The organism is Methylobacterium sp. Leaf106, assembly GCF_001422895.1.
In the GTDB taxonomy this organism is placed as follows: Bacteria; Pseudomonadota; Alphaproteobacteria; order Rhizobiales; family Beijerinckiaceae; genus Methylobacterium; species Methylobacterium bullatum.
Window position 1 is genome coordinate 1 of record NZ_LMNB01000005.1, and the last position, 54,391, is coordinate 54,391.

A 54,391-nucleotide genomic window follows, 5' to 3' on the forward strand; every position below is an offset into this window, starting at 1 on the left:
CAGCTCGCCGCCGAGATAGAAGGCGTGGCCGACGCTGGACAGGCCGATGCCGACGCCGACCATGTTGAGGACGACCTGGGTCACCAGGGCGGTGACCGCGCCGGCGAAGATCGCGCCCCACGAAACCTGGTTCAGCAGGACGGTGCGGGTATCGGCCGAGGCCGTTGTGGATGAAGTCGCGAGAAGGGGGGAAGTGGACACGATACTGATACTCCGGGTCGTCGGTCGTCCGAGAAGGTCGGTCGTTCGAGGGGGATGGTGGAACTCAGGGGGCCGACCGCGCAGTTCCGGCGCGGTCGGACCGATCGATCGCGGCTTTGCGGATCAGTCGCGCCGGTGGATGAGCAGGCCGATTCCGTAGCCGAGGAGGCCGGCGACCAGCAGGGCGGCCACGGGGTGCTCGGCGATCCGGTCGGTGGCTTCGCGGCCGCCCTGACGCAGATAATTGCCGCCGTTCTCGTAGGCGTCCTCGGCCCGGTCGTAGGCCTCGCGGCCGGCACCGCGAACGGAGCGCTCGGCGCGGTCGTAAGTATCGGCGGCCGCTCCCTGGGCGCGGCGGGCGCGGTCCTCGACGTCGTCGGACCCGATCAGGCTGCCGACCGTGTCGCGAACCCTGCCGCCGATGTCGCGGGCGGTGTCGGCGACGTGCTCGGCCGCGTCGCGCACGGTGTCCTTGGCCTGTCCGTAAAGGTTCTCGGCGGCGCCCTGCGCTTCGCGCGCACGGCCCTCCACCGAATCCCGCTTCGAACCGGTGAGGTCGCCCACCGTGCCCTGCACCTTGCCGCCGAGCTCCTTGGCGGCGCCTGTGATGCGATCCGCATCGACCATGATGTCTCTCCTGATGTTGTCGCGCCGATATTCTTGTCGCGAACGGTGTTCGTGAGGTGCGACGTGTCGCCCGAGCTACGACTTGGGGGTGGTCTTTGGTTTCACGTCGGGCGGCGGTGATTTCTGCTGAGACCTACCCTCGGCTTCGACTCTGGGGTCGCCGACCAACTTTCCGATGGCCTCCTTCACCGAGCCCTTGAGCTTGTCGGAAGTGTCGGTCGTCTTTTGCGCGCTCACGGGGTGCTCCAATGCCTCAGCGATTGACACCGTCCCTCAAGTGGTCTGCCGGTTCCGGGCGGCAATGATGCAGATATACTGGTTATGAGGTTTTATTTGCTGATTTCGGAGAGCGGGAACCCGTTGTCGCGGCCCCAGACGAGGGCCTCGGAGCGCTTGTGCACGTCGAGTTTCCGGTAGAGCGACGCCGCGTGGTTGCGCACCGTGTTCCTGGACAGGTTGAGGCGCCTGGCGATGGCGTCGTCCCCGAGCCCCCGGCAGATGAGGTCGAGGATCTGGCGCTCGCGGGTCGTGAGGTTCGGGACGATGCCCTGCCCCTGCTCGCTCGCCGGCCGGCGCAGGTTGGCGAGCTTCTCGATCAGCCCGCGGCTGAACCACGAGGTGTCGGCCATCACCGCCTCGATGGCCTCGAACAGTTCGCGCTCCGTGCGCTTGCGCCCGGTGATGTCCTGAAGGACCATGAGGGCGAACGTCCGCTCGCCGATCTCGACGCGCTCGGCCGATACCAGGCAGTCGAGATCGGTGCCGTCCTCGTGGCGCAGGCACGCTTCCAGGCCGAGCACGTGACCGGTGCGCGCCACCGCCGTCTCGAACTTGGACCGTGCGGCATCGTCGACCCAGAGCCGGAGATCGGCCGGCGAGCGCCCGGACACCGTGTCGGCGCCATAGCCGAAGACCCGGGTGAAGGCCTCGTTCGCACCGGCGATGGAGAAGTCTCCGACCCGCGCCAGCAGGGTCGGGACCGGGGTCATGTGGAATGCCTTGGCGAAGCGCTCCTCGCTCCGGCGCAGGGCCGTCTCCGCCTTCTTTCTCAGGTCCAAGTCGGCGAAGGTGAACAGCATGCAGGGCTCGTCGCCCCATTCGATGGGCTGGCCGGCCACGATCACGTAGCGCGATCCGCCATCCGGCAGGTCGAGGCAGGCTTCCATCTGCGGGATGGTGCCCCCGCTGTTCAGGCGTGAGATCGCCAGGTCCCGGCTACGGGCTCCGGCCAGCACGTCGACCTCGTAGACGCTGTGGCCGATCACGGCATCGCGGGTGTAGCCGGTCATCTCCAGGAAGCCGTCGTTCACCTTGACGTGGCGCAGGTCCGAGAGCCGGCAGATCACGGCCGGCGCGGGGTTGGCGTTGAAGGCGGCCTCGAACCGTTCCTCGGCCTCGAACTGCCCCGATACGTCCTTCAGGATGAGGGCGAGGCAGCTCGGGTTGCCGTCGCGGTCCGTGGCCACGAGGCTGCGCAGCGAGTGGACGAAGTCGAGATCGGGCTGGTCGGTCCGCGTCACCTCGACGACGACGTCGTGGAAGCGCTCGCCCGCGACGACCCGTTCCATCGGATACCGGTTCGGGGTGTGGTCGTTGCGGTAGCGCAGGGCGAAGCGCTCGCGGTAGGCGTCCACGGTCCCGCCGAGCTCGCCGACGGTCTCGGCTCCGTGCATCGCGAGCGCGGCCTCGTTGGCGTAGGCGATGGTCTGGTCGGGCTCGACCAGGATCACGCCCTCGCTGAGGCCGGCGACGATCTGCCGAAGCTCATGCCTGTCGACGCCGAGTGTCACCTGCGACCGCCTTCCTGACTGCTTGGATGGAACCGAGCCGTAACAGGGGACGACCAGCGAAGGTTCCGGAGACCGTAAGATATTATCTGGTATATCTGTATCATTGACGTGAACGCGAGCGATCAGCCACAACCAGACACGCATATTCCACCGTAGAGGGGCGGACACACCCGGTCGTTGTCCGGAAAAAGGACGAATCCTCCCTATGCATGTCAGTATAATCTCCGAAGAACCTTCGCCGAGCGAGGGATTGCCTCGTCATGTCCAGGACCAGATCGGACGGCGACTGGACGAACTCATTCCCAGCGCCAGCGCGGTCGACACCGATACGCGCCTCGGCCGGGTCCTGCTTCGACTGAGGGCCGCCCTGCTCGACGCGGAGGCGGAACGCCAGATCACCAAGGCGTTCGGCGACGACCTCATCGCCCTCGTGCCGCGCCTGCGCCGCTTCGCCCTGCTTCGTACCGGCAACACCGCGGAGGCCGACGACATGGTGCAGGCGACCTTGATGCGGGCCTGGGAACACCGGTCCCGCTTCAAGGACGGCACCAACCTCGTCGCGTGGTTGTTCACGATCCTGCGCAACGCCCACCTGAACCAGCGCAAGCGCCTGCGCCGCGAGATCGAGGACGTCGACGGGGCCATCGCGGGGGCCTTGTCCTCGCCCCCCGACCAGGAGCACCGGGTCGCGCTCGTCGCGTTGCAGGGCGCCCTGGACGCCCTCCCCGCGGAGCAGCGCGAGACCTTGCTGCTGGTGACGGTGGACGGGCTCCGGCACGAGGAAGCGGCCGCCATCCTCGGCTGTCCGGTCGGTACCGTGAAGAGCCGGGTGAGCCGGGCGCGCGAGCACCTCGCGACGGCTCTGGGCCTGTCGTGACGGCGCAGGTGCCCGCTGCCGCCGGGGAGAGGAACGCCGCGCCTGACCGGCGCGAGGCGTCTTGCCATGGCCCGCCCGGCGGGTTTCGCCGAACCCGGAGCGCGCCTGCGAAACCCGTCTAGACTTGGCCGTCCGGCGGGTGGAGGAGCGGCGAGGCGTGGCCGGTCCCGGCATGCAAGGTCCGGCTGGTGAGGGGCAGCGCCAGGCGGAAATGCAGGCCGTCGGGCGCGAAGGTGAGGCTCGTCGCGGCCTTCAGGTTGTAGGCCAGCATCTCTTCCAGCACGACCGTGCCGAACCCCCTGCGACGAGGCTCGTCTTCGTTCAGGGGCACGCCACGCTCCAGCCAGTCGAAGACGAGGTGGGGGGCGCCGTCCCGTTCCTCGATCCGCCAGATCACCGTGAGGCGGCCCGTCGGCGTGGCCAGGGCTCCGAACTTGAGGGCGTTCGTCGAGAGTTCGTGCAGGGCGAGGGCGAGGGGCTCGGCCGCGCGCAGATGCAGCCTCAGATCCGGTCCGTCCACACGCGTGCGCCCATCCTGGTAGGCGAGCGCGCTCGTGAGCTCGTCGGTGACGAGGCGATCGAGATCGACCCCGGCCGTGGGGTTCTGGATGATGACGTTCTGCACCCGTGCCAAGGCGGCCAGCCGCCCGTCGAGATGCGCGGTGTAGTCCTCCAGGCTCTCGCTGAACTCCGCCGAACGCCGCGCAATCAGCCGCATCGTCGCCAGCGTGTTGCGCACCCGGTGCTGCAGCTCGGCCAGCAGCACCACCCGTTCCTCGGCGCCCGTCGGGTCGGATCCCATCGTCATCGCAGTTCCACGGAGTGCTTGAGGGGAGACCGGCTCGGCATCACACCGATCCGTTGGCATCGAACTGACGACCTTCGCGGTCGAGGTGCAGGTAGTTCGGGTTGAACAGCGATGCCCTCCGCAGGGCATCGAAGTTGGGAATGGTCAGGCGCCCGCCCTTGAGCACGACAAGGCCGGCACGCCGCAAGTCCTGGAGCGTGCGGTTGATGTGCACGTTCGAGAGACCCAGGGCATCCGCCAGTTCCACCTGGGTCAGGGGGAGCTCGCAGCTGGGGCCATCCGTCAGACCGACCCCGCGCAGGCGCAGGAACAGTTCGCAGAAAAGGTGGCCGAGACGCTCCAGGGCGGTGCGCTGGCCGAGGTTGACCGTCCATTCGCGCTGAACCGCCACCGTCACCAGGGTGTCCCACCACAACGCCTTCGTCACCCGCACATTGTCGTTGGCCACCTGCTCCAGCCCGGCGCGCGAGATCTCGGCCAGCCTGACGGGGGTGAGGGCCACGATGGAATGGTCCATCTCGCGCAGGAGGTAGACGTGGCTGTCGCAGAGGTCGCCGGGCACGAAGAGGGAGATGATCTGGCGCCGGCCATCGTCGAGATGCTTGTAGCGGCACGCCCATCCGTCCAGGATCAGGTTGACGTGATCAGGATCGTCACCCTCGCTGATGATGTCGGAGTGCTTCGCAATGGTCCGCCGCTTGCAGGCCGCGTTCTCCAAGGCCTGCCGGTCGTCGGAGGATAGCTTCGTGAACTGCTCAAGCTTGCGGATGAAATAGTGCGGCATTCTTTCTTCCTCGCACACAGGACACGAATAGGGAATTGTCATTGCAGGGTCATTCACCTGCATTAAAGGCTCGATCCTCGCCGGTTAAGCTCACTGGATGGAGGGGTAATAGCTTGCGGATGGCGGTGCCGGCCGTCGCGTAGTGTTGCGATCGCCGCTGCCCCGTCCGGGGCTTCACTGTCGGGGCGTCTCCTGGCGGTGCGTGCGAGCGAGCCGGCCTCCTCATCCTCCGCGATCGGGATCGGCCGCCCCCGAACTCCGCCGCGGGGCGGCTTTGGTTCTTTCCCGGATCGTGTGTCCCGACACGGGAAGTGCGATGGTGCAGTGGACGCCGTCCGGTTCCATCACGAAGGTCGTTCTGGCGCCGAGCTGGTAGGGCAGCGCCCGCTCGATCAGTTCGCGCCCCGAGCCCCTCCCCTGCGGCAGGCCATCCCGCGGCGCCATCCGCACGCCGCGCTCACGCCAATCCACATGCAGCCAGGGAGCCCGCTCCGGTTCAGCAATCTCCACGTGCCAGCGGATCTCGAGATGCGCCTGCGGCTGTGCGAGGGCGCCGTATTTCAGCGCGTTCGTCGCCAGTTCGTGCAGGGCCAGCGCGAAGATCTGCACCGTCGACGAGCGCAGCGCCACCGCCTTCGGTCCGCTCAGGCTGACCCGCGACGCCTCGCCGTCGAGCGCCGCCACTTCGCTTCGGATCAGCTCGTCGAAGCTGACCCGCTCGCCCTCCCCGAGGCGGGACAGCAATCCCTGCACGCGGGCGAGGGCCGCCAGACGCGTGCCGTAGCGCTCCCGGAAGTCGTCGAGGTCGCTGCTGTTGCGCAGGGTCTTGTCCGCGGTGGCGCGCACCACGCCCATGAGGTTGCGGGTGCGGTGCTGCAACTCCGCCACGAGCACGCTCATATGCTCGGCGGTCTCCTTCTCCTCGGTGATGTCCCGGCCGACGCCGCCGATCCAGCACACCGCGCCGGCGGCGTCGCGCATGGGGAAGCCGGTGTCCCGTATCCAGCGGATGCCGCCGTCGCCGGGCCGCCCGACGCGATACTCGAAGGTGACACGCTCGCCCGCCCGGACGCGATGCAGGCTCTCCACCGCCCGTTCGCGATCGTCCGGCACGATCATCTCGGCCCAGCTCACCAGGTGGTCGCCGGCGAGGGCCGAGGTGCGGTCGAGGCCGTAGATCGTCTCGAAGGCCGGGGTGAGATAGATCCACTGGAAGGTCGCGGCATCGCGCATCCAGAGGACGTCGGACGAGGCCTCGCCGAACTGGCTGAGGCGCTCCTCGCTCTCGCGCAACGCCGTCTCCGCGCTCCTGCGCGCCGTCACGTCGCTGGCCGCCCCCAGCCACTCCCTGATCTCGCCGGTGTCGGTGAGGGTCGGGACCGCCCGTGACACGCACCAGCCCAGCGAACCGTCGCTGCGGATCACCGCATGTTCCAGCTCGAAGATCGATCTCGTCGCCATCGCCCGGTCGATGGCGGCACGGACCTCCGCCTGATCGTCGGGACGGATGTAGCGGTCGAGCCAGGTCCTGCTCGGCTGGTCCGGGACGTTTTTGAAGGCGCGCCCCTCCAGCCGCTGCAACTCGGACCAGTCCGGGGTCATCCGGTAGACCACGTCCGAGCTGGCCGTCACGAAGGCACGGAACCGCTCCTCGCTCTCGCGCAGCGCCGCCTCGGCGCGCTTGCGAGGCTGGATGTCCTTGAACAGGAGGGCAACCTGCCGCTGTTCGGCGGTGCCGACGCGGAAGGCATAGACCTCGTACCAGCGCCCGAGGGCGATGGACCGGCGTTCGAACCGTTCCGCCACGCCGTTCCGCGCGATCCGGCCGAACGTCTCGAACCAGTTCGCCTCCAGCTCGGGGAGCAGGTCTCGCATCGTCCGCCCGGTGGCGTCGCCGAGCCCGGTCTGCTGATCGAAGGCAGGGTTGACGGAAAGGAACCGGTAGTCGACCGGCCGCTGCCGGTCGTCGAACATCATCTCGACGATGCAGACGCCCTCGTCGATGGAGTTGAACAGGTGGCGGTACTTCGCCTCGCTCTCCTCCAGCTTCGCGTGCGCCTCCTTCCAGGCGATCATCTCCCTGGTGGTGGTGGCCACGCCGTCGCCGAGCTTCACCACCGATTGATGGAACCAGCCGTCGCATTGCCCGTGCGCATGGCGACGCTCGGCGACCGAGGGCCGGCCCGTCTCCACGACCTGCCGGAAGACGTCGAAGATGCCGTCCCGAACCACGCCCGGACTGCGTTCGACCAGGCTTTGCCCCCTCACCTCGCCAAGGGTCCGTTCCGCGGTGTGGTTGTTCAGCCGCCAGCGGAAATCGACGATCTCGCCCGAAGCGTCCCGGACGGCCTCGAAGACCTGGATCATGTCCATGGAGCTGTCCAGCGTGGTCTGGAGCAGGTCGCGGCTCCGCTGCAGCCCGGCCGTGCGCTCCCTCACCTCCCGCTCCAGGTCGGCACGATGCCACGCTTCCGTTCCGCGCAGCCCCTGGGGCCGCGCCTCATCGAGGGCGTGGGTCATGACGCAGGCGGCGGAGGCAAAGTGCGTCATCCGCGTGAGCAGCCTGAGATCCTCGCCGTCGAAGGTGTAATCGAGGTCATGCGTGCCGACCCAGAGCGTACCGACTGGCTCGTCGCCGGCATGGAACGGCACCAGCAGGAGCTCCTGGATGGGCGGCTCGACAGAGGCGGCCGCGAGGCGCGCATGCGGGCGCGAGAACAGCAGGGGGGTGTTGCGGGTCACCGCCAGGCCGCAGGGGCTTTCGGCGAAGGGGATGGTGCCGCCGCGATGCGCGGCCCATGATCCAGCGATCGCGGCCCGGCGGAAGCGTTTCGGGGCCTCTCCCGGTTCGAGGATGCTGATCCCGGCCGACCCGGCCATTCCCATCCCGACGAGGAGGTCCGCGATGCGCTGCAGGACGGTGTCCGGGCTGACGGCCAGCTCCCGGGCCAGTTCGGCCAGCGCATGGGCTTGCGCCTCGTAGTCGGGAGGGCGTACGGGACGCGCCACCAACGCGTCGGTGATCGACACCTCATCCAGGCCCGCGAACCCAACCGGCACCACCGTCGGTGTCATGTCTTTCGACGCTCGCCGTTCTCTCGCCGTCGCACCGGTCGAGCGTGCCGAACACAGGGTGAGTTCTACTCTCGCGCAAGGATTCGATCAAATTCCCGCGCGAATGACCGTCGATGTCTTATCCGGAGCCGAGCGAATTCTATCCGGCCGCGTCCGTCCGTGAGGCCCTGTCGTCGAGGATGATGTCGAGCGCGTGCAACACCGCCGCGGTGTCCATCGGCTTTTCCAGCAGCCGGACCGACGCGAAGCGGCCGAGGATCGTCGCCTGATCGTAGCCGGTGGTGAACAGGAACGGGACGCCGAGGGCGAGAAGCGCATCGGCCACCGGATACACGTCCTCGCCTCCGAGGTTCACATCCAGGATGGCCGCGTTGGGCGGGGACGGCCCCTTGAGGAGGCCGAGGGCGCCGTCCACGGTGGCGATGGGACCGAGCACTTCCGCTTCGGCCTCGGCCAAGCCCCGCGCCAGTTCATCGGCCAGGAAGTACTCGTCTTCCACAACCAGGATGCGCCGTCCCCGGAGCGCCCGCCTGGAGTGCCTCACGAAACTCCCCATCACGATCGGTCCCCGCTCGAAGGACGAGGGCGCAGCGGGAGTTCCGGGAGAGACGCTTCGTGAGATACTCGGCATCGTCGCTCTCCCCTCTCCGGTCCGAGCGGGGCCGCGCCAGGGTGCAGGGGAATGCCGTCCTCCTTCATCATGGTGGTCGTTCCGGCGCCGAGCCGGTCGGAGCGTGCTCGACATGCAGCCGGGGACGACGGCCCGGCTCCGGCCGTTCCCCGCGAGGCACGGGAGAACCGGGAGGCATCCTGCGCCCCATCACGGGAAAGTCCAGACCACGGCGCCAGCCCCGGCCGGGTTGACCCGGCCCCCTGAAACCGCGAGGAACAAAGATCGAACACAGCGCCTTCCCCACGATGACTGCTCAACGACGCCCGCTCATTGCCCGCGCACCGATGTGACAGCCCGATCCGATGTCGAGCCCCGGCGACGATACCCCCGTCCGCAAGATCATCCATATCGACATGGACGCGTTCTACGCGTCCGTGGAGCAGCGGGACGATCCGGCCCTGCGGGGCCGGCCCCTCGCGGTCGGCGGGTCGCGCGAGCGGGGCGTGGTGGCCGCCGCCAGCTACGAGGCGCGGGTCTTCGGGGTCCGCTCGGCCATGCCCTCGGTCACCGCCCGGCGCCTGTGCCCCGATCTCCTCTTCGTCAAGCCGCGCTTCGAGGTCTACCGGACGATCTCGGAGGAGATCCGTGCGGTGTTCGCCGAGCATACCGCGATCATTGAGCCGGTGGCCCTCGACGAGGCCTATCTCGACGTCACCGAGAACCTGCAGGGGCTGGCCACCGCCACCGAGGTGGCGCGGGTGATCCGGGCCGAGATCCTCGCGCGAACCGGCCTCGTCGCCTCGGCCGGCGTCTCCTACAACAAGTTCCTCGCCAAGGTCGCCTCGGATTTCCGCAAGCCCGACGCGCTGTTCGTGATCACGCCCGCGATGGGGCCGGGCTTCGTCGAGGATCTGGCCATCGGCCGGTTCCATGGCGTCGGCCCCGTCACGGAGGCGAAGATGAAGCGCCTTGGCATCCTCACCGGCCGCGACCTGAAGGCCCGTTCCCTGGAAGAGCTGCAGGCGGCCTTCGGCAGTTCGGCGGCCTATTATCATTCGGTGGCGCGCGGCATCGACGAGCGGCAGGTGCGCGCCCACCGCATCCGCAAATCGGTGGGGGCGGAGACCACCTTCTCGGAGGACCTCACCGAGTTCGACGCCATGGCGGAGCGATTGACGCCGCTGATCGACAAGGTCTGGACCTCCTGCACCGCCAAGGGCGTCTCGGGGCGCACCGTCACGCTGAAGGTGAAGTTCTCGGATTTCGTCCAGATCACCCGGGCGCAGTCCTTCGAGGCCCCGGTCGCCGGCCGCGATGCGATGATGCACATGGCGCTGGGATTGCTGCGCACGGTGTTCCCGCTCCGCCGCAGCGTTCGCCTGCTCGGTGTCTCCCTGTCGGGCCTTCAGCAGGGCGAGACGGAGGGACCGCGCCAGCTCGGGCTCGCGATCTGATGGCAGGTACCGGGCAGGCAGGTACCGGGCAGGCAGGTACCGGGCAGGCAGGTACCGGGCAGGCAGGTGCCGGGCAGGCAGATACCGGGCAGGCAGATACCGGGCAGGAATGTGCGGCGATTGCCGCGCAACCCCGGCGGCCCTATCTGGCTTGTCTGCGCACGGCCCCGCCGGGCCTGATCGGACCACGTCGATGAGAGGGGATGCATGAGCCGCCGGGATGACAAGAGCCTCCTGCTCCTCGTCGGCGATGCGATCGGGCAAACCCAGATCCTCCTCTCCAAGCACCTCGCCCTGTTTCAGGCCGAGGTCGGATCGGCGGTCGGGCAGGTGGCGCGTCCGCTCATCCTGTTCCTGATGGCGGCCCTCTTCGTCCTGATCGGATTGTTCGTGCTCCTTGTGGCGATCGTCAAAGGGCTGGCGCTCCTCATCGGGTCGGAGGCGATCGCGTCGCTGATCGTCGGCGGTGCCTTCGCCGCCGTGGCGCTCGCCCTCTTCGCCTTCGGGTATCGGCTGATGTCCCTTTCGAACCTGGAGCCGATGCGGACGCGGCGCCAGCTTGCGCGCGATCGGGACGCCCTGAAAGCCCGCTGACGCCGTTTCAGAGGCGCGCCCCTCCCTCCTGCCGGTCCACTCGTGATTCAGGCGGAGATCGCGCGTTTCTCCACCACCCTGCCCCGCTCGTCGAGGCGATAGGCCAGGGTCTGGGCCGTGGCGAGATGCACGTCGGCGACCGCGTCGGCACTGATCCCGTCGAGATGCATGATCAGCGCCCGCAGCGAATTGCCGTGCGCCACCAGCAGAACCCGCTGGCCCGCGCGGACCCGGGATTCGATCTCGTCCCGATAGTAGGGAAGCAGCCGGTCGGCGGTCATCGCCAGGCTCTCGCCGCCCGGCGGCACCGCATCGAAGGATTTTCGCCAGGCGCGGACCTGCGCGACCCCCCAGCGCTCCTGCGATTCCCGTTTGTTCAGCCCGGCGAGCTCGCCGTAATCGCGCTCGTTCAGCGCCGCGCTCCGGTGGACGGCAAGGTCGGGCTGCCCGAGTTCCGACAGGATGAGGCTCAGGGTGCGCCGGGCCCGCGTCAGCTCGCTGGTGAAGGCGATGTCGAAGGAGAGCCCGACCTCCTTCATGCGGCGTCCGCAGCTCCGCGCCTCGCCGACGCCCCGTTCCGTCAGGTCGGGATCGCGGATGCCGGAGAAGAGGTCGCGCTCGTTGTCGAGGCTCTGCCCGTGGCGGACGATGACGAGGGTTCGGTCGGGAAAGGGCATTCGGGGAGCGATGTCCGCAGGAGGTCGGGTGAAGGCGGGATGAGGGTCAGCGCCGACGGCTGCCGCGCGGCCCGGTGACCACCGGGGTGTTGGTCCGGTTCTCGTCGAGGAGCTTGCGCCACCGGGTCAGGCGTTCGGGATCGAGCTCGCCCTCCGCCACGGCGGCCTGAACCGCGCAGCCGGGCTCGTGGGCATGGGTGCAGTCGCGGAACCGACAGGAGGGCGCCAGCTCGACGATCTCGGCGAACAGCGTGTCGATGCCCTCCGCCGCGTCGCTCACATGCAGCGTGCGCATCCCCGGCGTATCGATGACCCAGCCGCCGCCGGCGATGGCGTGGAGCGAGCGCGACGTGGTGGTGTGGCGCCCCTTGGCGTCGTGTTCGCGGATCCCGCCGGTCTCCTGGGGGAGGTCCTGATCCGGGCCGGCGAGCGTGTTGACCAGGGTCGATTTGCCCACCCCCGATGAGCCGACGACCGCCACGGTCAGACCTTCGCCGCACCAGGGGGCAAGCTGCGTCACGGCGTCCGGAAGGCGCGGATTGACCGTGACGACGGCGAGGTCGCGCTGCAGGCCCGCGGCCTGCCGCCGGTAGGCCTCGGCATCGGGCGCCATGTCGGCCTTGGTGAGGACGATGACGGGATTCGTGCCCCCCTGGTTGGCGAGCGCCAAGTAGCGCTCCAGCCGGGCGATGTTGAAATCGGCGTTGCACGACGTGACGACGAAGAGGGTATCGACATTGGCCGCCGCCAGCTGCAGCGGGCCTCCGCCTTCGTTGCGTCGCTGCAGCACGCTCCTGCGCGACAGACGGCGGCGCATCGTCCCGGTCTCGGGCTCGACCAGCACCCAATCCCCCACGGCGAAATCGCCGGTCTGGGTATGGACCGGAAGCACGAGCCCCACCGGCCCCGTGAGGGACAGGGCGGTCAGGCGGGAGCGGTGGACCGTCGCGATCCGCATGGGCACGAGACCGGCCTCGGCCGGTTCACGTTGCTCCTCGAAGAAGTCGGACCATCCGAGACGGGTGGGCCGCAGGGGATGGGAATGGCTGGGATCATCGGTCACCGGCCAGCCATGACAGGGCCTCGGCGGATTGACCAGCGCCCCACCCGTCTTCCGGTACCCCTCCCCTTGCTCCCCGGCGGCAAGGTACCCGATCATCGTGGCATCGGATTCGAAGGAATGGGGGTGGCGATGTCGAAGCTCGATGAGAAGCGCGAGGAGATCGCGGCTTTGATCGCGTCGGAACTCGGTCTCGGCGATCCGGCCGGACTGAGCGAGGCCGACCGCGCGGCCGTCGATCGCCAGACCTCGGAGACGATCGAGGGCTGCGCCCTCGAGACCGATGAGCCGGCCGATTGCGAGGAGGCGGGCACGCCGCTTCGGCGGCGGCTGCGGGAGTACCGCGCCCTGCTGGAGTTGCGGACCGACGAGGCGGATGCCCGGCTCGCCGAAGAGGGCGAGGTGTTCGGCCGCGAGGACGATGCCTGAATCTTTTCGCGCCCGACCCGGCGGAATCGGGGCGCTGCCCTTCGCCTATGTCCGCGAGGGAAGTCCGTTCGCGACGGCCCCGCCCGACGCATCGAGCTTGGCCCGGCACCCGACCGCGTAGACATTGGGCGGCCGGCTGCCGACCTCGCGCTGCCAGCGGCAGGTTTGCGTCAGCCTCAGATAGACGTCCAGGATCGAGGCGTGATCGCCGAATCGCTCGCGCAGGCGGGCGACACGGTAGACGCCCCGGCGCTCGCAGGGGCCGCAGGCGATGACGAGGTGCGAGGCCCTCACGTCGCAGAGGCGCTCCATGTCAGGCCACCGAACCGGGAGATGAGCCCCGCGCGCGCCTCGATGACGGGGGGCCATGGCCCTCGCCAGCCTTTCCTCTCCTGCTACGGCATTCACAGATCTCGCGGGATGCGCGGGTCCCCTCTCCTTCCAGGAGAGGGGACCTGTCGCGCCTCGAGGCGAACCTTCTTGGATAGAGCGAACAGCCGTCGAGCAGAGGTGTGAATCCAGTAGCCTTGCCTGTCGGGCAGGCCTCGACGGCACGGGCGAGAGGGCCACAGGCGATCCGCGCCATAGGGGTCGACAGCATGGTGGACACTCCGCGAATAAGAACATATAGTGAACATAGAGTTCAAGCGCGGAGGTCAAGATGCAGACGGCCGACCTGTGGATATCGGGGAATCTCACTCCCGCCGGCCTGCCCTCGGGCATGGCGAGGCGGGCGAGTCCCGGTTCGGCGGCAAGCGCGCCGTCGCCCCGCACGAGCGGAGACCGGACCATGCATTTCGACGTGCTGGAGGAGCGGGTCGGGCGCTGGGGCTGGTCCCTGCGCGACGCCTATGGCCAGGAGGTCGCCCATTCTCCGATGCCGTATCCGAGCCGGGTCCAGGCCTCGGCGGCGGCCCTGGCCTTCTCCCAGCTCGTAGCCTACGCCGGCAAGCAGATGCGCCGGCCCTGAGGCCGGACTGCGAAGGTCTGCCGGGACTGGCTTCCCGCGCGGTCCATTCGGGCGAACGAGGAATCGGCTCCCTCCCCACAGCGGATGTCGCTGCATGGGAAGAAGCCGATCCGGATCGTGATCCGGAGCGATGAGCTACGAGCTCATCAGGATATTGGCGGAGCCAACGATGGTCGCGGCCAACATCACCGATGCAACGCCGACCATGAAGTAAGAAAAGACTTTCAGCATCGATGCCAAGGCGCTGTCCCGACTGGTTCAGCAGCGGCTACCGCCGGACGTCTGGCCATATTGCATGACCTCGCGGGTCTGCTGGTTGGCGTTGCCCTCGGCGGCCGAACTCATCGGACAACCGAACGACGAGGGTACCCGACGATCGGCCCGGATCGAATGGGTGGTGTCGACGTCATAGGGGTTGAACGTGGTGTAGCGCGAAGGGCGCTCCATCGCCGTCGTGGGCGCGATCGAGGCCAGGCCCATGACGAGGGCGGTCGAGAGAGCGGCAATGGAAGTCTTCATGTGAGCAATGGCTTTCTTGTCTTGTGAAGCCGCCGCGTCTTGGCTGCTTCTTCTGCTTGAAGCCAATATGAAGTAATAATCTCCTCTCCGGCGTGCTGACACGCACGCGAAGCCGTGGATTAAAGGCGCCTGATAGGTCAAATGGCTGAATTATAACAAATACCAGCGTCATGTGCTTTGGGGCGACAAGCACATGACGGGGTGTTGTTCTTATAATCCCGGCCTGTCTCGGGAATGAGTGTCGCAGGGCCATTCGTGACGGACGTGCCTGTGCCGACAGCCCGATATCGAGACAGGCCGCCCCGGTCGCGTCGATGCGGGACGCTCAATCACCCAAGCGCCTCCCCTTCCCCGCCGCGTCAGCCTTCCACGGGGCGGGGGGCGATGCGGTCGAGCGCCGCCATCGTGTCGTCGGACAGGTCGAGGTCCGTCGCGGCCAGGTTTTCGCGCAGGTGCTCCACCGACGACGTGCCGGGGATCAGCAGGATGTTGGGAGAACGGCGCAGGAGCCAGGCCAGCGCCACCTGCATGGGCGTCGCGCCGAGCCCTTCGGCGATCTGGTTCAGAGCCGCCGACTGGATCGGGCTGAAGCCGCCGAGCGGGAAGAACGGGACATAGGCGGTGCCGGATGCGGCCAGGTCGTCGATCAGTGCGTCATCGCCCCGATGCACCAGGTTGTACTGGTTCTGGACACAGACGATCGTCGCGATGGACCGGCTCTCCGCCACCTGCCGCGCCGTCACGTTGCTCAGCCCGATCCGGCGGACGAGCCCCTGGCGCTGGAGATCGGCGAGCACGGAGAGCGGCGCTTCGATGGAGCCTTCGGCCGGCCCATGCACGTCGAGCATGATCCGCAGGTTGACCACGTCGAGAGCCTCGACGCCGAGGTTGCGCAGGTTGTCGTGGACGGCGCCCGTGAGGTCCTCGGCCGAGAAGGCCGGGTTCCAGGACGCGTCGGCACCGCGCCTGGCTCCGATCTTGGTGACGATCACGAGGTCGTCGGGATAGGGGTGGAGCGCTTCGCGGATGATCTCGTTGGTGACGTGCGGTCCGTAGAAGTCGCTGGTGTCGATATGGTCGACGCCGCGCGCGACCGCCTCGCGCAGCACCGCGATGGCCCCGGCCCGATCCTTCGGCGGCCCGAAGACACCGGGACCCGCCAATTGCATCGCGCCGTAGCCCAGGCGCTTCACCGTGCGGTCTCCGAGGGCGTAGGTCCCGGCTCGTGCGATATCGGTCATGCATCTCGCTCCTGTGTGACGAGCGGGATCGTAGAGCCTCGTGATCGGCGTGGTAATACGCCCTCATCCGCACGGGGGGGCGCGACAGGGCGAACGGGTCGCGGGATGGCATCGCCGCCTCGCGAGATCCCCATCGGCCAAAGGCTCTCGTCCGCCAAGATCGGGGAGGCGGTTCGTCTACGGGCTAGAGCTGCGCCCGACCACGTTGGGTCGGGACACATCTCTAGGCCTTTGTCTTGCCGCGCTCTTTTTCGCCGAACCGGCATCCACTTCGACGGAGAGCGCTCTATAGCCCGAAATGCCGGCTCAGGACGATCATCAGTTCGGTCTGACTGCCCGTGTCGGTCTTGACGAAGATCTTCTTCAGATGCGTCCGTGTCGTATGGATCGACATGCCGAGCCTGTCCGCGCATTCCCCGGTGCTGTGGCCGGCGAGCAGGGTATGGCACAACTCGGCTTCCCGAGGCGTGAGCCCGTACGATGTCTTGAGGACATCGGCGTCGAGGTCCCCGCTCTCGTTGAGATCCGTAATCGTGAGGATCGCCCGGCAGCCATCGAAATATTCCAGTCCGGCCTTGCGGAGCGGCTGGGCCCGCAGTGTGAGGGGCCGCTTGGCCACCCTGCGGACGACGACCGGCGCCCGGGACAGGGAAACGCCCTGCGGATCGGACCAGAGGGCGGCGGCGATGTGCGCACGAAGCCGGGCGGTGGCCTGTGCATCGGAGGGAACCACGAGTTCCCCCAGCCGAACGTTCAGGTCGGGTCCGAACAGACGTTCCGCGCTGCTGCTCACCCGCAGCACACGTCCCGTTCTGTCGAGGAGCAGGCTCGGGCTGCGGACCGTTTCCAGGGCCTCGGCGATGCCCGTGAGGCGCGCCTCGCCGAGGCTATGGGCCAGTTGCGCGGCCCGGTTGAGGGGGGCGATGAGGCGCCGCAAGGCGATCTGGTCGTCCAACGTGTAGGGCCCCTGCTGGATGGTCCGCTGCATCATCATCGCCCAGGCATCGTCGCCCGCCTGGACCATCAGTCCAGCGGACCATTGAAAGCCGTGGCTGTGCAAGTAATCGGCATAGAACGGTTCGGACCGCATCGCGTCAGGCGTGGCATAGTCCTGGTCGACGAACAGGCCGGTCCTGAGGAGCTTGGGCACACCTCTCGAGCGGTAGTCGTTCTTCGACCAGCCGCCGCGAAAGTATCCGTCGGCCAAGGCATCGAGACTGGCGCTCATCGGCAGTCCGGGCACGCGGCCCTTCAACGGGATCGCGACGACCCCCCTCGCGTCCGTCGCGGTCGCGATCCTGGCGACCGCCTTGTCCCAGTCATGCGACTGAAGCGCGGAGGTGACGAGCGAGTCTTCGATGTCCTGCAAAGTCTCGTCGTCGAGGTCCATCTCAGTCCTTCAGCGACACGATACGCTCCCGCGCAACGCCGCACACTATCGGCGATAATCAGGACTAACCTGCCCGGATCGGATTTGAAAGACCGACCAGTTTTTTCGCATGGAAAGAATAATATCATCCGTCGAGACAGTATAGGTCGGTCGGATATAACGGTCGTCCAGCGCTCATTATTGAGCCGGGACCCTATCCGGGTCGACTGCCGGATCGTCGCTCGCTGAGGTTTCTCATCGTGCGATCGACGAACGATGCGCGCGAAGGCATGGGCGCGAAGGCATGGGCGAACGCGTCGAACGGAATCCATCCGGCCCTATCCGTGCCGCCCGCACCGCCATCGTCGAGGGGATCGGGCCAAGGGCGGCGCCTCGGTTTGTCGCCGCGATCAGGCCGGCTCGTAGGCCGTCGCCGACAATCCGGTGCGCTCCGACGCCGTGTCCTGCGAGGGGGCACCCAAGGGGCCGGCATGAAGCCGGGCGATCAGCCGTGCCATGTCCTCGGGCAGGTCGGCGGCGCAGTCGAGGCCGAAGGCGCGGTCGAGGGCTGGCATCGTGCTGCGCAGGAAAGCGTGGGACGCCTCCGCGCCGGGTCGGGGCGGGGCCGACGTCGTGGACGGAATGTGCAGGACGGGCGTGCCGAGGGTGGTTGTGGGTAGAGCGAGCATGGCTTCCACGGGGGTGCGCGACGCGCCTTGCGCGATCCCTCCGCCGGGCATTTGCAGCGGCCTGTCTCGTAAGGCCGCTCAAGCTAGACCGTACTGGTTGAACCGTAGCTGAAGGGCGCCCGCCGCCTTTGCCGCGATCCTGTCGCCGGGGCCGACAATGGAATCAGATGTAGTGCCGGAAGACGACCTGGCTCTGGGGTTCCTTCGTCTTGCCGCGCTCGGATCCGTCGACCGTGGGGCGGCTCTGTATCAGGGATGCCGGCATCACCAGGGTGACGAGGGCGAGCAGCCAGCGGAAGGGACGTGCAACGGTCATGTCGGGTTCCTGGGCTGAGTCGCGGTCGGATCGTCACCTTGAGATCATGCGCCTATGGCGGCTGAATGGTTCATGGCTGGTCGCGATCCGTTTCGCTGTGCCGGCGCGCACATCGGCTCCGCCTCCCCGGGACGGCCCCGTCTTCAGCGGCGGTGCCGCCACGGACGAGGGGGCGAGCGCGATGGACCGCCGCCGGACCTCGTCTCCATCGCGCCGCAACCCGAGCAATTGGGTCTGACACGGATGCAGGCCCTGGTGGCGATGGCCATTGGCCGGGGAAGTTCGCCCCGGGAGGCGGCGGAATTGCTCGCAATCCGGGAGGGCACCGTGCGGGTTCACCTGGAGGCGATCTTCGGCAGGCTCGGCCTCAGGCGCCAGAGCGAACTCGCCATCATCGTCGCGCGCCTGGATGCCATCCTGCGCCGGCGGCGGGAGCGCGAGGGCGGCACCGAGCGCTGAGCGGCTCAGGTCTTATCGGGTCCTGAAAACGCAAAAAGCCGCCCGGAGGCGGCTCGTCGCGGAGAGGTGAGTCTCATGTCATGCGCTGGAAGCTCGAACGCTTCCGGCGGCTTCAGTTGAAGGTGTCGATCTCAGCCGACTCGTAGCTGGTGACTTCCATGCCGACACACACTTCCTGAACGACGGGGGCAGTCCAAGCCATGATGTTTCTCCTGCGTTGCAAGTCTTCTTTAGAAGACATCTCGATTGCGCGGGCTCACCGCGCTTGAGAGATACCTATTGCCCGCCCCCCGCCAAAGCAAGCCGAAAGACGGAAATATCCTGCAGGAGTCCCTTAGTTTTCTCTCATGGAACGGCGCATGATCTCTCATGGGCAGAGAGCGCGTCAGGTTCGGGCGAAGGCCGCAGCGTCGGCGACCTGATCCTCGCCCGGAATCTGCCCGGTATACAGGACGAACTGCTCCAGGGCCTGCAGCACCACGACCTCGTGGCCGGTGATGAGGCGCTTCCCCACGTCTTCGGCCGCGCGCAGGAAGGGCGTCGTCGAGGGCAGCGCCACCACGTCGAAGGCGATGGTGCTGGCGGCGATCTGAGGGGTGGGGAAGGCGAGGGCATCGGCCTCCGGGCCTTCCATGCCGAGGGGCGTGACGTTGATGAGGAGTGGGGCCTGCGCCTCGCCGATCTCGGCGCGCCAGGCATAGCCATGGCTGTCCGCCAGGGCCCGTCCGGCCGGCTCGTTGCGGGCCACGACCGTGCCGTTCGGGAAGCCCGCATCGCGCAGGGCCGCGACGACGGCCTTGGCCATGCCGCCGGAGCCGCGCAGGAGGAACGGCGTGAGCGGATCGACCTCGTGCTTTTCGAGGAGCAGGCGGATGGCGATGTAATCGGTGTTGTAGCCGGTGAGGCACCCGGCCTCGTTCACCACCGTGTTGACGCTGTCGATGGCCGCCGCCGAGGCTTCGAGGCGATCGAGAAGCGGGATCACGGCCTCCTTGAACGGCATCGAGACGGCGCAGCCGCGAATGCCCAGAGCCCGTATGCCGCCGATCGCGGCGGGCAGGTCGGTGGTGGTGAAGGCCTTGTAGACGTAGTCGAGCCCCATGAGCTCGTAGAGCCGGTTGTGGAAGCGCGACCCGAAATGTCCCGGTCGTCCCGACAGGGACATGCACAACGTGGTCTCGCGTCCGATCGGCGGCTTCATCGCGGTCTCCGGCTGGCCGGAGGCGCGGTGCGTCCCGCGTTCCGGCACCGGAGCGATACCATGTCCCGTGATGTGTGGTCCCGTGATGCGTGGCGCCCGTCAGAGCTTCCGGCTGCGGCCATCCTCCAGGATCGCCTCGGCATGGTACCAGCTGTCGCCGAAATCCATCCTTGGCAACGCCGTCGGCTGCGACATGCGCCCTGCGAACTCCACCACGGCGTTGACGCCCTTCCGCATGCCCGTCGAATAGGCACGTGCGGGTGATGCGTTCTTTCTGGGCACGAAAGTGAAGATTTCGGCCGAATTCCGAGGTGAGCTCAAAGTCATGGTTCGACGTCTCCGATGGCTGCTGGGCGTTCATGCCCCCGACGTCTCGTGATGATATGAGCGGTGTCTGATATTTGCACCGGATAAACGTACGAAAAACAGTACATGCCGGTAATTCGAGCATGCCTTAATTTGTTTCATGCGTCGAACGATGGTGCACTGCCGCGGTTCGGCTCCTCAGCCGCTCCCCTGCCCCGGGCCGATCCGGTTCTCCGGCCCGGCGCCCGCACATCCGTGAGAGGGGCGCGGTCCATGGCCGCGGCGAGACGCATCTCGACCTCCGCCGCCTCATGCCGTCCGGAACCATCGCGGCGTGAATCTCTTGGTCCGTCCTAGCAAGCGCGCGACGAAATCATGATGTCACCTGGATCGAGCTTTGCCGTGCACAAATAATTGCGGGGTCACGATCCAGGCCATCGTCGATGGAAGCGCGCCGCAGCCTGTCCGATGCGTCACGAATTCACTCACGGAGGAACGAGCCATGGGCATTTTCACCAAGGACATCCAGACTCTCGACGACCTGTTCGTGCACACCCTGCAGGACATCTATTACGCCGAGAATCAGATCACCAAGGCGCTGCCGAAGATGATCGCCAAGGCGACCGCTCCCGAACTCAAGAGTGGGTTCGAGAAGCACCTCAAGGAAACCGAAGGCCAGATCGAGCGCCTGGAGAGGGTCTTCAAGATGCATGGCCATACGCCGAAGGCGGTGACCTGCCCGGCCATCGACGGCATCATCAAGGAGACCAATGAGGTTTCCGGAGAGATCGGTGACAAGCAGGTTCTCGATGCCGCCCTCATCGCCTCCGCCCAGGCGGTGGAGCATTACGAGATCACGCGCTACGGCACCCTCGTGGCCTGGGCCAAGCAGCTCGGCCGGGACGATTGCGCCGGCGTGCTGCAGCAGACCCTGGACGAGGAGCGCGCCACCGACGAGCGCCTGACACGTTTGGCCGAGAGCCAGATCAACCGCCGCGCCGCCTGACCCGAGAAGGCCGCCCTCCCCGGTCGGAGGGCGGCCCGTCCGTCAGACCGGGAAGAACTGGTTGGCCGGGCGCGGCAGGCCGAGATGGTCGCGCAAGGTCGTGCCTTCGTATTCGGTGCGGAACAGGCCCCGCCGCTGGAGTTCCGGCACCAGGGTATCGACCACGTCGTCGAGGCCTTCCGGCACGAAGGGGAACATGACGTTGAAGCCGTCGCAGGCCCGCGTCACGAGCCATTCCTCCATCTGGTCGGCCACCTCGGCCGGCGTCCCCACCATGGTGAGCCCGCCATAGCCGCCGACCCGCTGGGCGAGTTCGCGCACCGTGGCCCCGGTCTTCCGGGCATAGCCGACGATCTGGGCCTGGGCGCTCTTGCTGGCATTGGTCTCCGGGAGATCGGGCAGGGGCGCGTCGAGGTCGAAGCCCGAGGCATCGACGCCGAGGCGCACCGAGAGGTTGGCGATGCCGCTGTCCGTGGGCACGAGCGCATCGAGCCGGGCCTTCTTGGCCTCGGCTTCGTCGCGTGTCTCGCCGAGGACGATGAAGGCGCCGGGCAGGATCTTGAGATGGTCGGGATCACGGCCGGCGGCGGGCATCCTGCCTTTCACGTCGGCGTAGAACTCCTGGGCGGCGGCGAGTTTCGAGCCGGCGCCGAACACCATCTCGGCGGTCTCGGCGGCGATCTGGCGTCCGGCCTCCGATGCCCCCGCCTGCACGATCACCGGCCAGCCCTGGACGGGCCGGGCGATGTTGAGCGGCCCCTTCACCTTCAGGAACTCGCCGGCATGGTCGAGGACATGGAGTTTGTCGGGGTCGAAATAGACCCCCTCCTCCACGTCGCGGATGAAGGCGTCGTCGGCCCAGGAATCCCACAGGCCGGTGACAACGTCGAAGAACTCCCGCGCGCGGGCATACCGGACCGCATGGTCGAGATGGGCGTCCCGGCCGAAATTCAGGGCCTCGTCCGGGTTGCCGGAGGTGACGAGGTTCCAGCCGGCGCGGCCGTTGGAGATATGGTCGAGGGAGGCGAACTTCCGGGCCACATGATAGGGCTCGTTATAGGTCGTGGAGGCCGTGGCGATGAGCCCGATCCGTTCGGTGACGGCGGCGAGGGCCGGCAGCAGGGTCATCGGGTCGAAGGAGGTCACGGTGGCGCTGCGCTTCAGCGCGGCCATGGGCATGTTCATCACCGCCAGATGGTCGGCCATGAAGAACGCATCGAACTTGGCCGCCTCCAGGCGCTGGGCGAAGCGCTTGAGATGGGGAAAGCTGAAATTCGCGTCCGGATATCCGCCGGGATAGCGCCACCACGCGGTGTGGATGCCGATCGGCCGCATGAAGGCGCCGAGATGCAGGCGACGAGGTTGGCTCATGCGGGGCTGTCTCCGTCCGGCCGATGAAAGCACGGTGTTGGAATACAGCAGCGGCGGGAGAAAAGGGTTCTGGTTTTTGCCGAGCTAGGCAACGACCATGCTGGGAAGCCGCCGCCCTCACGAGCGGCGCTTGCGCCAGAGCAGGATGCCCCGGCAGGCGATGTCCCGCACCCGCCTGTCGAGGGCGGGATAGCGGCGCAGGGTCGCGACCAGCCTCGCCCGCGCCGCGCCCGTCAGGCCGCGCCAGCCGAGCGGCGCGACGAGGTCCACCAGCGGCAGGGGCTCGACCCCGAAACGGCGTTTGTAATCGTAGTCGCCGATGCTGAAATCGAACGAGCGGCAGCCCTCTCGGTGGAGGGCCTCCATGGTCTTGTCGATCACGAGGCGGCCCGGCGAGCAGTTCGACCACCCCTCCCCGGCATTGCTGATGCGGATCATGACGTAGGTGTCGGCATCGCGGATGCCGAGCAGCGCGGCAACGACCTCGTCTCCCGCCATCAGGGCGCTGACGACGGCGTAGCCGCGGCCGAGCCCTCGTCCGACGAGGCGACGGTAGAAGGCGTCGAACTCGGCCTCGTCGAGGCGGTAATCGGCGCCGAGGCTGCGCATGCGCGCCTCCTGCTGGCGCGCCATCACCTCCAGGACCCGCTGGGCCTCGTCCTGGTCGGTGACGATGCGGAAACCCGTCTCGGGCTCGCGGGAGAACACCCGCCAGCTTCGCTCCAGCTCCTTGCGCACGGTCTTGGCGAGGCTGCGATGATAGGCCTCCCAATCCTCGCCCGTCCTGACCTCGTTGCCGTTGAGCGGGCACGGGCACACGCCTCTGAGGAGGGACAGCGGATTGGGCCCGTCGGCCAAGGTCATCGGCATCTTGCGCAGGGAGAGAAGGTCGGCGCGGGGCAGCGCGGAGCGGATCGCCCGCCATAGCTCCAGGGCGCCGGCATGGTCCCTCGGGGCTGCGGGGCCGAGGAGCGGCGCGTTGTAATCGGTGAGGCCGAGATCGGCGAAGGCGATGATGCGGCGGATCCCCGTCTCGTCGATCACGAGGGGAAGATGCAGCGCGAGCGCGCTCGTCGCCCTGTCCCGCGCCGTCACCAGGAGGGGCGTCAGCCCCGCGCGGGCGTGGAGCGATTCGTACCAGGTCTCGATCCAGGCCGGATCCTGGAACGGCGTCGGCGCACCGGTCCATCCGGGCACGCACTCCGTCCAGTCGGATGCGATCGCCACATCGTAGCTCCGCGCTCCGGACGCGCCGGTTCCCGATGGCGCGATGCCCCGGCGATGGGCCGGGAGCGCCGTCCCGCTCACGCCGGAGCGGAGAGTTCGAGGATCTGGCCCGGACGGGCCGCATCAAGGCGGAAATCGACGGCGCGGCGGGCCGCGCGCTCCTTCTTCACCCAGGCGCCGTCACGCAGAAGCTTCTGCATCACCGCCTTCGACCAGTAGCCCGGCCCGGTGATGGCGTGGCTCGCCGGTTCGCGGCCGAAGCGATGGCGCAGCATGCCGTTGGCGAGGTTGACGATCTGCTTGCGGCGGATCGGCTCGTCCACGAAGGAGACCGTCATCGACACGTTGAGGCAGTCGAGGTTCTCGACCCGGTGCGGCGCGTTGAGGGGCCAGCTCAGCATCTGGCCGGGCGACAGCTCCATCACCTGGGCATGGGCGTCGTACCAGGGGGCGTAGGGCATATCGACCTCCACATCGAACAGGGCGATGTCCTCGAGATGCCTCGGCGTCACGAAGGGCGGGGTCGAGGGATAGACGTAGACCCGCTTGGCGCCGATGATCTGCCACAGGTGCTGCCCCGGCAGGTCGGCATGATAATAGACCTGGGCGTTGGGCGACGAGATCAGGATGCCGCAGGTGGATTTCGCCGGCGAGAAGCCGGGAACGCGCCGGGCCAGCTCCTCGAACATGGTGTCGAGCGTGTCGCGGTAGCGCCGGTCGACGGTCTCGACATTGCGCAGGTTGAGCCACATCCGCCCCTGGGCGATGGAATCGATCACCTGCGCGCCGGGAAGTCCCCCGGTTTCGCCCTCGCGCCAGAACTTGCGCTGACCGGGCGCACCCATATGGACGAGGCTGTACCGGTCGCGCGGATAGGTGTCGATCAGGTCGGCCAGGGCCTCCCGCGAGAACAGGGGGGATTGGTGCAGCCGATGCTGGAGCCGCAGGGGCTGGTGGCCCCAGAGGGCGCTGTGAGTTTCGTCCCAGGAGGTGAAGATCGGGTCGTTCATGGCTACGGTCAATCCGTATCGTGTCCCGCTGCTCTTCAGACGAGGTGGGTCGGTCCCCCTGCGGGACAGGGGCGATCCATTTCCGGACATCATATCCGACTGAGATGGAATCTTTGCATTCGCGGTGCCGCCGGGACAGGATTTCTGCGCGGGCCGCGTGAATACGGTGTCGTGCTCCTCGTAGAAGCGCCGTCGGCGGGCGGATCGAGCGCTTTAAACCGCTCGGGCGAAAGCCTTTCGCAAGCGATGGTCTGCTAGGCCCCCCCCGGCCACATATTCTTCCGGAATCTCGCCGCATGACGCAACGCCCTGGACCGGGAGAGACGAAGGCACCCTCCCCTTGCCTCCATCTCATGGGAACGGGGCATCCGCCCTGCGGCGTCGGCGATTTCGCTGGCCAGCTGGTGGAGGCGCTCGGGCTTCAGGGACAGCCTCAGGAGACCCTCGTGCTCGCGCCGGGCCGCGTGCCGCTCGGCCAGATCTGGCGCGCCGTGGGGAAGAGCCGCGCGGTCGTCGCCAACCTGCCCGTGGTCGCCTGGAAGCGGGCGTTCTCCGGGCCGCCTTCCGCTTTCGCCATAGCGCTCCTGCGAGGCCGGCGACGGGTCGCGATCCTGCACGAATGGGGCAGCCTGCACCGCCTGCGCCGTCTCGTGCTGAGGCCGCTTCTCCTCCTCGCGGACACGATCGTCCTCCTGTCGCCCCAGGTCCGGGACGAGCTCGCCGCCGATCCGGTGATCGGCCGTCTCGCCCGGCGGGCGGTGATGATGCCCCTGCCCCCGAACATCACGCGGCCCGAAATCAGCGTGCCGAGCGCCCTGTCCGAGCGGATGCGCGCCGCCCGCGAGCAGGGCCGTCTCGTGGTCGGTCATTTCGGCTCGATCTATCCGGGCAAGCAGCCGGAGGCGATCCTCGACATCGCCGCCAGCCTGAAGGCCCGCGGCGCCGACCCGCTCGTCGTCTTCATCGGTTCGTTCATCCGCGCCTCGGACGGGATCGAGGAGATTTTCCGCGCCAAGGTCGCGGCGCTCGGCCTCGCCGGGACCGTCGTGGTCTCCGGCTACGTCGCCTCGCCGGAGGAGCTGTTCGGCCTGTTCGACGAGGTCGATGCCTTCGTCTACGTCCTCCCCGAGGGGCTCACCGCGCGCCGCGCCAGCATCCTGGCCTGCGTCCAGGCCGGACGCCCGGTCATCGTCACCGAGCCGGCCCGCGCGGACGAGTTCGATCACCATCCGCGCTTCCGCGCGCTCCTGTCCGGCGGGGCCATCGTCCTCGCCCCGGGCGGCGCCGGACCGGAGGCCTATGCCGATCTCGCCCTGGCCGCGTCGGCACGGCCGACTCTGCCCCCCGCCCTCGATCGCCGGGTCTGGTTCGCCGATGCCGCCAGCAGCCTGAGGGATGCCCTCGGCTGATGGTCCGGGGTGCGAACCTTGCCCTTTCGCAGCGATCGAAGGGCAAGGAGACGCGTCATGACCCAATCTGACCCAAGCGGCGTTCCGGAAACGAGCAGGTCCGGCTGGTCCGGACACTGGGCGGTCGGCGGGCTGGTCGTCGGCTGCGTGGCGACCGTGCTCTGGTGCGGCCTGCTGATGACCCTCGGCGGCTGGGCCGTCGGAATCATCGAGTTCTGAGGGCGCCATCCCGAACGTGGGGCGTCTCACGCGCTGCGGAAACGGGCGAGGTAGCGCAGGCCGAAGACGGAGATCAGGAAGGTGACCCAGACCGGGTCTCCTCCATCGAAGAAGAAGCTCTCCATGCAGGAGAGCAGCAGGCCGAACAGCCAGACCTGCACGAACATCGTCACCAGCGGGCCGGCCCGGCCGTTCGCCTCGATCCTCATCACGTCCCGCAGGGGGGCGGCGACGAAGATCGCGAGAACGAGAACGAGGCCGGGCAGGCCCAGGGTGATGGCGGTGTCGAGATAGCTGTTGTGGCTGTGCGAGGCGTATCCGGCCCAGCTCGACCCGTCATCGGACGCCGCGCGCACGGTGACGTTGTTCCAGAATGCCGAGAAGCCGTAGCCGGTGAGCGGACGCGCTGTGAGGGCCTCGATGGCGAACTCCCACACATCGGTCCGACCGGTGAAGGTGGAATCCACGGGCAGAGCCCGCACGACGGCGGCGAGGGGCTCGCTCACCACCGTACCGACGCTGAACAGGTTGATCGTGAAGAGCGGAACCAGAGTGAGGAGGATTCGGCCCGCGAACGAACGGATGACGCCGAACAGCCCCGTGATCGCCAGCACCGCCACCAGGAGCGCCGTCGCGCTCTTGCCTTCCGAGCCGAGGAGGAACAGCGCCGACAGGGCGACGATGACGAGGCCCACCGTCGCGAGCCCCGAACGCGCCACGGCGATGCCGATGAAGACCAGCATGGCCATGACCGCCGCCGCACTGTTCTTATGGCCGAACACGCCGCGCCAATTGCCCGCGAGCATGGGCTCCCCCACGTCCTTCGCCTGATGGATGGCGAGGTCCGGTACGAGCAGCATACCGAGATAGCAGGCGCTCAGCAGCAGCAAGGAGGCGATGGCCAGGAGGTTGCGCAGATCGGTCCTCGACCGCGCCAGCAGGGGCAGGCAGGCGGCTGCCAGCATCACGGAGCCCGCGAGGGTCAGGCGCTTGGCCGACGTCACGGGATCCTGCGACAGCACGACGTTCACGGCGAGCCAGGCTCCGAGCGCCAGGAACCAGGGCGAGGCGAAGCCGCGCAAGGCTTTGGCGTGAGCCGGGAGCGTCAGGGCGAGGCACAGCAGCGCGAACAGGCCGAAGCCCGCATAGGTGAGCCCCTCCCGCCCCGTGGCGAGTTCCAGGACGTCCGGATTGCTGAGATCCTGGAACGGTTTGAGCGAGATCCAGCTGAGCAGCAGGACAGCGAGGAAGACGACCTTGCGCGCGATGAGGATGGCGGGCGTGTCCGCGAGTACCGCCTGCAGGCGGCGCCATCCGCCGGGCGCGGCCTCCGATGCCGGCACTCCGATCGCCCCCGTCTTCATCGACCCGCCTCCTTCATCTCCCGCGCGTCCGCAGACGCGGGGTGCTGGCGCGGTAGGGCTGCGGCTCGATGCCCAGGGCCGCGAAGCAGCGTCCGAGGGCCACGAGGATCGGATGCAGGGCGATGGTGGGTTCCCGTGTCCGCACCAGATTGAGGATGGCACGTCCGAACGAGACCCCGAAGATGGCGAAGGATTTGCCGGCCAGGGTCACGAGGCCCAGACTGCCCTGCGCATGCTTGCGCTCGATCCGGTAATTGATGGCGCCGATCCGCAGGCCGCGTGCGGCGAGCCATCCCGTCCGCGTGCGGGCGAGAGGCACCGTCTCGGTGATGACCGCATCCGCCTCCCAGTAGAAGGTCACGCCGGAGCGGCGGGCACGGGTGAAGAAGTCGGTGTCGCCGCCGCCGAGGAAATTATAGCTCGTGTCGAAGGGCGGAGCTCCCATCAGCGCGAAGGTGCGCCGCGTGATCAGGCAATTGCCGCTGCCGTAGATCATCGGAACCGGCCCGCTCTTGTCATAGGCGGGGGCGAAGGCGGGGTGGGTGTCGAGGCCGGGCCGTGTTCCCGGTTGGAAGCGCGGGATCACCGGGCCGCCGACGATGCCGGCTCCTGTGCGCTGCGCCGTGGCCACCATGCGCTCCAGCCAGTCGGGCTGTGCCAGCTCGTCGTCGTCGATCATCAGGAAATAACGGGTGTCGGGATAGGCCGCGAGGGCAGTGGTGAAGGCGCGGTTGATCGCCGAGCAATTGCCCTGGCGCTGCTCGACCACGCATTGGCCCTGGAGCGGTCCCTTCGCGAACACCGCTTCGGCGGCCGCCGAGCCGGCCTGCGACGCGCCGTCGTTGTCCACCACCACGACGGCGAAGCGGAGGCCGGTCCGCTGGCGCGCCAGGGAGGCGAGGGTCTGGACGAGGTGCTCCGGCCGTTTGAAGGTCGGGACGCAGACCACCGCGTCGAAAGGATTGGCGCGCGCCATCACGACGCGCTTCCGGTGAAGCGCTCAATCACATTCATCAGCGGCTTGGGCCTCAGGTCGGAATCCAGGGGGAGCGGCCGGTTCGCCGTGCCGTCGGGACGGGTGAAGTATATCGGCACCCAGGTATAACGATCCGTAATACCCCAGGTAAGGACCTCGCTCGGTGGTATCACCTCATCCACGATCCGCAGGAAGTCGGCCGCTTTCCGCGCGATGATCTCGTCGCGGATGGCGACGTCCCTGGGCAGGCCGACATCGATCACGTCGAGCTCGGTGATCAGGACGTCGAGCTTCATCGCCGCGATCTCCCGCAGGAAGCCCTGAAGGCCGTCCCGGTCGATCTCCCGGTCGGCGAACAGGTGCGCCTGCAGGCCGATGGCGTGGATCGGGATGCCCCGGTCGAGAAGGGAGCGCGCGATGGCGAGGATGCCGGCGCGCCGCATGGCGAAGCGCGGGCCGACATACTCGATGTCGTATTCGTTGAGGACGAGCCGGGCCGCGGGATCGGCCGCGTGGGCGGCCTTGAAGGCGATCGGGATGTATTCGGCCCCGAGAGTCTTCGTCCAGACGAAGGGGCGCAGGTCCTGCGGCGAGGCCGGATCGTCGGGCATCGGCTCGTTCACCACGTCCCACGAACCGATGAAGCCGCGATAGCGGGACACCACCGTCTCGATATGGCCGGTCAGCACCCATTCCGCCTCGACCCGGCTGGTGATCGCCTCCGCCCAGGCCGGCATTCCGCCATACCAGGCCAGGGTGTGGCCGCGCAGGCCGAGCCCGTTCCGGCGGGCGAAGGCGGCGATCCGGTCGGCGTCGCCGAAATCGAACGTCTCCCGGTTCGGCCGCAGGACCGGCCATTTCAGGGCGCCCTCCGGCACCAGCAGGCGGCACCTCTCCGCGAGGGCGGCACCGTAGCCGGTATCCGCCATGAGCGCGTCCCCCCGGACGGCGGCGCCGAACGGGGTCGTCTTTCGCGGAGCGGCGAGGACCGGACGGTCGTGCAGGATGCCTCCCGCGCCGAGCACGCCGCCCAGGGCTCCCTTGAGGATGGACCGGCGATGGGGAAAGCCCTGTCTCATGCCGAAACCTCGCGACGGGTGGGAAACGTCCAAAACGGCACACTCCGCCGGGGCATGGCGAAGGATTTTGCAAGTTCGGGTCCGCACATGAGATGATAGACGTCCCGATACGTTCGATCGGTGCGGCATGCCGTCCGCCGCCCGGCGATCGAACCATGCACCTTAGCGCCAGAACTCGACGGCGCCTCGTTCCGACCCGCCCGCCTCGGGCGAGGCCGGCCCTCCTCCTGCCCCGTTTCGTGGCACGGGCTCTGCGGATGCATCGGCCATGACCGCCCAATCGTCCCGAAATCCGACACCCGGCGCGGGACGCCGCCTCGGGAGCCTGCGCCTCGCGCCCTTGCGCCTCGTGGCCGGCGCATGGTCGACCCACCGCACCGTGCTGATCGGCTACGGCCAGCTCCTGGCCGGCGCCGGCGGGCGCCTCGCGCTCCAGATGATCTACTTCCTGGTTCTCGCCAACACGCTGAGCCTCGCGGAGATGGGCGTCTTCGCCTCTGTCTCGGCGGCGGGCGTGATGATCGGTTGTCTGGCGGGCTTCGGCTTCCAATCCTTCGTGATGCGCTCTGCCGCCGGCCGGCGCTCGTCGATGGGAGGATATCTCGCCGTCTACTATGCCTGTTTCGGGCTCGCCTTGCCGATCATGCTCGGCCTCTCGCTGGCCCTCTACGTCCTGCTGTTCCGCAACGTGATCGCCCTGCCCGGCTATCTCGCGATCATCGTGGTCGAGGTGGCGCTCTGGCGCCAGATCGAGCTCCTCGTCCAGGTGAACAACGGACTCGGCCGCTACGCCGCCGCGGCCACCGTGGTGTCGCTTCCGGTGGGATTTCGCGCCGCCGCCGCCGTGGCGTTCTGGGCCGCGGGCGGTGGCGATGCCGAGACCTGGGCGCTCTACTATCTCGTCGGCAACGCGGTCTCGGTGACCGTCCTCGCCTTTCTCTTCCATCCGCGCACGCGGATGCGGTTCCGCGCGGTGCTGCTCAAGGGCCGGCTGCGCGACGGGCTCCTCTACGCCGCCTCCTACTTCATGTTCCTGGCCCAGGGCGAGATCGACAAGCTCATCGTCCTGACGCTGGCCGGCGAGCGCATGGCGGGCATCTACGCCATCTCGATGCGACTCATCGATCTCACCGGCGTGCCGCTGCGGCCGATGTTCATGATGTATTCGCGCAAGCTCATCCAGGCCGGCCGCGCCACCCGCGCGTCCTTGCGCGAATGCCTGAAGGTGGAGGCGATGGTGGCTTGCGTCTCGACGGGCGCCCTCGCCTTCATGGTCGCCGTCCTGCACATCCGGCCCGATCTTCTCGGCCCGAACGTGTCGGCGGCCTACGGCATGCTCGCCGTCATCGTCGCCGTGCCGGCGGTGCGCAATCTCCTCGAATTTCAGGGCGAACTGTTCTTCGCCTTCGGCCGACTGGGGGTGCGCGCGGGCGTCACCACCGCCCTCATCGCCTTCAAGGCGCTGGCCTTCGTCCTGCTCCTCAAGGCGCTGCCCGATCCGGCGCAGTGGAGTCTGTGGCTGAACGCGATCTATGTCGCGATCTACGCGTTCTCGTTCCTGACCCTCTACGGACTTTTATGGCGGAACACGGCACCGTGATCGCGACACCCCGAGACAGGCGCCCTCCGATGACGGAATCCTTCACCCTTCCCGGCGCAGGGTCCCCCCGATGAGGGGCGGCGGATCGAAGGAGATGGGCATGAAGGCCGAGACCGGAGACCGTGCCTCCGCATCCGCGGGGCAGGACCGGGCCGAGCAGGTTCGGGCCGAGACGGTGGGCCTGATCACACTCAGCCACCGGGGCGATCTGGAACGATGCGCCCTGCTGTTCGAGAGCATCGATCGGCACGCGGCGTCGCGCGGCTGCCATTACGTCCTCGTCGACGAGAGGGACGTGGCGTTGTTCGCGCGCTTTGCACGTCCCGACCGGCGGATCCTGCCGCAGTCGCAGTTCCTGCCCTGGTGGATCAAGCCGATCCCGTTCCTGCGTCGGCGCCGGCTCCGCTACTGGCTCACGCCGTTCGGTAAGCCGGTCAGCGGCTGGCACATCCAGCAGATCGTCAAGATCGAGGCCACGCGCAGGCTGCCGGAGGCGCGCTACTGCCTGATCGATTCCGACGTCTGCTTCTTCCGGGACTTCGACCTCGCCGCCTTGGCCGAGCCGAATCCGACGCCGTTCCACGTCCATCCCGGCGGTGTCGTGGCCAACCGGCCACGCCACATCCAATGGCTCGGCACCGCGAGCCGGCTCCTCGGCACCAAGCCCCAGAGTGTGCCCGCCGACGATTACATCGACCAGATCATCATCTGGGACCAGGCGACGGCGCGCGCGATGACCGACCGGATCGAGGCGGTGACCGGCCATGGCTGGGTCGCCGCTTTGTGCCGGGACCGTCATTTCTCCGAATACATGATCTACGGCACCTTCGTCGCCAACACGCCCTCGGCCATGGAGCGGCACGCGGTGACGGCGCAGAGCTTCTGCCGGACCCATTGGGACGACGATGCCCTGAGCGGGGCCGACATCCTCGCGATGCTGGACGCTGCCACCCCGACGGAGCGGGCCTTCTGCATCCAGTCCTTCGGATCGACGCCGCTCGCCACCATCCGTGCGAGTCTCGACGCGTTCCGTGCCGGGGATGGAGCGGAGCGCCCCGATCGGCGGACGGAAGCGGCATGAGGCGGCCCCCCCGCGCCTAGACTTGCCGAGGCCGGGCGCTCGCGGGGGAATTAAGGACGGAGACAATCGGCACGCGTGCGAATACGTTTCCGTGCGCCCGGTACGTGGAAAAGTAAGATTTGCCGTGTCATGTGCGAGAGCACGGTCGACGCACTTTACCGGAAGGCGGATACCCTCCCATGCTCCCGCAGAAGTCCTCGCTCCCGTCTCGCCCCATCAAGACGGAATAGAGACGGCGCATGCAGGCCATGGCACGGGACGACACAGCCACGATGGCGCGACAGGTCGCGTTGGGCGATCTCCACCACGATACGGAGATGCCGGCCGGCGAGGCCGGGTTCGGCGCGGAGACGCGGGTGCGCCGTCCTCGGCCGGCCAACCTCGCGGCGGGACGGCGCATCAACCCGAGGCGCGGAGACGATCATCTCGTGCTGCGAAAGCGGTCCGGGCATCCGACGCCGCAATGACCCCCGACGCCATCCTCGATCGCGACGCGACCGAACTCAAGGCCCGGCTCTCGCTGCGGGCGCGGCTCTCGCATCGTCTGTCGCGGCATGTCCCGACCGCGCCCGCGCTCCCCCGCCTGTCCGGCCCGATGGTGAGCATCACCTTCGACGACGTGCCGGACACGGCCTGCAGCACAGGGGCCGCCCTCCTCGACGCCCATGGCGCCAAGGGCACGTTCTACGTCTCCCGCACCCTCCTCGGCACCGCCACCGAGCATTGGCGGGTCGCCGGGGTCGAGGCCTTGGCGGAGATCCATCGCCGCGGGCACGAGATCGGCTGCCACACCCATGACCACAGCCTCGTTCCCACCCTCGACGCGCGGGACTTCGCCGCGGATATGGGGCGCAACCGGGACGCATTCGCCGCCCTCCTGCCCGGACTGACGCTGGAGAACTTCGCCTTTCCCTACGGGTATGCGTCACTGGCCGCAAAGCGCGTGCTGAGCCGGACCTACGGGTCGGGCCGCAGCATCATGCCGGGCGTGAATACCGGCCGCATCGACCGCTACTTCCTGCGCGCGAACCCGCTCTTCGACCGCTACCTCGACACGGGTCTCCTCGCCCACCTGATGGACGAGGCGGTGGCCCGCAACGGCTGGGTCATCTTCTTCGGTCACGACGTCGCCGAGGGAGCGAGCCCCTATGGCTGCTCCCCGGGCCTGCTGGAGGCCACCCTCGCGGCCGCCGGCCGGCGCGGCATTCCGGTGGTCTCGATCGCGCAAGGGATGGCGCGGGCGCGTGGTGTCGCCGCGGAGCTGTGCCCCACGGAGGAGGCATCCCGTTCGTCGAGCGAGGTCTCGGTGCGGCTCGCGGAGGGCGGCTCGCGCGACCCGTGATCCCGACCGCATCCGGGGGGCTTTCCGTCCCGTCCGGCGTGGTGACGACACCATGTCGTCAAGACGTCGCATCCGTTTCGGTCGGGCCGCGTAAAGACGTGATTCATCATCGTTTCGCGTCGTGACGCATTCATTGATGGTCGACTGAGAATTTAATCTAATCTGGACTCGCGGTTGCTATTCCCTCGTGCATTCCGCCGCGCACTCCGCGAAGTGTGCCGGCTCGGGACAGGAGCGGATGGAAACGGGATCGTCCAGTCGGCAATCCCGGTGCGCGCCGGGCCCCGTTTTCCGTCGAAATTCCGCGATGTTGGGAGGCGATTGATGTTGGTCTACGACGATCCCCCGGCATCCGGCAGGCCCGGTACGGCCGAGCCGGAGCGGAGCGCGTATCGCCTGTCCGTCGGAGGCGTGTTCTCGGCCCTGCGCCGTCGCATCGTCTGGATCCTCGCCTGCGCCCTCGTTCTGGCGGGTCTCGGCCTCGCCGTGGGAAAGATGCTGACCCCGCGCTACACCGCCGAGGCGCAGATCTACATCGACCCGCGCGACCTGAACCTGGTCTCCCGCGAGCTGACCACCGGCGGCCAGGATTCCAACGCCTATCAGAGCGTGGTGGAGAGCCAGACCCGCCTCATCACCTCCAGCAGCGTGTTGCGCCGGGCCGTCGATGCCACCGGCCTCACCACGGACGACGAGTTCGCGGGCGCGTCCGGCAGGATGGTGTCGAAGATCGCCGCCGCCCTGGGCCTCGGGAGCCCGGACGCGCCGCCGGATGCCGAGGGCGACGCGAATGCGGCGATCGCCCTGCTGCAGCAGCGCCTCTCCGTGCGACGGACGGGCCGGACCTACGTGATCGACGTCTCGGTCTGGTCTCGGGACGCGGCGAAGGCCGCCCGCCTCGCCAATGCCGTCGTGGCGGCCTACCTCGCCGAGGATGCCGCCAGCCGGACGGAGGCGGCCAACCGCGCCAATTCCGGCCTCACCGCGCGCCTCGGCGAGTTGCGCAACGCCCTCAACGCCGCCGAGAACCGGGTTCAGGCCTACCGGGCCGAGACCGGGCTCGTGGGCACCCGCGACGCCCTCGTCAGCGATCAGCAACTGACGCAGATCAACGCGCAGCTCGCCGCCGCCCGCGCGCGTGTCGTGGAGGCGCAGGCCCGCGTCGAGCAGAGCCAGCGCATCGCCCGCGCCGGCCTGGATGCCGGTGCGACGGACGATGTCCTCGCTTCGCAGACCGTGGCCGGCCTGCGCGGCCAATACGCGGAACTCACCCGTCGACAGGCCGAACTCACCAACGAACTCGGGCCACGCCATCCCGCCGTCACCTCCATGGTCAAGCAGGTCGCCCAGGCGCGGCGCTCCATCGACCAGGAGGTCGCCCGCTTCGCCCAGGCGGCCCAGACCGACCTCGCCAAGGCGCGGGCCACCGCATCGGCCCTGGAGAAGAACTTCGACCAGGCCAAGGGCCGCACGGTCGGTCTCGCCCAGGCCTCCATCCGCCTGCGCGAGCTCGAGCGGGAGGCCGAGGCCAGCCGCTCGGTCTACGAGGCTTTCCTCACCCGCTCGCGCGAGACCGGCCAGCAGGCCTATCTCGACATGGGCAATGCCCGTGTCGTCTCCGCGGCGACGAAGCCGATCATGCGCAGCTTCCCGCCGCCGGCGCGCACGCTGATGGTGATGGGCCTCCTGGCGGGCCTCGGCCTCGGCGCGTTCCTCGCCCTGCTCGACGACTGGGCGCGTTTCGGCCGGCCGGAGCGCGTGTCGAGGCCGGCCCGGGCCTTCGCGGCAGCGCGGGCTCCCGAGCAGACGCAAGCCAAGGAGGCCCCGCCGGCCAGGGAAGTGCCGCGGGCCAGGCACGCTCCCGAGCCGACCCGCATGCCCGAGCCGGCCCCGCGGACCCGTTCGGTCGAGGCGCCGGTCCCGCCGCGTGCCCCCAGGGACAGCCGAAACCCCGCGACCCCCCGCGCCTTCCGCGCGGCCGATCTCCCCACACCCCGGCGATCGCCCATGGCCTTCTTTCGCGGCGGAGCGAAGGAGGCGGATAGCAAGCCGGCCGTCGAACCCGTAGCGCGAGCGGAGCCGGCACGTCCGGTCAGATCCCATATCCGTCCCGAGCCCGAATCCCGCGCCGAACTCAAGCCGCCCCACGAACCGGAACAGGCCGTGACACCGTCGTTCGACAATCCCGCCTCGGCCAAGCGTCCCGCGGGGAAGCGCGCCTCGACCACATCGTTCAGCGTTTCGGGCGCCGCTGCGCTGGTGGGAGGGGGACGATGACGACGCCGTCCCGGGCGGTCCTCGGGCAGGTTCCCGTGACCTTTCTCGGCGGGATGTCGATCGCGGCTCTGGGAATGCAGGAGACCGTGGATAGGATGGCCGAGGCCGTGCGCCTCCATCCGAGACCCGGAACGCCCCTCTATTTCACCTCGGCCAACGGTGAGGTGATGTCGCGGCACGCACGGGATGCCGAGTTCGCGCGGCTGGTGGACATGGCCGATCTCATCAGTGCCGACGGACAGCCGATGGTGACGCTGTCACGCTTCGTCGGCGACCGGGCCCTGCCCGTGCGGGTCGCCACCACCGACCTCTATCACGAGGTCGCCCGCAAGGCCGCAGCGGAGGGCCTGACCTTCTATCTCTACGGCGCCACGGAGGACGAGAACCGCGCGGCGGTGGCGACGACGCAGCGCCTGTATCCGGCGCTGCGCATCGTCGGTCATCACCACGGCTACCTCGCGGGCGGCGCGCTGACGGACAAGATCGCGGAGATCGACGCCCTGGCGCCGGACATTCTCTGGATCGCCCTGGGGGTGCCGCGCGAGCAGGCCTTCGTGCGGGATCACGGTCCGCTCCTGCGCAACGTCGCCCTGATCAAGACCTCGGGCGGCCTGTTCAACTTCCTCTCCGGAAGCCGCAGCCGGGCACCGTCCTGGGTCCAGCGGGTCGGGTTCGAATGGCTCTGGCGGCTGGTGCAGGAACCCCGGCGCCTGTTCTGGCGATACTGTCTCACCAATCCCCACTCCCTCTATCTCATGCTCACGCGCAGCGGCGACCGTCGGCGCGCGCGGCAAGGCGAGGGCAAGACCGGCGAGGCGATGGTGCTGGCGGAGCCCGAGAAGGACGATCTCGTCGGGAGACGGGCGAAGGGAGCCTGACCCCTCCTCCGCGCTCAATGCTGCGCGAAGCCTGCGGCCATGTTCACCGCCAGGGCCAGGACGCTGGTGTTGAAGAGGTAGGCGTAGACGGTCTGTGCCGTCACGATCCGGCGGAAGGTCTTGCTGGTGATGTCGGTATCCGAGGTCTGTGACGTCGCCCCGATGGTGACGGAGAAGTAGAGGAAGTCCCAGAAATCCGGATCCTCGTTCCCCGGAAAATCCAAGCCGCCGCGGTGCCGGCCCGTCTCGACCTCGCCGTAGTAGAGGTGGGTATAATGCACGGTGAAGATCACCTGCACGAAGACCCAGGCGCAGAGCATCGTCATGACCGCCAGGGTGAAGTGGGCGAGGCGCGGTGCATCCGGCTCGCGACCTCCGATCACCAGCATCGCCACGGCGCCGCAACTCGCGAGCCCTGCCAGGATGGCGAAGAGCGAGATCACCGGAGCGCTGTCGTCGAGTCGCGAGGCCTCCCGGCGCAGGGCGTCCTGCGACAGGGACGAGGTCCGCCAGATCACCAGGGCGGTGTAGACGACGACGCCGACGCACCAGCCGACGAGGAGGCGCGTCCAGATCGAGGCGAAGGGCAGGGCCACCGACAGCACCACCGCGAACACGATCGCCCCGAGAAGCCGCGGGCGCAGCAGGAAGGCCTGGAAGGGGTTCTGCATCGATGGGCCTCGCGCTCCGGCCCCCGGCTATAACGCCGGATCGCGCCGAACGGTCATCGCATCCCCGTGAGGAGAGGTGCGCTCACTGGGACCCGGCGGACGGCCCGGTATCACGCCTTGGGTGGGCGGCAGGCGGTGTCGCAGGAGGTCCCCGAGAACCGGGAGAACAGCCTGGCGAGATGAGGGCGCAGGGGCAGGAACCCGCGATAGGCGGCCTCGGCCAGGATCGGCATGCCGGGCAGACTCGCGAGGGTTGCGAGCCAGCCCCAGCCGGGCAACTCGCGCCAGAGCCGGATGAAGCCCGACGCCCCGGAGGCGAGGCGGCCCTGATCGTCCCGGACGTGGAAACGCGCCCGCGCGGCTTCGCGGCTGAGATCGGGGCCGAGCCTGGCGGGGGCGTCGTCGCCGCTGACGTCGACGAAGGCGAGGCGTTCGGCCCCGCGGCTACGCCGGTAGGTCCGGATCTCGGCGGAACAGAGCGGACAGGCCCCGTCGTAATAGACGGTCAATGCGGCGGGTGGGGTCATGGTGGGCGGTACCGTCCCTCTTCATCGGCTCCAGAGAGGGAGACCGTGTCCGGGGACAACGCCGCTACACGCGAAACGGCCACAGCCTCGATGGAAGCGGAGGTGTGGCCGTCTTTCGATGTGATGACGGAGGGGCACCCGTGTTTCGGGATGCCCCCCGCGGGTCAGCGGGCGGCGAAAGCCTTGAGCGCGGCCTTGCCGGCGTAGCGACCCTGCGCGCCGAGGCCTTCCTCGATTCGGATGAGCTGGTTGTACTTGGCCAATCTGTCCGAGCGGGCGAGCGAGCCGGTCTTGATCTGTCCGCAATTGGTGGCGACGGCGAGATCCGCGATGGTGGAATCCTCGGTCTCGCCCGAACGATGCGACATCACGGCGGTGTAGCCGGCGCGCTGCGCCATATCGACGGCGGCCAGCGTCTCGGTGAGGGTGCCGATCTGGTTGACCTTCACCAGGATCGAGTTGGCGGTGTTCTCCGCGATGCCGCGCGACAGGCGGGTGACGTTGGTGACGAACAGGTCGTCGCCCACGAGCTGGCAGCGGTTGCCGACCTTCTCGGTCAGGAGCTTCCAGCCGGCCCAGTCGTCCTCGGACATGCCGTCCTCGATGGACAGGATCGGGTAGGAATCCACGAGCTTGGCGAGGTAATCGACCTGGGCCTCGATCGAGCGGGTCTGGCCCTCGCCCTCGTAATGGTAGGCGCCGTCCTTGAAGAACTCCGTGGCGGCGCAATCCAGCGCCAGAACGATGTCGGTGCCGGGCTTGAAGCCGGCCGCCTGGATCGATTCCATCACGAAGTCGAGCCCGGCCTCGGCCGAGGGGAGGTTGGGGGCGAAACCGCCCTCGTCGCCGACATTGGTGTTGTGGCCGGCCTTCTTGAGCGCGCCCTTGAGGGTGTGGAACACCTCGGCGCCCATGCGCACCGCCTCGGCGAGCGAGGAGGCGCCCACCGGCATGATCATGAATTCCTGGAAGTCGATCGGATTGTCGGCATGCGCGCCGCCGTTGATGATGTTCATCATCGGCACCGGCAGCACCCGCCCCTGGGTTCCGCCGACGTAGCGGTAGAGCGGCAGGCCGGCGGTCTCGGCGGCGGCCTTGGCCACGGCGAGCGAGACGCCCAGGATGGCGTTGGCGCCCAGCCGCGCCTTGTTGGGGGTGCCGTCGAGCTCGATCATCGCCTCGTCGACGGCGATCTGGTCCTCGGCATCCATGCCGCCGATGGCGTCGAGGATGTCGCCGCGGACCGCGGCCACCGCCTTGCGAACGCCCTTGCCGCCGTAGCGTCCCTTGTCGCCGTCGCGCAGCTCCATCGCCTCGTGAGCGCCGGTGGAGGCGCCGGACGGCACGGCGGCGCGGCCGAAGGAGCCGTCCTCCAGCAGGACGTCCACCTCGATGGTCGGGTTGCCCCGGCTGTCGAGGATCTCGCGGGCGGCGATGTTGGTGATCGCGGTCATGCGTGCCCCTAGCTCTCAAGATGTGGTGCGGCGGGCGCTCGCCCGAGCCGTCATGATCCCGCGGGAACCCCTCAACCGAGGGATGAGCCAGCGGAACCGGTCTGATCCAGGGCAGGCTTATCCGTCAACACGCCGCCTCCGGCAAGCGTCCCCCTGTGCGCGGAGGGCTTCGGACCGTGACAAATCTTTGCGGAGCGCGCGAGAATTTCTGAAGCGGTCCGTTCGGGCCATCCCGCGAGGCCATGCGGCGGGCGAAGGGCCGGACTTCGCCGGCCGCGTCTACGCCCTTGATTTCATACGGGGAATCGAGGCGACACGTTCCCTTGCCGCGACCGGTGCGCTATAGCGGCGGACATGACCAGCCCGCCCCCCTCCTCCGACGGCCTGCAACTCGGCCAAGCCACCCCCCTGCCCGCCTCTCCGGAGGCGGCGCGCCTGGACCGGGTGCCGAATCCGCATCCCAAGACCGATTACCTCGCGCGTTTCACCGCGCCGGAATTCACCTCGATCTGCCCGGTCACCGGCCAGCCCGATTTCGGCATCCTGATGATCGACTACGTGCCCGACCTCTGGCTCGTGGAATCGAAATCGCTGAAACTCTATCTCGGCGCGTTCCGCAATCACGGCGCCTTCCACGAGGATTGCACCGTGGGCATCGGCCTCACCCTCGTCGACCTGCTCAAGCCCCGGTACTTCCGCATCGGTGGCTACTGGAACGCGCGCGGCGGCATCCCCATCGACGTGTTCTGGCAGACCGGCGAGCCGCCGAAAGCCATCTGGCTGCCGGACCAGGGGATCGCGCCCTATCGCGGCCGCGGCTGAGCCTCGGCGAAGCCGCATCCTGCCTCACCGATCTTCGGCGACGGCGCGGACGATCTCGTCGATCAGGCGTTCCTGTGCCTCGATGGGACCTCGATGGACCTCCGCGACCGTCCGGAGCATGTCGGCGAAATGGTCTCGCTCCGCGAAACTCAGGGCATCGTGCAGGATTGGCGCCAGGACCTTGATGGCCAGCGTCGTATCGGGAGCCTGCGCGGCGGCGTGGCGGACGAACACCATCCGGGCATCGAGGTCGTCCCCGGCCTCCACGATGCCGCGCATCTGCGCCGTGATGACGGCCTCCTGCTCGGGCGTCGGTACGCCACGGAGACGGGCGACCATTTCCATCAGGACGCCGGCCGCATCGGCGGGATGGCGGAGGGAGCGCAGGGGTGCGGAGCGGATCTGCCGTTCGCTCGCCATCCGGCGGCGGGTGCCGCGCCAGTCTCGCACTGCGTTGTCGATATGCTCCATCCCGTTGCCGTACTTGATCCAATAGACCAGTCCGGCGACGAGGGCGCCGAAGACGGCTGCGATGATCGGCATTGCGCGGGTTCCCACCTGTTCGAAACGGGGCCTCCATGCAACCGTGCGGCCCATCCCGCAACCACCCGGCCATGCGGCCGGGATCGGAACACAAAAAAAGACGGCCGGTAAAAACCGGCCGCCCTTCTCACGCGAGGTTTCGGGTGTGTCGGCTCAGTAGCCGTAGCCGTAGGCGGGCCGACCATAGGCCGGGCGGCCATAACCGTTGTTGTAATAGGAATCCCGGGCGGCTCCGGCCGCGATGGCGCCGGCTGCCAGGCCCGCGATGCCCAGGCCGACTGCGGCACCGGTTCCGATGCCACGACGATGGCCACCACCGTAGGCGTAACCGCGGTTGCCATACCCACGATGTCCATAACCGCGATGGCCGTAGCCACCGTGGGCATAACCACCATGGCCGCCGCGACCATAGCCATGACCGTGTCCGGGGCGGGCTTCCGCCGCCGTTCCGGCAGCCATGGCGCCGAGGGAAAGGGTAACGGCCGTGATCAGTGCGAACTTGCGCATGGGTCTCCTCAAATCGTTGTCACACTCAAGTGATGACAACGGGACGAAGACGGGTTGGTTCCATTGTCATGGCCGTACGAACGAGTCCGGGTGACGAGTCTCCGTCAGCGGCTGGACTTCGCCAGGCGATCGAAAGCCTGCAAGGTCTCCAGTAACGCCGGCATCGCCCGGAGGGGAACCATGTTGGGGCCGTCCGACGGAGCATGATCCGGATCGGGATGGGTCTCGATGAACAGGCCGGCGACCCCCACCGCCACGGCGGCGCGGGCCAGCACCGCCACGAACTCGCGCTGCCCGCCGGAGGTGGCACCCTGCCCGCCCGGCTGCTGCACCGAATGGGTCGCGTCGAACACGACGGGGGCACCGTGCGTGACCTGTGCCATGATCGGCAGGCTGCGCATGTCGGAGACCAGCGTATTGTAGCCGAAGGAGGCGCCGCGCTCGGTGACGATGACGTTCGGGTTGCCGGCATTCGTCACCTTGGCGGCCACGTGGGCCATGTCCCAGGGGGCGAGGAACTGGCCCTTCTTCACGTTCACCACGCGGCCCGTGGCGGCGGCCGCCAGGAGCAGATCGGTCTGCCGGCACAGGAAGGCCGGGATCTGGAGGACGTCGATGACCTCCGCCGCCGCCGCGCACTGGGCCGCCTCATGGACGTCGGTGAGGACGGGAAGACCGAAGCGCTCCTTGATCTCGGCGAAGATCGGCAGCGCCCCGGCGAGGCCGAGACCGCGCGCGGTGGAGCCCGAGGTCCGGTTGGCCTTGTCGAACGAGCCCTTGAACACGAGGCCGATCCCGAGGCGGTCGGTCATGCCCTTGAGCGCGTCGGCGATCTCGATGGCGTGGTCGCGGCTCTCGAGCTGGCACGGGCCGGCGATGAGCGCGAAGGGCAGATGGTTGGCGAAGGCGGTGGACCCCGCCATCACGACGGGACCGGCGGGTGAGCGAGCGGGTTCGGACATGGCGCCCGGTCTAGCCCGCCTGAGCCCCGTCGAAAAGGCCGGCGCGACGGCGAAGGACCGCCCGACGATGCCGGGTGAGCATGCAGCGCGTGAGGTCCGGCGCCGGGCCGCCCAGGCCGAGCGCGTCGGCGAGCCCCTGCCCGCTCGTCTCGCATCGCAGGGCCGCATTCCCTGCCCGTCCCGCCTGCGGCATTCCCGTGAGGCGGGAATCCCGATGAAGCGTGCGGGCCAGGATCTCGACCATACCGGCCTTCGCGCCGGTCAGCCCTTCCGCCGCCAGCCCGATCAGGACGAAATAGGCGCCGGCCGGCTCATGGTCACGTGACCCGAACGCCATCCGCGCCGGCGCCCGGCAATCGAGGCTCATGCGATCGGCATCCTCGGCGCGGAACACGGCGAGAGACGCCTCGCGCCCGGCCAGCGACGCCCCGGTGGCCCGGATCATCCGCGCGGTGAGCTGGTCGCAGGATTCCGTCGCCCTCGCCGCATCCGGTGCCGAGGACAGGAGGATGGCAATCAGGAGGCAGGCGATGGATGGGAGGGATCGGGCTTTCATGGGCCCGATCCTAAAGCAGGCCACTGCCTGAGCCCAACGATCTCAGCGTCGCGTTCCGATCGATCCCGTCACATCCGGGGGACAGGCCTCGTGGGCGTGCGAGCGGAGGACCCGGCGCAGTCGTAACGGATAGGCGCCCGTCTCGTCTTCCACCGTGCCCACCAGCGCATCCGTCGCCAGGGTGCCACGGAAGGCGACGTTGCCCCGTTCGCCGCCGACCAGGAACGATAAGGCCTTGGTGTCGTCGTCGAGGGTGAGGCTCTCGGCCTGCGCCGACTGGGATGCGGTCTCGTAGACCAGGACGTCGCCGGTGGGAGAGCGCCTGAGCGTGATCCGCCGCCCTGCCCGCTCGCCGCTCTCGCTCGCCGTGCAGAGATCCGCGAAGACGAAGGTGCCCGTGGCCCAGACCGGTTTCGCCGCCACGGACTTGGCGCGGGCAGGCCCTGTCGCCGCCATCGTGGAGGCGAGGGCCGCAAGCGGCAGGCCGGCCATCAACACCCGCTTCAGAACCTGCATCGGATTCTCCCCCCTCCGTGCTCGCATCAGGAGACCCGCAGCCTCGCTCCGTCATGTCTCTGGATTGCGACAGGATCCGGCCTCGGCGTGCGCGAAGGCACCTCGGCGCTCGAAGCAAGATTCGGTCCCGTCGGCCTTGGACGCCACCACGCGAAGCGCCGGCCCGAACGAACGGGCCGGCGCTGACGGAGAGGTCGTCTGCGAGGCGGCCGGACGTGTCACCGTCGGGCCGCCGAGCGGGTGTTCAGCCGTCCTTGTTGAGGGCCACGGCGACGAAGCGGGTCACGCCCTTGGTGCTCTTGACCCGCATCAGCACCGCCTTGCGGCCGCTGGCCTCGGCCGCCTTGATGCGCTCGGCGATCTCCGAAGGCTTCGAGACGCTGGAGCCGGCCACATCGAGGATGATGTCGCCCTGCTCGATGCCCTTCGCCGCGGCGGGGCCGTCGGGGTCGACATCCATCACCGCGACGCCCTCGTCGCCGGCACCGACCTGCGCGGCCGGGGCGAGGCTGAGGCCCAGGCGCGGCTGGCCGTCGCTCGTCGAGCTGCTGCGGTTGTCGTTGCCCGCCTTCGGGTCGTTCGGCAGGGCGCCGAGCTCAACCGTGGCGGTGTCGGACTTGCCAGCCCGCAGATAGGCGAGCTCCACCTTGGCGCCGGGCTTCAGGCCGGCGATGCGGCGGGACAATTCGCGGGCATCGTTCACCGACGCGCCGTTGACCGATTCGATCACGTCGCCGGATTTGAGGCCGGCCTTGGCCGCCGGGGTGCCGGGTTCGGCGTGGTCGACGAGGGCGCCCTTGGCCTTGTCGAGGCCGAGGCCGTCGGCGATGTCCTTCGTCACCGGTTGGACCTGGACGCCGAGATAGCCGCGGGCCACCTTGCCGTCGGCCCGGAGCTGATCGACCACCGCCTGCACGGTCTCGGCGGGAATCGCGAAAGCGAGACCCACGCTGCCGCCCGAGGGGGAGGCGATGGCGGTGTTCACGCCCACCACTTCGCCGCCGACATTGAAGGTCGGGCCGCCGGAATTGCCCTTGTTGATGGGCGCGTCGATCTGGAGGAAGTCGTCATAGGGGCCGGCGCCGATGTCGCGGCCACGGGCCGAGACGATGCCGGCCGTCACCGTGCCGCCGAGGCCGAACGGGTTGCCGATCGCCACCACCCAATCGCCGACACGGGGCGCGGTCTTGCCCAGCGAGACGTAGGGGAAGGTGCCGCCTTCGGTGATCTTGAGCAGCGCGAGGTCGGTCTTCGGATCCTTGCCGATGACCTTGGCGTCGAGGGTGCGGTTGTCGTCGAGCGTGACCTGCACGGTCTTGGCCTTGTCGACCACATGGTTGTTGGTGACGACGTAGCCATCGGCCGAGATGATGAAGCCCGAGCCCATGGCGCCGCGCTGGCCCTGGCGCTTGGGCGAGGGACCGCCGAAGCCCTGGCCCTGGCCCTGCCCTGGGCCGCCCTGGCCGAAGCGCTTGAAGAACTCGCGCAGCTGCGGCGGAACCTGCTGGCCCTGGCCCTGCCCGGGGCCGTCATCGTCGTCCATGCCGGCGCTGTCGTCGAGCTTCACCTTCACGGCGACCACGCCGGGCTTCACCTTGTCGACCACGCTGGCGAAGGAGCCGGGCGGATGGTCCGGCACGTCGATGGGGTTCTTGGACAGGGCCTGGGCATAGGCCGGGGTGGAGGGCTGGGTCAGGCCGACGCCGGCCGCGCCGGTCGCCACCAGGGCGATGGCGGCGACGGAGGCGAGGGCGTTGCGGCGCAGGCGAGAGGTGGACGACGTCATGGACAGGTCTCTCCGGAAAGGTCGTGTCCCCGCTGAGCGGGGCCATGACCCTCCATGTAGAGACCCTAGCCTGACCCGCCCGTGTCGCCGAGATTACGGTTTGGACAGGTTGGGAGGAGGGAGCGCCCTCGCCCCCGCGCGCCATCTCAGATCCAGCAACAATCCCGCCGGGTGCGTGTCGAGGACCGGCGTGATCGGCAGGCCGGCGGCGTTGAGGAGGCGGGCGGCCCAGTGGTTGCAGACGTTGGCGGCGCTGAAGCGGCCCTGCCCTTCGTAGAACAGGCTCGGCCCGTAGAGGCCGGGGCCACCCTCGATGGGGAGGTCGTCGGCGAGGCGGAAGCTCGCGTCGAGGCGGGCGAGCAGACGGGCGAGGCCGGCCTTCGAGACCCGGATGGGGACGATGTCCGAATGCGGGAAGCTCGTGCGGGTATCGTCTTCGAGGCCCACCACCTGGACGACGCCCTCGCGGCCGCCGGGGGTGAGCAGGGCTTCGAGGGCGAGGCCCAGGTCGAACTGCGCCAGGGTCGGCGTCGCCCGGTAGAAGCGGGCCTCGCCCCAGCCGAACTCGATCCCCGGATAGGCCCGGAAGCGGGTGGCGATGCTTCGCAAAGCCATGCCGGCGCCCTCCCCGGTGAGGGCCTCGCGCGGGATCACGAGACCCGAATGCCAGCCGTGGCTGACGAGTTCGATTTTTTCTGAGTCGTCGTCGGGGGCGGGATAGAGAGCGGGGTCGCCGGGCCTCGCCGTAATGATCGCGGCGAGGACGAGGAGGGCCAACAGGCCGGCGAGGCCCTGACCCAGCCGGCGCAGGATCACGCGTCGGACAACCGCGCCAGGGCTTCCCGGATCTTCTCCAGACGTGCCGCTTCCGCGTCGCGGCGCTCGCGCTGCTCGTCCACCACCTCGTCGGGCGCGCGGGCGAGGAAATCGGCATTGCCGAGCTTGGCCTCGATCTTTCCGATCTCGGAGGCCGCCTTCACCGCCTCCTTGTTCAGGCGGGCGACCTCGGCCTTGAGGTCGACGATGCCCTCCAGGGGCAGCGCCGCTACCGAACCGCGCACCAGCAGCTGGACCGCGTTCTTCGGCGCGGTCTCGGCGAAGGAGATGTCCGACAGGCGGGCGAGGCGCAGGAGCGTGTCCTGCCACTGCGTTGCCCGCGCCCGCAGGGCTTCGTCGGCGCCGACGATGACCAGGGGAATCTGGGCGCCGGCCGGCACGTTGGTCTCCGAGCGGGCGGAGCGGATCTCGGAGACGAGGTCCACCACCCAGCCGATCTCGGCTTCGGCACTCGCATCCGCCAGCCCCGACAGGTCGGGCCACGGCGCCAGCGCCAGGAGTCCACGCTCGGCGATGCCCTCGCCCTTGATCGCCCAGAGCTCCTCGGTGAGGAACGGCATGAACGGGTGCAGCAGCTTGGCGATCTGGTCGATCAGGAACGCCACCGTGGCCTGCGTCTCGGCCTTGAGGCTGGCTTCCACGCTTTCGCCCTGAAGCACCGGCTTGGCCAGTTCGAGATACCAGTCACAAAAGATGTTCCAGACGAAGCGGTAGGCGGCCGCCGCCGCGTCGTTGAAGCGGTAGGCGTCGAGTGCCGCCGTCACCTCGGCCACGGCGCGCGCGGCCTCGCCCAGGGCCCAGCGGTTCAGGGTCTCGGTGGCGTCTTCCGGACGATAATCGGCGCGGAGCACGCAGCCGTTCATCTCGGCGAAGCGCGAGGCGTTCCAGAGCTTCGTCGCGAAGTTGCGGTAGCCCTCGACGCGGTTCACCGCGAGCTTGATGTCCCTGCCCTGCGCGGCCATGGCGGCCAGGGTGAAACGGAGGGCATCCGCCCCGTATTGGTCGATCAAACCGAGGGGATCGACGACATTGCCCTTCGACTTCGACATCTTGGCGCCCGACGCGTCGCGCACCAGGGTGTGGAGATAGACCGTGGCGAACGGCACCCGGTCGGTGACGTGGAGTCCGAGCATCATCATCCGGGCGACCCAGAAGAAGATGATGTCCTTGCCGGTGACCAGGGTGTCGGTCGGATAGTAGCGGTCGAGTTCCGGCGTCGCGTCGGGCCAGCCCAGCGTCGAGAACGGCCACAGGGCGGAGGAGAACCACGTGTCGAGGACGTCCTCGTCACGGCGCAGAGCAACGGCGCGTCCGTGCTTCGCATCGGCCTGCGCCTGCGCCTCGACCTCGCCGGAGGCCACGAAGATGCCGCCCTCGTCGTCGTACCAGACCGGGATCTGGTGGCCCCACCAGAGCTGGCGCGAGATGCACCAGGGCTCGATGTTCTCCAGCCACTGGAAGAAGGTCCGCTCGTAATTCTCCGGAACGAACCTGGTCTGCCCGTCGCGCACCGCCTGGAGGGCGCGCTCGGCCAGGGGCTTCACGTTCACGTACCATTGGTCGGTGAGGTAGGGCTCGATGACGACGTTCGAACGGTCGCCATGCGGCACCGCATGGGTGTTGGGCTCGGTGAGCCGCAGCCGCTCGCGCGCTTCCATCAGGGCGACGACGCGCTTCCTCGCCTCGAACCGGTCGAGGCCGTGCAGGGCCAGGGCCTCCGGTTCCGGGTTCGAGTTCTTCAGGAAAGCCGCATTCCCGTCAAGGGTTATGCGCGCTTCCGGATCCAGGATGTTAATCGGCGTGCAGCCGGCCCGCTTGCCCACCTCGAAATCGTTGAAGTCGTGCGCGGGCGTGATCTTGACGGCACCCGTGCCCTTCTCCGGGTCCGAATAGGTGTCGGCGACGATGGGGATGAGGCGGCCGACCAGCGGCAGGCGCACGTGCTTGCCCACGAGATGGGTGTAGCGCTCGTCGTCCGGATGGACCGCTACCGCCGTGTCGCCGAGCATGGTCTCGGGGCGGGTGGTGGCCACCGTGATGACCGCGCCGGTCTCGGCGCCCGCCTCGTCGACGATCGGATAATCGAAGTGCCAGAGATGGCCCTTCACCTCGACCTGCAGCACTTCGAGATCCGAGATCGCGGTCTGGAACTTCGGATCCCAGTTCACGAGCCGCTTGTCGCGGTAGATCAGCCCCTGCGCGTGGAGATCGACGAACGTTTTCGTCACGGCCCGGACCATCTGGTCGTCGGGCTGGCCGGACAGGCCCATGGTGAAGCGCTCGCGCGTCCAGTCGCAGGAGGCGCCCAGGCGCTTCAACTGGTTGACGATGGCCCCGCCGGATTCGGCCTTCCAGGCCCAGACCTTCTCGACGAAGGCCTCGCGGCCGAGCTCGCGCCGGCCCGGCTCCTTCGCCTCGGCGAGGCGGCGCTCCACCACCATCTGAGTGGCGATGCCCGCATGGTCCGTGCCCGGCTGCCACAGCACATCGCGCCCGCGCATGCGCTCGAACCGGCAGAGGATGTCCTGCAGGGTGTTGTTGAGGGCGTGGCCCATATGCAGGCTGCCGGTGACGTTCGGCGGCGGGATCACCATGGTGAAGGGCCGGGCGTCCGCGCGCTCGGGCCGGCCGGCCTTGAAAGCGTCACCCGCCTCCCAGGCGGACGCGATGCGCGCCTCGACGGCGGCGGGATCGAAGGTCTTGTCCATCATGGGCTTGCGTCGGGCCAGTTCGTGCGGGGCGGGTGTCAGCCCGCGTGTTGGCCCGCTTTCACCCCGTCACGCCGCCCGCGTCAACATCGCAGGGCGGTCAGCGGCCCCGCGCCACGCGCTCGATCTCGGCGCGGACGAGGCGTTCGACCATGCCCGGCAGGTTGTCGTCGAGCCAGGATTGCAGCATCGGCCGGAGCATGTCCTGCACCATGTCCTCGATGGTCCGGGCATTCTGGCTCACTCTCGTACCGGCGAGAAGCTGGAACGCATGGCCGACGCTGGCATCGGTGATGTCGGACACGAGGCGCTGCTTCAGGCTCTCGCGCGGAGCCTCCACCGGCTCGGGGCGGGGGGCGGCGCGGGGCGGCTCGGGCTGACGCACCACCGGTGGCGGCGGCAGGGGCTCCGGTTCGGGCTCGTCGTCGTCGAAGGAGATCGAATCGAAATCGATCTGGCCGCTCTCGGCGAAGTCGATCTCCGGTTCCTCGATGGGAGCGGGCTGGGGCTTGCGCGGCTGTGCGACCTCGGCGAGGTCGAGGACGTCGTCGTTCTCCGGGAGCGGCGGGGGAGAGCGTACCGGCGCGACCACCTCCCCCTTGGCGTTCTGGTCGTCGGCGATGATCCGGCGGATGGACGCCAGGATCTCCTCCATGGAGGGTTCCGGGGCCTTGTCCGGCGCCTTGGGGCTCGCTGCACTCATCCGGACGACGCTCGGTCACATGGTTAAAGAAGTATTTCGGTCACTCTGAGTATTTCACCACGGGTGCCGGAAACAAGCACCGGCCGGGCGCAAGGCACAGGATAACACCGGTGCCTCGCGGGTTCCTCGCGACCGTCAGCGCCCGTCGGGCGTGCGCAAGCCGTACCAGAGGTCCTTGACCTGGTCGAAATGCTCCTTTGGGCTGTAGGCCACGACCGGGATCGCGGTGAAGCGCACGGTGAGGCGGCCCACGGTCTGGACCACTCCATAGGAGTTCACCACACGGTCGCGCTGGGCGAGAATGAGGTTCACGCGCGAGTTCAGGAGTTCCTGCTGGGCGTTCAGGACGTCGAGGGTGGTACGCTGGCCGACGCGGGCTTCCTCGCGCACGCCGTTGAGCGCCACTTCGTTGGCCTGAACCTGGGCCTGCGATGCGATGACCTGCGCCTTGGCCGCTTCAAGCCGGCCCCAGGCGGTGACAATGGCCGAACGAACCTGGTCGCGGATGTCCTCGACGTTGATGCGGGCCTGGCCGACCAACTCCTTGGCCTGGCGGATCTGCGAATAGGTCTGGCCGCCCTCGTAGAGCGGAACCGAGATGCGGCCGACGATGGAGGCGGTCACGCCGTTATCGCCCGGGAACTGCGTGTCGTAGCGCTGCTGGACGCTCCCCTGCAGGGCGGCGCTCGGAGCGAGCTGGCCCTCGAAGATCTTCACCTGCGCCTCGGCCACGTCCACCGCGTGCATGGAGGACAAGATCTGCGGGTGTTCCTTCAGGCCGATGGAGATGGCGCTGTCGAGGTTCGGCGGCACGAACCGGTCGAGGGGCCGTCCCGGCGCGAGCTGGCGCGGCTCGACGCCGATGATGCGCCGATAGGTGCCGATGCTGGCGCGCAGATTGGCCTCCGCGCCGCTGACGTCGGAGCGCGCGCCGGCGAGGCGGGCCTCGGCCTGGGCCACGTCGGTCCGGGTGACCTCGCCGACATTGAAGCGGTCGCGGGTCTGGCGCAGCTGCTCTTCGAGCACCTCGACGTTGTTGCGGCGAAGCTCCAGGGTCGCCGTGTCGCTCAGGACCGACATGTAGATCTGGGCGGCGTTGAACAGGGTCGTCATCTCGGTGGAGCGCAGCGATTCGCGCGTTCCGAGCACGTCCGATTCGGCGCGGCGGGTCTGGTTGTCGGTCTGAAAGCCGTTGAACAGGGTCTGGTTGATCGTCAGCCCGGCGCCGCCGGGCTTCGTCACCTGGTTGAGGGAGATGCCGCTCACGCGGCCCTGGCTCTGGGTCAGGCCGATGTCGGCGTCGATGCTCACGGTGGGACGGTAGCCGGACTTGGCCTGTGCGACGTTCTCGTCGGTGGCGCGCAGTCCCGCCCGCGACGCGTTCAGCGCCGGGTTGGCGCCATAGGCACGGGCCAGCGCGCTATCCAGCGTCTCGGCCACGGCCGGAGAGGCGGCGGCGAGCGTCAGCGCGGCGAAGCCACCCAGCCGTAGCCGGAAGCTTTTCGCAAGTTTGCGTTGTCTCACGTCCATCTGCCCTTGCGGTTTCTCGATGAACCGGTCGGCTGTTCATCACAGCCATAGCGCCTAGGGTGCCATCCGGATTGCCCGCCTCACAGGTCAGCTTAGCGGAGGTTGTGCTTCAGGGCATCGGCGGAGAGGGATTAGGCACGAGATTGATGGCGCAGTGCCGCATAAAAGCGACACCTGCCCTCCCCGCCACGCTGGTTCGCATGGGCAGGCCGACGCTTCCCCGCGCTCGGGCCTTTGAACAGTCGCGGGTTTCGGGACGCGAAACCGGCGACCGCTTTTGCCGAACCCGCTCAGAAGGAAAAGCTGGATTCCGGACTGAAGGCCGACAGGGCGGGCAGCGACGCATCGAAGAGCGGACGCGCCCCGAACGCGTCCCCGGTCCGGATGAACAGGGTGGCCTTCGCGGCCTTGTCGCGGCCCAGCACGCAGGCGAGGCGTCCGCCATCCTTCAGCTGGTCGAGGAGGGATTGGGGCCGCGTCTCGACGCGGCCATTGACGAGGATGGCGTCGAACGGTCCCGCCTTCGCCGCGCCCGCCGGCAGGGGGCCGCGAACGATCTCGATTCCGTCCGTTGCCGACAGGCGGCTCTCCGCCTCGGCGGCGAGGGCGTCGTCGGATTCGAGGGCGACCACCCGCACCCCGAGCTGCCGCATGATGGCGGCGGCGTAGCCGTAGCCGGTGGCGACGTCGAGGGCGACCTTCCCCGGCGCGAGCTGCAGCGCCTGAATCATGCGGGCGAGAAGCATCGGCGCCGGAATGACGCGATCCGTCGCCGGGTCCTGCCCGGTGATGCGCAGGGATTGGTCGATATAGGCGAAGTCCTCGCGGCCCTGCGGGACGAAGCGCTCGCGCGGCACGGCTTCGAAAGCGTCGAGGACCGGGATGTCGTTGACGTCGAAGGTCCGCAACTGACAATCCACCATGAGGCGTCGCGCCTGCGCGTAATCGAGCATGGGTCTCGTCTTCCCTCGCCGCATCGACCGTAGGCGCCCCTCCGCCTCATCCGGACATTCGGAAAGGGCCGGACACCAGCGCCGAAGCTTGCCGGGTTGTCGGGGATCGGCCCTGAAAACGCAAGGTTCGAGGCGCGGTTCGTGTCGCGCGACATGCGCCGCGCTTCCGGTCCGATGGGACGCACTGAGGTTTCAGCAGCCGGTGGCGTCGAGCAGCGCCTCGACCATGGAGCGGTAGCCCGATCCGAACAGGCGCAGATGCACCAGCGCCGGCCACAGCCGGTAGATCGCCCTACGCTCCGCCATGCCCGGTTCGGCCTCGCCATACGCCTCGCGGAAGGCGGGGCCGGGCGCGCCGAACAGGGACAGCATCGCGAGGTCCACCTCGGCATGGCCGTGGTAGCAGGCGGGGTCGATGAGCCCGGAAACGCGGCCGCCATCGGTGAGGATGTTGCCGCTCCACAGGTCGCCATGCAGCAGCGCCGGGCGGGGACGGGCCGGAAGACGCTCGGGGAGTGTGGCCGCCAGGGCCTCGATCCTCCGCCGGAGTGCGGTGTCGAGATACGGAGCGTGGCAGAGGAGGCGCCGCTCGGCCCAGAAGCCGGGCCAATCCTCGCTTGCGTGATTGTCGATTCGCACCGTCGCGAAAGCGTAGTCACGGTTCCAGCCGTAATCATCGCCGGTCACGGCATGGAGGCGCGCCAACACGTGGCCGAGATCCGCATCCGCATTGCCGCCGCCGGCCGGCAGGGGCTCGATCACGAGAGTGCGCAGATCGGCCGCGAACACCTCCGGCGCGGGGATTCCGGCGGCGCGGATCGCGCGGAGCATCCCGGCTTCCGCCGGCGGATCGGGTCCGTCCTTGACGATCGCCGCGCTGCCGTCGTCGAGCACGATCCGCACGAGGCTGGAGAGATCGCTGCCGCTCATGGGCTCGGCCCGCACGAGCCGGCGCCCGAGCAGCGCCGCTCCACGCGCTGCCAATGGCATCATGCCGTGAGCGCGCGCACGAGGTGGCGGGCGCCTAGGGTCACGTCGGCCCAGGTGGTCTCGAAGCCCGCATCCACGCCGTAATAGGGGTCGGCGACCGCCCCGCCCCTGCGCCCCGGCACATGGTCGAGGAGAAGCGACAACGCGGCGCCCTCTTTCGGACGAAGCCGACGCAGCACGGCGAGATTGTCGCCATCGAGGGCGACGATGTGGCTGAAACGGGCAAAATCCGCCGGCTCGACCTGACGCGCACGGTAGCCGGAGATGTCGACGCCGTTGCGCCGGGCGATGGCCTGGGCGCGCCGGTCGGGCGGTTCGCCCGCATGCCAGGCACCGGTTCCGGCCGAATCGACCTCGGCGTCGAGGCCCGCCCGCGCGGCCTCCAGGCGGAACGCGGCCTCCGCCAGGGGCGAACGGCAGATGTTGCCCAGGCACACGAACAGGATGGCTGGCTTGCCTGCGGACATAACGGCTCCTCGAATGTCGATGTCAGCTGCCGCCCGACGGCCCGGTTGCCCGATCCTTGCCGGAGCCTTCCGCTTCTTCCATCGCGACCCGCCTCGTCTCCTGCCGACGGCCGAGCCAGAGGCTGTTCAGGAGCCAGGCGACCGAGAGCGGAACCGCTGCGATGGCCACGGCCGTCGAACCGAGGCCCAGCGCTCCAATTCCCTGGAAGGACCACGCGCCGATCTGGTCGCCGGTCCGGTAGACCACGGTGTCGAGGAAGCTCTTCGCCTTGTAGCGGTCCTCACGCGGCACGACCGTGAACAGCACCTCGCGGATCGGCCGGGCGATGGCGAAGTTGCCGGCTCGCCGGAAGACCTGGAACGCCACGATGGCCGTGATCGTGGGTGAGACGGCGAGCGCCGCGAATCCGAGGATGCTGGCCGCCGGCAGGAGCGCGAGGGCGGGGCCGACCCCGATGCGCCGCACGATCCGGCCGGTGAGGAAGAACTGCACGCCGAGGGTGAGCAGATTCACCAGCAGATCGACGCTGGCGAAGAAGGCCGTCTGCGAGCCGCGATCGGGGAAGCTGCGCTTGGCGATGCCCGCCTGCTCGAAATACAGGAAGGTCGAGGTCACCGAGAACAGCAGTAGGAACAGCCCGATATTGAGCAGGTAGGGCGATTGGAACGTGCGGGTGATGCCCGCGAAGGCGCTGCCGCCGATGGCCTCCGACGGGGCGGCGTCGCCCGTGACGGGAGCTCGGTTCAGGCGGTCGGACAGGCGCGCGAGACCGCGCATGCTGAACACCGCCACCTCCAGGAGCAGGGCCGCGCCGATGAGGAGCGCCCAGGTCGGCACGTCTCGGGCGAGGATCGCCGTCGTTGCCGATCCGGCGATCGCCCCGAGAGTCGCGCCAGCGGCGATGAAGCCGAACAGGCGCTTGCCCTGCTCGGTGGAGAAGACATCCACGATGGTGGCCCA

At 68.5% G+C, this 54,391-nt stretch carries 56 protein-coding genes and 2 pseudogenes (1 of these 58 cut by a window edge); 16 read left to right on the top strand and 42 right to left on the bottom strand.

What is annotated here, in order from left to right:
* From ASF34_RS06200 to ASF34_RS06210, 3 genes and pseudogenes are all read right to left on the bottom strand, one after another.
* Positions 1 to 201 (bottom strand): annotated as a pseudogene (locus tag ASF34_RS06200) (hypothetical protein); the annotation flags it as partial.
* Positions 202 to 324: 123 nt separating this feature from the next.
* Complete coding sequence (locus ASF34_RS06205) at positions 325 to 828, bottom strand: CsbD family protein (RefSeq protein WP_056159765.1); 504 nt, start codon at positions 826 to 828, stop codon at positions 325 to 327.
* A 329-nt stretch (positions 829 to 1,157) separates the two neighbouring features.
* The gene (locus tag ASF34_RS06210; RefSeq protein ID WP_056159768.1) at positions 1,158 to 2,618 is read right to left on the bottom strand and encodes a helix-turn-helix transcriptional regulator; all 1,461 of its coding nucleotides are present in this window, start codon (positions 2,616 to 2,618) and stop codon (positions 1,158 to 1,160) included.
* 250 nt (positions 2,619 to 2,868) lie between these two features.
* On the opposite strand from ASF34_RS06210, the gene ASF34_RS06215 reads away from it, so the two are divergent.
* Entirely contained in the window at positions 2,869 to 3,495 is a 627-nt protein-coding gene (locus ASF34_RS06215) for a sigma-70 family RNA polymerase sigma factor (RefSeq protein WP_018043755.1), read from the top strand.
* Between the two features lie 118 nt (positions 3,496 to 3,613).
* Here ASF34_RS06215 and ASF34_RS06220 read toward each other — a convergent pair whose 3' ends face one another.
* The 5 genes and pseudogenes from ASF34_RS06220 to ASF34_RS06235 form a co-directional block, all read right to left on the bottom strand.
* Positions 3,614 to 4,303, bottom strand: a complete 690-nt coding sequence (locus ASF34_RS06220; RefSeq protein WP_018043756.1) for a sensor histidine kinase — start codon at positions 4,301 to 4,303, stop codon at positions 3,614 to 3,616.
* 40 nt (positions 4,304 to 4,343) lie between these two features.
* The gene (locus ASF34_RS06225; RefSeq protein ID WP_056159771.1) at positions 4,344 to 5,087 is read right to left on the bottom strand and encodes a Crp/Fnr family transcriptional regulator; all 744 of its coding nucleotides are present in this window, start codon (positions 5,085 to 5,087) and stop codon (positions 4,344 to 4,346) included.
* Positions 5,088 to 5,309: 222 nt separating this feature from the next.
* Positions 5,310 to 7,163: a PAS domain S-box protein gene (locus tag ASF34_RS23735; protein WP_443136523.1), complete on the bottom strand. Its 1,854-nt coding sequence runs from the start codon at positions 7,161 to 7,163 to the stop codon at positions 5,310 to 5,312.
* A 462-nt stretch (positions 7,164 to 7,625) separates the two neighbouring features.
* Positions 7,626 to 8,162, bottom strand: a pseudogene (locus ASF34_RS23740) (GAF domain-containing protein); the annotation flags it as partial.
* 139 nt (positions 8,163 to 8,301) lie between these two features.
* Positions 8,302 to 8,706 (bottom strand): response regulator, encoded by a 405-nt coding sequence (locus tag ASF34_RS06235; RefSeq protein ID WP_443136522.1) that lies wholly within the window; start codon positions 8,704 to 8,706, stop codon positions 8,302 to 8,304.
* A 431-nt stretch (positions 8,707 to 9,137) separates the two neighbouring features.
* On the opposite strand from ASF34_RS06235, the gene dinB reads away from it, so the two are divergent.
* Both dinB and ASF34_RS06245 read left to right on the top strand, forming a co-directional pair.
* Positions 9,138 to 10,229 (top strand): DNA polymerase IV, encoded by a 1,092-nt coding sequence (gene dinB, locus ASF34_RS06240; protein WP_056159778.1) that lies wholly within the window; start codon positions 9,138 to 9,140, stop codon positions 10,227 to 10,229.
* A gap of 207 nt (positions 10,230 to 10,436) precedes the next feature.
* The gene (locus ASF34_RS06245; RefSeq protein WP_018043761.1) at positions 10,437 to 10,823 is read left to right on the top strand and encodes a phage holin family protein; all 387 of its coding nucleotides are present in this window, start codon (positions 10,437 to 10,439) and stop codon (positions 10,821 to 10,823) included.
* 47 nt (positions 10,824 to 10,870) lie between these two features.
* Here the strand turns inward: ASF34_RS06245 and ASF34_RS06250 are convergent, their stop codons facing one another.
* Both ASF34_RS06250 and rsgA read right to left on the bottom strand, forming a co-directional pair.
* Positions 10,871 to 11,500: a 2,3-bisphosphoglycerate-dependent phosphoglycerate mutase gene (locus ASF34_RS06250; RefSeq protein WP_056159781.1), complete on the bottom strand. Its 630-nt coding sequence runs from the start codon at positions 11,498 to 11,500 to the stop codon at positions 10,871 to 10,873.
* Between the two features lie 46 nt (positions 11,501 to 11,546).
* On the bottom strand, positions 11,547 to 12,659 hold the full coding sequence (gene rsgA, locus ASF34_RS06255; RefSeq protein WP_244478914.1) for a ribosome small subunit-dependent GTPase A: 1,113 nt from the start codon (positions 12,657 to 12,659) through the stop codon (positions 11,547 to 11,549).
* A 33-nt stretch (positions 12,660 to 12,692) separates the two neighbouring features.
* On the opposite strand from rsgA, the gene ASF34_RS06260 reads away from it, so the two are divergent.
* Positions 12,693 to 12,989, top strand: coding sequence for a hypothetical protein (locus ASF34_RS06260; protein ID WP_026175931.1), 297 nt, complete (start codon positions 12,693 to 12,695; stop codon positions 12,987 to 12,989).
* Positions 12,990 to 13,034: 45 nt separating this feature from the next.
* Here the strand turns inward: ASF34_RS06260 and ASF34_RS06265 are convergent, their stop codons facing one another.
* Complete coding sequence (locus tag ASF34_RS06265) at positions 13,035 to 13,301, bottom strand: hypothetical protein (protein WP_056159787.1); 267 nt, start codon at positions 13,299 to 13,301, stop codon at positions 13,035 to 13,037.
* A 349-nt stretch (positions 13,302 to 13,650) separates the two neighbouring features.
* Here ASF34_RS06265 and ASF34_RS23370 point away from each other — a divergent pair, with 349 nt between their 5' ends.
* Positions 13,651 to 13,959 carry a hypothetical protein gene (locus tag ASF34_RS23370; protein WP_244478915.1) on the top strand — a complete coding sequence of 103 codons (309 nt, stop codon included), beginning with the start codon at positions 13,651 to 13,653 and terminating at the stop codon, positions 13,957 to 13,959.
* Positions 13,960 to 14,217: 258 nt separating this feature from the next.
* Here the strand turns inward: ASF34_RS23370 and ASF34_RS06275 are convergent, their stop codons facing one another.
* The 5 genes from ASF34_RS06275 to ASF34_RS23070 form a co-directional block, all read right to left on the bottom strand.
* Positions 14,218 to 14,478, bottom strand: coding sequence for a hypothetical protein (locus ASF34_RS06275; protein WP_056159790.1), 261 nt, complete (start codon positions 14,476 to 14,478; stop codon positions 14,218 to 14,220).
* Between the two features lie 359 nt (positions 14,479 to 14,837).
* Positions 14,838 to 15,719, bottom strand: a complete 882-nt coding sequence (locus ASF34_RS06280; RefSeq protein WP_056159793.1) for an aldo/keto reductase family oxidoreductase — start codon at positions 15,717 to 15,719, stop codon at positions 14,838 to 14,840.
* A gap of 286 nt (positions 15,720 to 16,005) precedes the next feature.
* A complete protein-coding gene (locus ASF34_RS06285; RefSeq protein ID WP_056159797.1) occupies positions 16,006 to 17,109 on the bottom strand; it encodes a helix-turn-helix transcriptional regulator in 1,104 nt (367 codons plus the stop codon).
* Between the two features lie 389 nt (positions 17,110 to 17,498).
* Positions 17,499 to 17,777 (bottom strand): hypothetical protein, encoded by a 279-nt coding sequence (locus tag ASF34_RS06290; RefSeq protein WP_156465643.1) that lies wholly within the window; start codon positions 17,775 to 17,777, stop codon positions 17,499 to 17,501.
* A 163-nt stretch (positions 17,778 to 17,940) separates the two neighbouring features.
* The gene (locus tag ASF34_RS23070; protein WP_018043771.1) at positions 17,941 to 18,093 is read right to left on the bottom strand and encodes a hypothetical protein; all 153 of its coding nucleotides are present in this window, start codon (positions 18,091 to 18,093) and stop codon (positions 17,941 to 17,943) included.
* A 72-nt stretch (positions 18,094 to 18,165) separates the two neighbouring features.
* On the opposite strand from ASF34_RS23070, the gene ASF34_RS22670 reads away from it, so the two are divergent.
* A complete protein-coding gene (locus ASF34_RS22670) occupies positions 18,166 to 18,552 on the top strand; it encodes a LuxR C-terminal-related transcriptional regulator (RefSeq protein ID WP_156465644.1) in 387 nt (128 codons plus the stop codon).
* 112 nt (positions 18,553 to 18,664) lie between these two features.
* On the opposite strand, the gene pqqA is transcribed toward ASF34_RS22670, so the two are convergent.
* The 3 genes from pqqA to ASF34_RS22675 form a co-directional block, all read right to left on the bottom strand.
* Entirely contained in the window at positions 18,665 to 18,754 is a 90-nt protein-coding gene (pqqA, locus tag ASF34_RS06300) for a pyrroloquinoline quinone precursor peptide PqqA (RefSeq protein WP_018043773.1), read from the bottom strand.
* Between the two features lie 183 nt (positions 18,755 to 18,937).
* Positions 18,938 to 19,753 (bottom strand): shikimate 5-dehydrogenase, encoded by an 816-nt coding sequence (locus tag ASF34_RS06305; RefSeq protein ID WP_056159805.1) that lies wholly within the window; start codon positions 19,751 to 19,753, stop codon positions 18,938 to 18,940.
* A gap of 99 nt (positions 19,754 to 19,852) precedes the next feature.
* Positions 19,853 to 20,035 carry a hypothetical protein gene (locus ASF34_RS22675; RefSeq protein WP_156465645.1) on the bottom strand — a complete coding sequence of 61 codons (183 nt, stop codon included), beginning with the start codon at positions 20,033 to 20,035 and terminating at the stop codon, positions 19,853 to 19,855.
* A 526-nt stretch (positions 20,036 to 20,561) separates the two neighbouring features.
* Between ASF34_RS22675 and ASF34_RS06310 the strand changes: the two genes are divergently transcribed.
* Positions 20,562 to 21,065, top strand: coding sequence for a YciE/YciF ferroxidase family protein (locus ASF34_RS06310; RefSeq protein ID WP_056159808.1), 504 nt, complete (start codon positions 20,562 to 20,564; stop codon positions 21,063 to 21,065).
* A gap of 42 nt (positions 21,066 to 21,107) precedes the next feature.
* Here the strand turns inward: ASF34_RS06310 and ASF34_RS06315 are convergent, their stop codons facing one another.
* The 3 genes from ASF34_RS06315 to ASF34_RS06325 form a co-directional block, all read right to left on the bottom strand.
* Positions 21,108 to 22,436 carry an LLM class flavin-dependent oxidoreductase gene (locus ASF34_RS06315; protein ID WP_056159813.1) on the bottom strand — a complete coding sequence of 443 codons (1,329 nt, stop codon included), beginning with the start codon at positions 22,434 to 22,436 and terminating at the stop codon, positions 21,108 to 21,110.
* A 117-nt stretch (positions 22,437 to 22,553) separates the two neighbouring features.
* Positions 22,554 to 23,663 (bottom strand): GNAT family N-acetyltransferase, encoded by a 1,110-nt coding sequence (locus tag ASF34_RS06320; protein ID WP_244478916.1) that lies wholly within the window; start codon positions 23,661 to 23,663, stop codon positions 22,554 to 22,556.
* A 77-nt stretch (positions 23,664 to 23,740) separates the two neighbouring features.
* Positions 23,741 to 24,673 carry a hypothetical protein gene (locus ASF34_RS06325; protein ID WP_056159819.1) on the bottom strand — a complete coding sequence of 311 codons (933 nt, stop codon included), beginning with the start codon at positions 24,671 to 24,673 and terminating at the stop codon, positions 23,741 to 23,743.
* Positions 24,674 to 24,969: 296 nt separating this feature from the next.
* Here ASF34_RS06325 and ASF34_RS06330 point away from each other — a divergent pair, with 296 nt between their 5' ends.
* Positions 24,970 to 26,082: a hypothetical protein gene (locus ASF34_RS06330; protein ID WP_244478917.1), complete on the top strand. Its 1,113-nt coding sequence runs from the start codon at positions 24,970 to 24,972 to the stop codon at positions 26,080 to 26,082.
* 57 nt (positions 26,083 to 26,139) lie between these two features.
* Positions 26,140 to 26,301, top strand: a complete 162-nt coding sequence (locus ASF34_RS22680) for a hypothetical protein (protein WP_018043782.1) — start codon at positions 26,140 to 26,142, stop codon at positions 26,299 to 26,301.
* 26 nt (positions 26,302 to 26,327) lie between these two features.
* On the opposite strand, the gene ASF34_RS06335 is transcribed toward ASF34_RS22680, so the two are convergent.
* Genes ASF34_RS06335 through ASF34_RS06345 form a run of 3 tightly spaced genes read right to left on the bottom strand, consistent with a single transcriptional unit; the run spans position 26,328 to position 29,720 of the window.
* On the bottom strand, positions 26,328 to 27,665 hold the full coding sequence (locus tag ASF34_RS06335) for an O-antigen ligase family protein (RefSeq protein WP_018043783.1): 1,338 nt from the start codon (positions 27,663 to 27,665) through the stop codon (positions 26,328 to 26,330).
* A 13-nt stretch (positions 27,666 to 27,678) separates the two neighbouring features.
* Positions 27,679 to 28,641 (bottom strand): glycosyltransferase family 2 protein, encoded by a 963-nt coding sequence (locus ASF34_RS06340; protein ID WP_018043784.1) that lies wholly within the window; start codon positions 28,639 to 28,641, stop codon positions 27,679 to 27,681.
* Entirely contained in the window at positions 28,641 to 29,720 is a 1,080-nt protein-coding gene (locus ASF34_RS06345; protein ID WP_018043785.1) for an endo-1,4-beta-xylanase, read from the bottom strand. The genes ASF34_RS06340 and ASF34_RS06345 overlap by 1 nt, the downstream gene beginning before the upstream one ends.
* 268 nt (positions 29,721 to 29,988) lie before the next feature.
* On the opposite strand from ASF34_RS06345, the gene ASF34_RS06350 reads away from it, so the two are divergent.
* The 6 genes from ASF34_RS06350 (at position 29,989) to ASF34_RS06375 (ending at position 36,898) form a co-directional block, all read left to right on the top strand.
* A complete protein-coding gene (locus ASF34_RS06350) occupies positions 29,989 to 31,320 on the top strand; it encodes a lipopolysaccharide biosynthesis protein (protein ID WP_056159825.1) in 1,332 nt (443 codons plus the stop codon).
* Positions 31,321 to 31,420: 100 nt separating this feature from the next.
* On the top strand, positions 31,421 to 32,401 hold the full coding sequence (locus tag ASF34_RS06355) for a DUF6492 family protein (protein ID WP_244478918.1): 981 nt from the start codon (positions 31,421 to 31,423) through the stop codon (positions 32,399 to 32,401).
* Between the two features lie 272 nt (positions 32,402 to 32,673).
* Positions 32,674 to 32,868, top strand: a complete 195-nt coding sequence (locus ASF34_RS23075) for a hypothetical protein (protein WP_200913218.1) — start codon at positions 32,674 to 32,676, stop codon at positions 32,866 to 32,868.
* Positions 32,865 to 33,743, top strand: a complete 879-nt coding sequence (locus ASF34_RS06365) for a polysaccharide deacetylase family protein (protein ID WP_056159831.1) — start codon at positions 32,865 to 32,867, stop codon at positions 33,741 to 33,743. Before ASF34_RS23075 ends, ASF34_RS06365 begins: the two co-directional genes overlap by 4 nt.
* 324 nt (positions 33,744 to 34,067) lie before the next feature.
* Positions 34,068 to 36,020, top strand: coding sequence for a GumC family protein (locus tag ASF34_RS06370; protein WP_056159835.1), 1,953 nt, complete (start codon positions 34,068 to 34,070; stop codon positions 36,018 to 36,020).
* Entirely contained in the window at positions 36,017 to 36,898 is an 882-nt protein-coding gene (locus tag ASF34_RS06375) for a WecB/TagA/CpsF family glycosyltransferase (RefSeq protein ID WP_056159838.1), read from the top strand. The genes ASF34_RS06370 and ASF34_RS06375 overlap by 4 nt, the downstream gene beginning before the upstream one ends.
* A 14-nt stretch (positions 36,899 to 36,912) precedes the next feature.
* On the opposite strand, the gene ASF34_RS06380 is transcribed toward ASF34_RS06375, so the two are convergent.
* The 3 genes from ASF34_RS06380 to eno all read right to left on the bottom strand — a co-directional run bounded on the left by ASF34_RS06380 (position 36,913) and on the right by eno (position 39,550).
* Positions 36,913 to 37,569, bottom strand: coding sequence for a DUF1345 domain-containing protein (locus ASF34_RS06380; RefSeq protein ID WP_018043792.1), 657 nt, complete (start codon positions 37,567 to 37,569; stop codon positions 36,913 to 36,915).
* 110 nt (positions 37,570 to 37,679) lie between these two features.
* On the bottom strand, positions 37,680 to 38,096 hold the full coding sequence (locus ASF34_RS06385) for a thiol-disulfide oxidoreductase DCC family protein (protein WP_056159842.1): 417 nt from the start codon (positions 38,094 to 38,096) through the stop codon (positions 37,680 to 37,682).
* A gap of 164 nt (positions 38,097 to 38,260) precedes the next feature.
* On the bottom strand, positions 38,261 to 39,550 hold the full coding sequence (gene eno / locus ASF34_RS06390) for a phosphopyruvate hydratase (protein WP_018043794.1): 1,290 nt from the start codon (positions 39,548 to 39,550) through the stop codon (positions 38,261 to 38,263).
* A gap of 354 nt (positions 39,551 to 39,904) precedes the next feature.
* Here eno and queF point away from each other — a divergent pair, with 354 nt between their 5' ends.
* Positions 39,905 to 40,372: a preQ(1) synthase gene (queF, locus tag ASF34_RS06395; RefSeq protein WP_018043795.1), complete on the top strand. Its 468-nt coding sequence runs from the start codon at positions 39,905 to 39,907 to the stop codon at positions 40,370 to 40,372.
* A 24-nt stretch (positions 40,373 to 40,396) separates the two neighbouring features.
* Here queF and ASF34_RS06400 read toward each other — a convergent pair whose 3' ends face one another.
* The 14 genes from ASF34_RS06400 to ASF34_RS06465 all read right to left on the bottom strand — a co-directional run.
* Positions 40,397 to 40,915, bottom strand: a complete 519-nt coding sequence (locus tag ASF34_RS06400; RefSeq protein ID WP_056159845.1) for a hypothetical protein — start codon at positions 40,913 to 40,915, stop codon at positions 40,397 to 40,399.
* A 153-nt stretch (positions 40,916 to 41,068) separates the two neighbouring features.
* Positions 41,069 to 41,422 carry a hypothetical protein gene (locus ASF34_RS06405; RefSeq protein WP_018043797.1) on the bottom strand — a complete coding sequence of 118 codons (354 nt, stop codon included), beginning with the start codon at positions 41,420 to 41,422 and terminating at the stop codon, positions 41,069 to 41,071.
* A 104-nt stretch (positions 41,423 to 41,526) separates the two neighbouring features.
* Entirely contained in the window at positions 41,527 to 42,384 is an 858-nt protein-coding gene (kdsA, locus tag ASF34_RS06410; protein WP_056159848.1) for a 3-deoxy-8-phosphooctulonate synthase, read from the bottom strand.
* Positions 42,385 to 42,394: 10 nt separating this feature from the next.
* Positions 42,395 to 42,940: a hypothetical protein gene (locus ASF34_RS06415; protein WP_018043799.1), complete on the bottom strand. Its 546-nt coding sequence runs from the start codon at positions 42,938 to 42,940 to the stop codon at positions 42,395 to 42,397.
* Between the two features lie 42 nt (positions 42,941 to 42,982).
* Entirely contained in the window at positions 42,983 to 43,456 is a 474-nt protein-coding gene (locus ASF34_RS06420) for a hypothetical protein (RefSeq protein ID WP_056159850.1), read from the bottom strand.
* 244 nt (positions 43,457 to 43,700) lie between these two features.
* On the bottom strand, positions 43,701 to 45,242 hold the full coding sequence (locus tag ASF34_RS06425) for a Do family serine endopeptidase (RefSeq protein ID WP_056159853.1): 1,542 nt from the start codon (positions 45,240 to 45,242) through the stop codon (positions 43,701 to 43,703).
* A gap of 93 nt (positions 45,243 to 45,335) precedes the next feature.
* Complete coding sequence (locus ASF34_RS06430) at positions 45,336 to 46,058, bottom strand: DUF2459 domain-containing protein (RefSeq protein WP_056159858.1); 723 nt, start codon at positions 46,056 to 46,058, stop codon at positions 45,336 to 45,338.
* The gene (locus tag ASF34_RS06435; protein ID WP_056159861.1) at positions 46,055 to 48,790 is read right to left on the bottom strand and encodes a valine--tRNA ligase; all 2,736 of its coding nucleotides are present in this window, start codon (positions 48,788 to 48,790) and stop codon (positions 46,055 to 46,057) included. The genes ASF34_RS06430 and ASF34_RS06435 overlap by 4 nt, the downstream gene beginning before the upstream one ends.
* 97 nt (positions 48,791 to 48,887) lie before the next feature.
* A complete protein-coding gene (locus ASF34_RS06440; protein ID WP_200913220.1) occupies positions 48,888 to 49,490 on the bottom strand; it encodes a DUF2497 domain-containing protein in 603 nt (200 codons plus the stop codon).
* Positions 49,491 to 49,625: 135 nt separating this feature from the next.
* Positions 49,626 to 51,020, bottom strand: a complete 1,395-nt coding sequence (locus ASF34_RS06445) for a TolC family outer membrane protein (protein WP_056159864.1) — start codon at positions 51,018 to 51,020, stop codon at positions 49,626 to 49,628.
* A gap of 290 nt (positions 51,021 to 51,310) precedes the next feature.
* Entirely contained in the window at positions 51,311 to 51,973 is a 663-nt protein-coding gene (locus tag ASF34_RS06450; protein WP_056141844.1) for a protein-L-isoaspartate O-methyltransferase family protein, read from the bottom strand.
* Positions 51,974 to 52,165: 192 nt separating this feature from the next.
* Entirely contained in the window at positions 52,166 to 52,966 is an 801-nt protein-coding gene (locus ASF34_RS06455; RefSeq protein WP_056159867.1) for a fructosamine kinase family protein, read from the bottom strand.
* Complete coding sequence (locus ASF34_RS06460; protein ID WP_056159871.1) at positions 52,963 to 53,430, bottom strand: low molecular weight protein-tyrosine-phosphatase; 468 nt, start codon at positions 53,428 to 53,430, stop codon at positions 52,963 to 52,965. The genes ASF34_RS06455 and ASF34_RS06460 overlap by 4 nt, the downstream gene beginning before the upstream one ends.
* Before the next feature lie 22 nt (positions 53,431 to 53,452).
* Positions 53,453 to 54,391, bottom strand: the 3' portion of a protein-coding gene (locus ASF34_RS06465) for an NTP/NDP exchange transporter (RefSeq protein WP_156465649.1). The gene runs 417 nt beyond the window's last position; only the last 939 of its 1,356 coding nucleotides appear in the window; its start codon lies beyond the right edge, outside the window — the gene reads right to left on this strand; the stop codon is at positions 53,453 to 53,455.

Excerpts from the sequence above, each read along its gene's own strand:
- eno (WP_018043794.1), bottom strand. The coding sequence starts at position 39,550 with ATGACCGCGATCACCAACATCGCCGCCCGCGAGATCCTCGACAGCCGG.
- ASF34_RS06285 (WP_056159797.1), bottom strand. The coding sequence starts at position 17,109 with ATGGACCTCGACGACGAGACTTTGCAGGACATCGAAGACTCGCTCGTC.
- ASF34_RS23075 (WP_200913218.1), top strand. The coding sequence starts at position 32,674 with ATGGCGCGACAGGTCGCGTTGGGCGATCTCCACCACGATACGGAGATG.
- ASF34_RS06370 (WP_056159835.1), top strand. The coding sequence starts at position 34,068 with ATGTTGGTCTACGACGATCCCCCGGCATCCGGCAGGCCCGGTACGGCC.
- ASF34_RS06280 (WP_056159793.1), bottom strand. The coding sequence starts at position 15,719 with ATGACCGATATCGCACGAGCCGGGACCTACGCCCTCGGAGACCGCACG.
- ASF34_RS06455 (WP_056159867.1), bottom strand. The coding sequence starts at position 52,966 with ATGATGCCATTGGCAGCGCGTGGAGCGGCGCTGCTCGGGCGCCGGCTC.
- ASF34_RS06345 (WP_018043785.1), bottom strand. The coding sequence starts at position 29,720 with ATGAGACAGGGCTTTCCCCATCGCCGGTCCATCCTCAAGGGAGCCCTG.
- ASF34_RS06335 (WP_018043783.1), bottom strand. The coding sequence starts at position 27,665 with ATGAAGACGGGGGCGATCGGAGTGCCGGCATCGGAGGCCGCGCCCGGC.
- ASF34_RS06365 (WP_056159831.1), top strand. The coding sequence starts at position 32,865 with ATGACCCCCGACGCCATCCTCGATCGCGACGCGACCGAACTCAAGGCC.
- ASF34_RS06205 (WP_056159765.1), bottom strand. The coding sequence starts at position 828 with ATGGTCGATGCGGATCGCATCACAGGCGCCGCCAAGGAGCTCGGCGGC.
- ASF34_RS06405 (WP_018043797.1), bottom strand. The coding sequence starts at position 41,422 with ATGCGCAAGTTCGCACTGATCACGGCCGTTACCCTTTCCCTCGGCGCC.
- ASF34_RS23070 (WP_018043771.1), bottom strand. The coding sequence starts at position 18,093 with ATGACCGTTGCACGTCCCTTCCGCTGGCTGCTCGCCCTCGTCACCCTG.
- ASF34_RS06350 (WP_056159825.1), top strand. The coding sequence starts at position 29,989 with ATGACCGCCCAATCGTCCCGAAATCCGACACCCGGCGCGGGACGCCGC.
- ASF34_RS06290 (WP_156465643.1), bottom strand. The coding sequence starts at position 17,777 with ATGCTCGCTCTACCCACAACCACCCTCGGCACGCCCGTCCTGCACATT.
- ASF34_RS06330 (WP_244478917.1), top strand. The coding sequence starts at position 24,970 with ATGACGCAACGCCCTGGACCGGGAGAGACGAAGGCACCCTCCCCTTGC.
- queF (WP_018043795.1), top strand. The coding sequence starts at position 39,905 with ATGACCAGCCCGCCCCCCTCCTCCGACGGCCTGCAACTCGGCCAAGCC.
- ASF34_RS06450 (WP_056141844.1), bottom strand. The coding sequence starts at position 51,973 with ATGCTCGATTACGCGCAGGCGCGACGCCTCATGGTGGATTGTCAGTTG.
- ASF34_RS22670 (WP_156465644.1), top strand. The coding sequence starts at position 18,166 with ATGGCTGGTCGCGATCCGTTTCGCTGTGCCGGCGCGCACATCGGCTCC.
- kdsA (WP_056159848.1), bottom strand. The coding sequence starts at position 42,384 with ATGTCCGAACCCGCTCGCTCACCCGCCGGTCCCGTCGTGATGGCGGGG.
- ASF34_RS06225 (WP_056159771.1), bottom strand. The coding sequence starts at position 5,087 with ATGCCGCACTATTTCATCCGCAAGCTTGAGCAGTTCACGAAGCTATCC.
- ASF34_RS06435 (WP_056159861.1), bottom strand. The coding sequence starts at position 48,790 with ATGATGGACAAGACCTTCGATCCCGCCGCCGTCGAGGCGCGCATCGCG.
- ASF34_RS22680 (WP_018043782.1), top strand. The coding sequence starts at position 26,140 with ATGACCCAATCTGACCCAAGCGGCGTTCCGGAAACGAGCAGGTCCGGC.
- ASF34_RS06265 (WP_056159787.1), bottom strand. The coding sequence starts at position 13,301 with ATGGAGCGCCTCTGCGACGTGAGGGCCTCGCACCTCGTCATCGCCTGC.
- ASF34_RS06425 (WP_056159853.1), bottom strand. The coding sequence starts at position 45,242 with ATGACGTCGTCCACCTCTCGCCTGCGCCGCAACGCCCTCGCCTCCGTC.
- ASF34_RS23370 (WP_244478915.1), top strand. The coding sequence starts at position 13,651 with ATGCAGACGGCCGACCTGTGGATATCGGGGAATCTCACTCCCGCCGGC.
- ASF34_RS06380 (WP_018043792.1), bottom strand. The coding sequence starts at position 37,569 with ATGCAGAACCCCTTCCAGGCCTTCCTGCTGCGCCCGCGGCTTCTCGGG.
- ASF34_RS06400 (WP_056159845.1), bottom strand. The coding sequence starts at position 40,915 with ATGCCGATCATCGCAGCCGTCTTCGGCGCCCTCGTCGCCGGACTGGTC.
- dinB (WP_056159778.1), top strand. The coding sequence starts at position 9,138 with ATGTCGAGCCCCGGCGACGATACCCCCGTCCGCAAGATCATCCATATC.
- ASF34_RS06245 (WP_018043761.1), top strand. The coding sequence starts at position 10,437 with ATGAGCCGCCGGGATGACAAGAGCCTCCTGCTCCTCGTCGGCGATGCG.
- ASF34_RS06250 (WP_056159781.1), bottom strand. The coding sequence starts at position 11,500 with ATGCCCTTTCCCGACCGAACCCTCGTCATCGTCCGCCACGGGCAGAGC.
- ASF34_RS06420 (WP_056159850.1), bottom strand. The coding sequence starts at position 43,456 with ATGCAGGTTCTGAAGCGGGTGTTGATGGCCGGCCTGCCGCTTGCGGCC.
- ASF34_RS06460 (WP_056159871.1), bottom strand. The coding sequence starts at position 53,430 with ATGTCCGCAGGCAAGCCAGCCATCCTGTTCGTGTGCCTGGGCAACATC.
- ASF34_RS06220 (WP_018043756.1), bottom strand. The coding sequence starts at position 4,303 with ATGACGATGGGATCCGACCCGACGGGCGCCGAGGAACGGGTGGTGCTG.
- ASF34_RS23735 (WP_443136523.1), bottom strand. The coding sequence starts at position 7,163 with ATGATCGCCTGGAAGGAGGCGCACGCGAAGCTGGAGGAGAGCGAGGCG.
- ASF34_RS06355 (WP_244478918.1), top strand. The coding sequence starts at position 31,421 with ATGAAGGCCGAGACCGGAGACCGTGCCTCCGCATCCGCGGGGCAGGAC.
- ASF34_RS06415 (WP_018043799.1), bottom strand. The coding sequence starts at position 42,940 with ATGAAAGCCCGATCCCTCCCATCCATCGCCTGCCTCCTGATTGCCATC.
- ASF34_RS06275 (WP_056159790.1), bottom strand. The coding sequence starts at position 14,478 with ATGAAGACTTCCATTGCCGCTCTCTCGACCGCCCTCGTCATGGGCCTG.
- ASF34_RS06440 (WP_200913220.1), bottom strand. The coding sequence starts at position 49,490 with ATGAGTGCAGCGAGCCCCAAGGCGCCGGACAAGGCCCCGGAACCCTCC.
- ASF34_RS06325 (WP_056159819.1), bottom strand. The coding sequence starts at position 24,673 with ATGAACGACCCGATCTTCACCTCCTGGGACGAAACTCACAGCGCCCTC.
- ASF34_RS06260 (WP_026175931.1), top strand. The coding sequence starts at position 12,693 with ATGTCGAAGCTCGATGAGAAGCGCGAGGAGATCGCGGCTTTGATCGCG.
- ASF34_RS06310 (WP_056159808.1), top strand. The coding sequence starts at position 20,562 with ATGGGCATTTTCACCAAGGACATCCAGACTCTCGACGACCTGTTCGTG.
- ASF34_RS06375 (WP_056159838.1), top strand. The coding sequence starts at position 36,017 with ATGACGACGCCGTCCCGGGCGGTCCTCGGGCAGGTTCCCGTGACCTTT.
- ASF34_RS06340 (WP_018043784.1), bottom strand. The coding sequence starts at position 28,641 with ATGGCGCGCGCCAATCCTTTCGACGCGGTGGTCTGCGTCCCGACCTTC.
- ASF34_RS06385 (WP_056159842.1), bottom strand. The coding sequence starts at position 38,096 with ATGACCCCACCCGCCGCATTGACCGTCTATTACGACGGGGCCTGTCCG.
- rsgA (WP_244478914.1), bottom strand. The coding sequence starts at position 12,659 with ATGATCGGGTACCTTGCCGCCGGGGAGCAAGGGGAGGGGTACCGGAAG.
- ASF34_RS06315 (WP_056159813.1), bottom strand. The coding sequence starts at position 22,436 with ATGAGCCAACCTCGTCGCCTGCATCTCGGCGCCTTCATGCGGCCGATC.
- ASF34_RS06305 (WP_056159805.1), bottom strand. The coding sequence starts at position 19,753 with ATGAAGCCGCCGATCGGACGCGAGACCACGTTGTGCATGTCCCTGTCG.
- ASF34_RS06445 (WP_056159864.1), bottom strand. The coding sequence starts at position 51,020 with ATGGACGTGAGACAACGCAAACTTGCGAAAAGCTTCCGGCTACGGCTG.
- pqqA (WP_018043773.1), bottom strand. The coding sequence starts at position 18,754 with ATGGCTTGGACTGCCCCCGTCGTTCAGGAAGTGTGTGTCGGCATGGAA.